This is a genomic window from Limosilactobacillus mucosae, from assembly GCF_046939755.1.
Taxonomy (GTDB): domain Bacteria; phylum Bacillota; class Bacilli; order Lactobacillales; family Lactobacillaceae; genus Limosilactobacillus; species Limosilactobacillus mucosae_A.
Window position 1 is genome coordinate 1 of sequence record NZ_JBKZAY010000005.1, and the last position, 57,671, is coordinate 57,671.

The 57,671-nt window shown below is 47.3% G+C and carries 55 protein-coding genes; 45 read left to right on the top strand and 10 right to left on the bottom strand.

Annotated features, from left to right (window positions below):
- Nucleotides 1-549 (top strand): citrate lyase holo-[acyl-carrier protein] synthase (citX, locus tag ACLUWI_RS02770; protein ID WP_412146074.1); only part of this gene is annotated, 549 nt, incomplete at its 5' end.
- 58 nt (nucleotides 550-607) lie between these two features.
- Here citX and cysK read toward each other — a convergent pair.
- The 6 genes from cysK to ACLUWI_RS02800 form a co-directional block, all read right to left on the bottom strand.
- The gene (gene cysK / locus ACLUWI_RS02775) at nucleotides 608-1,534 is read right to left on the bottom strand and encodes a cysteine synthase A (protein WP_412146075.1); all 927 of its coding nucleotides are present in this window, start codon (nucleotides 1,532-1,534) and stop codon (nucleotides 608-610) included.
- Nucleotides 1,535-1,547: 13 nt separating this feature from the next.
- Nucleotides 1,548-2,369 (bottom strand): homoserine O-acetyltransferase/O-succinyltransferase family protein, encoded by an 822-nt coding sequence (locus ACLUWI_RS02780; protein WP_412146076.1) that lies wholly within the window; start codon nucleotides 2,367-2,369, stop codon nucleotides 1,548-1,550.
- A gap of 364 nt (nucleotides 2,370-2,733) precedes the next feature.
- The gene (locus ACLUWI_RS02785; protein WP_412146077.1) at nucleotides 2,734-3,597 is read right to left on the bottom strand and encodes a lysophospholipid acyltransferase family protein; all 864 of its coding nucleotides are present in this window, start codon (nucleotides 3,595-3,597) and stop codon (nucleotides 2,734-2,736) included.
- The gene (locus ACLUWI_RS02790; RefSeq protein ID WP_412146078.1) at nucleotides 3,594-4,562 is read right to left on the bottom strand and encodes a glycosyltransferase family 8 protein; all 969 of its coding nucleotides are present in this window, start codon (nucleotides 4,560-4,562) and stop codon (nucleotides 3,594-3,596) included. The genes ACLUWI_RS02785 and ACLUWI_RS02790 overlap by 4 nt, the downstream gene beginning before the upstream one ends.
- 20 nt (nucleotides 4,563-4,582) lie before the next feature.
- Nucleotides 4,583-5,404 (bottom strand): glycosyltransferase, encoded by an 822-nt coding sequence (locus ACLUWI_RS02795; protein WP_412146079.1) that lies wholly within the window; start codon nucleotides 5,402-5,404, stop codon nucleotides 4,583-4,585.
- A gap of 4 nt (nucleotides 5,405-5,408) precedes the next feature.
- A complete protein-coding gene (locus ACLUWI_RS02800; protein WP_412146080.1) occupies nucleotides 5,409-6,182 on the bottom strand; it encodes a lysophospholipid acyltransferase family protein in 774 nt (257 codons plus the stop codon).
- A 124-nt stretch (nucleotides 6,183-6,306) separates the two neighbouring features.
- On the opposite strand from ACLUWI_RS02800, the gene ACLUWI_RS02805 reads away from it, so the two are divergent.
- The 19 genes from ACLUWI_RS02805 to ACLUWI_RS02895 all read left to right on the top strand — a co-directional run bounded on the left by ACLUWI_RS02805 (nucleotide 6,307) and on the right by ACLUWI_RS02895 (nucleotide 22,869).
- Complete coding sequence (locus ACLUWI_RS02805; RefSeq protein ID WP_412146081.1) at nucleotides 6,307-6,927, top strand: TetR/AcrR family transcriptional regulator; 621 nt, start codon at nucleotides 6,307-6,309, stop codon at nucleotides 6,925-6,927.
- 2 nt (nucleotides 6,928-6,929) lie between these two features.
- Nucleotides 6,930-8,009, top strand: coding sequence for a M24 family metallopeptidase (locus ACLUWI_RS02810; RefSeq protein ID WP_412146082.1), 1,080 nt, complete (start codon nucleotides 6,930-6,932; stop codon nucleotides 8,007-8,009).
- Nucleotide 8,010: 1 nt separating this feature from the next.
- Nucleotides 8,011-8,691: a 2'-5' RNA ligase family protein gene (locus ACLUWI_RS02815; protein WP_412146083.1), complete on the top strand. Its 681-nt coding sequence runs from the start codon at nucleotides 8,011-8,013 to the stop codon at nucleotides 8,689-8,691.
- 76 nt (nucleotides 8,692-8,767) lie between these two features.
- Nucleotides 8,768-9,205 carry an Asp23/Gls24 family envelope stress response protein gene (locus ACLUWI_RS02820; RefSeq protein ID WP_006499577.1) on the top strand — a complete coding sequence of 146 codons (438 nt, stop codon included), beginning with the start codon at nucleotides 8,768-8,770 and terminating at the stop codon, nucleotides 9,203-9,205.
- On the top strand, nucleotides 9,205-9,612 hold the full coding sequence (gene nusB / locus ACLUWI_RS02825) for a transcription antitermination factor NusB (protein ID WP_412146084.1): 408 nt from the start codon (nucleotides 9,205-9,207) through the stop codon (nucleotides 9,610-9,612). Before ACLUWI_RS02820 ends, nusB begins: the two co-directional genes overlap by 1 nt.
- A 108-nt stretch (nucleotides 9,613-9,720) precedes the next feature.
- The gene (locus tag ACLUWI_RS02830) at nucleotides 9,721-10,584 is read left to right on the top strand and encodes a bifunctional 5,10-methylenetetrahydrofolate dehydrogenase/5,10-methenyltetrahydrofolate cyclohydrolase (RefSeq protein WP_412146085.1); all 864 of its coding nucleotides are present in this window, start codon (nucleotides 9,721-9,723) and stop codon (nucleotides 10,582-10,584) included.
- Nucleotides 10,577-11,941 carry an exodeoxyribonuclease VII large subunit gene (gene xseA, locus ACLUWI_RS02835; RefSeq protein WP_412146086.1) on the top strand — a complete coding sequence of 455 codons (1,365 nt, stop codon included), beginning with the start codon at nucleotides 10,577-10,579 and terminating at the stop codon, nucleotides 11,939-11,941. Before ACLUWI_RS02830 ends, xseA begins: the two co-directional genes overlap by 8 nt.
- Nucleotides 11,942-11,944: 3 nt before the next feature.
- Nucleotides 11,945-12,259 (top strand): exodeoxyribonuclease VII small subunit, encoded by a 315-nt coding sequence (locus ACLUWI_RS02840; RefSeq protein WP_412146087.1) that lies wholly within the window; start codon nucleotides 11,945-11,947, stop codon nucleotides 12,257-12,259.
- A gap of 27 nt (nucleotides 12,260-12,286) precedes the next feature.
- A complete protein-coding gene (locus tag ACLUWI_RS02845) occupies nucleotides 12,287-13,162 on the top strand; it encodes a polyprenyl synthetase family protein (protein WP_412146088.1) in 876 nt (291 codons plus the stop codon).
- Between the two features lie 12 nt (nucleotides 13,163-13,174).
- Nucleotides 13,175-13,996, top strand: a complete 822-nt coding sequence (locus ACLUWI_RS02850; RefSeq protein WP_033935204.1) for a TlyA family RNA methyltransferase — start codon at nucleotides 13,175-13,177, stop codon at nucleotides 13,994-13,996.
- Between the two features lie 17 nt (nucleotides 13,997-14,013).
- Nucleotides 14,014-14,463 carry an arginine repressor gene (locus ACLUWI_RS02855; protein WP_006499584.1) on the top strand — a complete coding sequence of 150 codons (450 nt, stop codon included), beginning with the start codon at nucleotides 14,014-14,016 and terminating at the stop codon, nucleotides 14,461-14,463.
- A gap of 15 nt (nucleotides 14,464-14,478) precedes the next feature.
- Nucleotides 14,479-16,158 (top strand): DNA repair protein RecN, encoded by a 1,680-nt coding sequence (recN, locus tag ACLUWI_RS02860; protein ID WP_412146089.1) that lies wholly within the window; start codon nucleotides 14,479-14,481, stop codon nucleotides 16,156-16,158.
- Between the two features lie 1,120 nt (nucleotides 16,159-17,278).
- A complete protein-coding gene (locus ACLUWI_RS02865) occupies nucleotides 17,279-17,623 on the top strand; it encodes a PadR family transcriptional regulator (protein WP_412146090.1) in 345 nt (114 codons plus the stop codon).
- On the top strand, nucleotides 17,613-18,218 hold the full coding sequence (locus ACLUWI_RS02870) for a DUF1700 domain-containing protein (RefSeq protein WP_169462174.1): 606 nt from the start codon (nucleotides 17,613-17,615) through the stop codon (nucleotides 18,216-18,218). Before ACLUWI_RS02865 ends, ACLUWI_RS02870 begins: the two co-directional genes overlap by 11 nt.
- Entirely contained in the window at nucleotides 18,215-19,186 is a 972-nt protein-coding gene (locus ACLUWI_RS02875; RefSeq protein ID WP_412146091.1) for a DUF4097 family beta strand repeat-containing protein, read from the top strand. Before ACLUWI_RS02870 ends, ACLUWI_RS02875 begins: the two co-directional genes overlap by 4 nt.
- 11 nt (nucleotides 19,187-19,197) lie before the next feature.
- Nucleotides 19,198-19,434 (top strand): PspC domain-containing protein, encoded by a 237-nt coding sequence (locus ACLUWI_RS02880; RefSeq protein ID WP_412146092.1) that lies wholly within the window; start codon nucleotides 19,198-19,200, stop codon nucleotides 19,432-19,434.
- A 344-nt stretch (nucleotides 19,435-19,778) separates the two neighbouring features.
- Nucleotides 19,779-21,209, top strand: coding sequence for an amino acid permease (locus ACLUWI_RS02885; protein WP_412146093.1), 1,431 nt, complete (start codon nucleotides 19,779-19,781; stop codon nucleotides 21,207-21,209).
- A 1-nt stretch (nucleotide 21,210) separates the two neighbouring features.
- Complete coding sequence (locus ACLUWI_RS02890) at nucleotides 21,211-21,639, top strand: universal stress protein (RefSeq protein WP_412146094.1); 429 nt, start codon at nucleotides 21,211-21,213, stop codon at nucleotides 21,637-21,639.
- Nucleotides 21,640-21,684: 45 nt separating this feature from the next.
- Entirely contained in the window at nucleotides 21,685-22,869 is a 1,185-nt protein-coding gene (locus ACLUWI_RS02895) for an aminotransferase class I/II-fold pyridoxal phosphate-dependent enzyme (RefSeq protein ID WP_412146095.1), read from the top strand.
- Nucleotides 22,870-22,978: 109 nt separating this feature from the next.
- Here the strand turns inward: ACLUWI_RS02895 and ACLUWI_RS02900 are convergent, their stop codons facing one another.
- From ACLUWI_RS02900 to ACLUWI_RS02915, 4 genes are all read right to left on the bottom strand, one after another.
- Nucleotides 22,979-23,326, bottom strand: coding sequence for a hypothetical protein (locus tag ACLUWI_RS02900; protein WP_412146096.1), 348 nt, complete (start codon nucleotides 23,324-23,326; stop codon nucleotides 22,979-22,981).
- Nucleotides 23,327-24,273: 947 nt separating this feature from the next.
- Nucleotides 24,274-27,690: an MMPL family transporter gene (locus tag ACLUWI_RS02905; protein ID WP_412146097.1), complete on the bottom strand. Its 3,417-nt coding sequence runs from the start codon at nucleotides 27,688-27,690 to the stop codon at nucleotides 24,274-24,276.
- Between the two features lie 54 nt (nucleotides 27,691-27,744).
- On the bottom strand, nucleotides 27,745-28,314 hold the full coding sequence (locus tag ACLUWI_RS02910; protein WP_412146098.1) for a TetR/AcrR family transcriptional regulator: 570 nt from the start codon (nucleotides 28,312-28,314) through the stop codon (nucleotides 27,745-27,747).
- 246 nt (nucleotides 28,315-28,560) lie between these two features.
- Complete coding sequence (locus ACLUWI_RS02915) at nucleotides 28,561-28,893, bottom strand: hypothetical protein (RefSeq protein WP_412146099.1); 333 nt, start codon at nucleotides 28,891-28,893, stop codon at nucleotides 28,561-28,563.
- Between the two features lie 406 nt (nucleotides 28,894-29,299).
- On the opposite strand from ACLUWI_RS02915, the gene gmk reads away from it, so the two are divergent.
- The 25 genes from gmk to ACLUWI_RS03040 all read left to right on the top strand — a co-directional run bounded on the left by gmk (nucleotide 29,300) and on the right by ACLUWI_RS03040 (nucleotide 57,615).
- On the top strand, nucleotides 29,300-29,920 hold the full coding sequence (gene gmk / locus ACLUWI_RS02920; RefSeq protein ID WP_006499602.1) for a guanylate kinase: 621 nt from the start codon (nucleotides 29,300-29,302) through the stop codon (nucleotides 29,918-29,920).
- The gene (gene rpoZ / locus ACLUWI_RS02925) at nucleotides 29,917-30,210 is read left to right on the top strand and encodes a DNA-directed RNA polymerase subunit omega (RefSeq protein WP_347953530.1); all 294 of its coding nucleotides are present in this window, start codon (nucleotides 29,917-29,919) and stop codon (nucleotides 30,208-30,210) included. The genes gmk and rpoZ overlap by 4 nt, the downstream gene beginning before the upstream one ends.
- A 74-nt stretch (nucleotides 30,211-30,284) precedes the next feature.
- Nucleotides 30,285-31,487, top strand: a complete 1,203-nt coding sequence (gene coaBC, locus ACLUWI_RS02930) for a bifunctional phosphopantothenoylcysteine decarboxylase/phosphopantothenate--cysteine ligase CoaBC (protein WP_412146100.1) — start codon at nucleotides 30,285-30,287, stop codon at nucleotides 31,485-31,487.
- Nucleotides 31,488-33,911: a primosomal protein N' gene (priA, locus tag ACLUWI_RS02935; RefSeq protein WP_412146101.1), complete on the top strand. Its 2,424-nt coding sequence runs from the start codon at nucleotides 31,488-31,490 to the stop codon at nucleotides 33,909-33,911.
- A 20-nt stretch (nucleotides 33,912-33,931) separates the two neighbouring features.
- Nucleotides 33,932-34,888 (top strand): methionyl-tRNA formyltransferase, encoded by a 957-nt coding sequence (fmt, locus tag ACLUWI_RS02940; protein ID WP_412146102.1) that lies wholly within the window; start codon nucleotides 33,932-33,934, stop codon nucleotides 34,886-34,888.
- Complete coding sequence (gene rsmB, locus ACLUWI_RS02945; RefSeq protein ID WP_412146103.1) at nucleotides 34,878-36,224, top strand: 16S rRNA (cytosine(967)-C(5))-methyltransferase RsmB; 1,347 nt, start codon at nucleotides 34,878-34,880, stop codon at nucleotides 36,222-36,224. The genes fmt and rsmB overlap by 11 nt, the downstream gene beginning before the upstream one ends.
- A gap of 16 nt (nucleotides 36,225-36,240) precedes the next feature.
- A complete protein-coding gene (locus tag ACLUWI_RS02950) occupies nucleotides 36,241-36,984 on the top strand; it encodes a Stp1/IreP family PP2C-type Ser/Thr phosphatase (protein ID WP_412146104.1) in 744 nt (247 codons plus the stop codon).
- Nucleotides 36,985-36,989: 5 nt separating this feature from the next.
- The gene (gene pknB, locus ACLUWI_RS02955; protein ID WP_412146105.1) at nucleotides 36,990-38,927 is read left to right on the top strand and encodes a Stk1 family PASTA domain-containing Ser/Thr kinase; all 1,938 of its coding nucleotides are present in this window, start codon (nucleotides 36,990-36,992) and stop codon (nucleotides 38,925-38,927) included.
- A 13-nt stretch (nucleotides 38,928-38,940) separates the two neighbouring features.
- A complete protein-coding gene (rsgA, locus tag ACLUWI_RS02960; RefSeq protein ID WP_412146106.1) occupies nucleotides 38,941-39,810 on the top strand; it encodes a ribosome small subunit-dependent GTPase A in 870 nt (289 codons plus the stop codon).
- Between the two features lie 22 nt (nucleotides 39,811-39,832).
- On the top strand, nucleotides 39,833-40,486 hold the full coding sequence (gene rpe, locus ACLUWI_RS02965; protein WP_412146107.1) for a ribulose-phosphate 3-epimerase: 654 nt from the start codon (nucleotides 39,833-39,835) through the stop codon (nucleotides 40,484-40,486).
- Between the two features lie 61 nt (nucleotides 40,487-40,547).
- Nucleotides 40,548-41,231, top strand: a complete 684-nt coding sequence (locus tag ACLUWI_RS02970) for a thiamine diphosphokinase (RefSeq protein ID WP_412146108.1) — start codon at nucleotides 40,548-40,550, stop codon at nucleotides 41,229-41,231.
- A gap of 116 nt (nucleotides 41,232-41,347) precedes the next feature.
- Nucleotides 41,348-41,533 (top strand): 50S ribosomal protein L28, encoded by a 186-nt coding sequence (gene rpmB / locus ACLUWI_RS02975; protein WP_006499613.1) that lies wholly within the window; start codon nucleotides 41,348-41,350, stop codon nucleotides 41,531-41,533.
- Nucleotides 41,534-41,687: 154 nt separating this feature from the next.
- Nucleotides 41,688-42,053, top strand: a complete 366-nt coding sequence (locus tag ACLUWI_RS02980) for an Asp23/Gls24 family envelope stress response protein (protein ID WP_006499614.1) — start codon at nucleotides 41,688-41,690, stop codon at nucleotides 42,051-42,053.
- 24 nt (nucleotides 42,054-42,077) lie between these two features.
- Entirely contained in the window at nucleotides 42,078-43,775 is a 1,698-nt protein-coding gene (locus ACLUWI_RS02985; RefSeq protein WP_412146109.1) for a DAK2 domain-containing protein, read from the top strand.
- A gap of 86 nt (nucleotides 43,776-43,861) precedes the next feature.
- Nucleotides 43,862-45,892 carry an ATP-dependent DNA helicase RecG gene (recG, locus tag ACLUWI_RS02990; protein WP_412146110.1) on the top strand — a complete coding sequence of 677 codons (2,031 nt, stop codon included), beginning with the start codon at nucleotides 43,862-43,864 and terminating at the stop codon, nucleotides 45,890-45,892.
- Nucleotides 45,893-45,907: 15 nt separating this feature from the next.
- On the top strand, nucleotides 45,908-46,936 hold the full coding sequence (plsX, locus tag ACLUWI_RS02995; protein ID WP_412146148.1) for a phosphate acyltransferase PlsX: 1,029 nt from the start codon (nucleotides 45,908-45,910) through the stop codon (nucleotides 46,934-46,936).
- A gap of 49 nt (nucleotides 46,937-46,985) precedes the next feature.
- On the top strand, nucleotides 46,986-47,237 hold the full coding sequence (gene acpP, locus ACLUWI_RS03000; RefSeq protein WP_006499618.1) for an acyl carrier protein: 252 nt from the start codon (nucleotides 46,986-46,988) through the stop codon (nucleotides 47,235-47,237).
- 33 nt (nucleotides 47,238-47,270) lie between these two features.
- On the top strand, nucleotides 47,271-48,017 hold the full coding sequence (gene rnc, locus ACLUWI_RS03005) for a ribonuclease III (protein WP_412146111.1): 747 nt from the start codon (nucleotides 47,271-47,273) through the stop codon (nucleotides 48,015-48,017).
- Nucleotides 48,018-48,033: 16 nt separating this feature from the next.
- On the top strand, nucleotides 48,034-51,597 hold the full coding sequence (gene smc, locus ACLUWI_RS03010) for a chromosome segregation protein SMC (protein WP_412146112.1): 3,564 nt from the start codon (nucleotides 48,034-48,036) through the stop codon (nucleotides 51,595-51,597).
- Between the two features lie 20 nt (nucleotides 51,598-51,617).
- On the top strand, nucleotides 51,618-53,396 hold the full coding sequence (gene ftsY, locus ACLUWI_RS03015) for a signal recognition particle-docking protein FtsY (RefSeq protein WP_412146113.1): 1,779 nt from the start codon (nucleotides 51,618-51,620) through the stop codon (nucleotides 53,394-53,396).
- A 12-nt stretch (nucleotides 53,397-53,408) separates the two neighbouring features.
- The gene (locus ACLUWI_RS03020) at nucleotides 53,409-53,750 is read left to right on the top strand and encodes a putative DNA-binding protein (RefSeq protein WP_412146114.1); all 342 of its coding nucleotides are present in this window, start codon (nucleotides 53,409-53,411) and stop codon (nucleotides 53,748-53,750) included.
- A 119-nt stretch (nucleotides 53,751-53,869) separates the two neighbouring features.
- Nucleotides 53,870-55,321 (top strand): signal recognition particle protein, encoded by a 1,452-nt coding sequence (ffh, locus tag ACLUWI_RS03025; protein ID WP_412146115.1) that lies wholly within the window; start codon nucleotides 53,870-53,872, stop codon nucleotides 55,319-55,321.
- Between the two features lie 315 nt (nucleotides 55,322-55,636).
- Nucleotides 55,637-56,020, top strand: coding sequence for a GntR family transcriptional regulator (locus ACLUWI_RS03030; protein WP_412146116.1), 384 nt, complete (start codon nucleotides 55,637-55,639; stop codon nucleotides 56,018-56,020).
- Complete coding sequence (locus ACLUWI_RS03035; RefSeq protein ID WP_412146117.1) at nucleotides 56,001-56,858, top strand: ATP-binding cassette domain-containing protein; 858 nt, start codon at nucleotides 56,001-56,003, stop codon at nucleotides 56,856-56,858. Before ACLUWI_RS03030 ends, ACLUWI_RS03035 begins: the two co-directional genes overlap by 20 nt.
- A 10-nt stretch (nucleotides 56,859-56,868) precedes the next feature.
- Complete coding sequence (locus ACLUWI_RS03040) at nucleotides 56,869-57,615, top strand: hypothetical protein (RefSeq protein ID WP_412146118.1); 747 nt, start codon at nucleotides 56,869-56,871, stop codon at nucleotides 57,613-57,615.
- The last annotated feature ends 56 nt before the right edge of the window (nucleotides 57,616-57,671 follow it).

The window sequence follows — 57,671 nt, forward strand, 5'->3', positions numbered from 1 at the left end:
GAAGAAAACATGAACAATTTGTTTGCCAATGGCACGCCGCAGCGGATTCCCGAAGTCTTGGCCAATCGGGATCGTCGGGTGGCCTTGCAGAATCAATTGACAAGATCACATCCTGACCAGACCGTGATTGCCGCCAAGCTTAATATTCCCGGACCAATCAAGAATAACGAGACGATCAAGAACTTCTTTGTGACCAAGCTGACGATTTTTGAAAAGCAGCTGCAGGCTCAGTATGATTTTAAAATGGTTGGGCAATGGCTTGATGAATCAACTGGACCTGAACGCTTCTATCTGGTTGATGGCTCTGCCGCGCAGGTTAAACAACTAACAACGGAATTTGAAGAGGCTCAAGCTGCGCATCGGTTGTTTGATCTAGATGTCTTAAGTCTTCAAAATAATCAAACCGTTTCAATCTCGCGTACAGAACTGGGCCTGTCTAAACGCCAATGTCTAATCTGCGGCCGACCAGCGAAGGAATGTGCTCGTTCAAGACGTCACTCGGTTGCTGAGCTGCAGGATCGCGTGGCGGCATTAATTGAAAATTTTTGATGTAATAATAAAAGCTCCAACTTTTGAGAAAATCTCAAGTTGGAGCTTTTATCCATTTTTAGTAGTTAAACAGGTCGGTTGACAGGTAACGATCACCGCCATCTGGAGATACGGTAACGACTTTCTTGCCTTTGCCCAGCTGTTTTGCTAATTCGATTGCACCGTAAATGTTGGCGCCAGCTGAAATGCCAGGCAAAAAGCCTTCCAGACGACCAACTTCCTGACCAGTCTTGATGGCGTCATCACTGGAAACTTCGATAACGCCATCATAGATTTCTTGATCCAGCGTCTTAGGAATGAAACCGGCACTGATACCTTGGATCTTGTGCTTACCGGCCTTGCCTTCTTTAAGCAGCGGTGATTCAGCAGGTTCCAAAGCGTAGACCTTAACGTTTGGATCAACTTTTTTCAAGGCATGGCCGATACCGCTCAGCGTGCCGCCAGTACCAACGCCGGCAACAAAAGCGTCAGGCAGATCGTCCTTGCCAAAAGCATCGATGATTTCTTGACCAGTCGTAGTTTCGTGAATTGCTGGGTTGGCTGGGTTTTCAAACTGCATTGGCATAAAGTAGCCTTTGGTGTCAACCATTTCTTGGGCCTTGGCAATTGAACCCTTCATGCCATCAGCGCCAGGCGTCAGAATCAGTTCCGCGCCGTAGCCCTGCATCAGCTTGCGACGCTCAACGCTCATCGTTTCTGGCATGACGATGATCAAGTGGTAGCCCTTGGCAGCTGCTACGCTGGCCAGACCGATCCCGGTATTGCCGGAAGTTGGTTCGATGATCGTGTCGCCCGGCTTAAGCTGGCCTTCTGCTTCAGCTTTCTCAATCATGGCCAACGCGATCCGATCTTTGATGGAGCCAGCAGGATTGAAGAATTCCAGCTTTACGTAAACGTCGGCGGCATCTTCAGGAACAATCCGGTTAAGTTTTAAAAGCGGCGTGTTGCCAATCAATTGGTCGATTGAAGTGTAGATTTTTGACATAATTTTTTCTCCTTTAGGCAATGGTTAGTGCGTTTTGTGAATATTCAGCTGTTTTTTGCAGCCAGTTTTTAAAATACAGCTGCTGTACTTTTTCCCACTTGAATTGGGGATCAGTCAGTTTATTACTGTCTTTAAAATAATTCTTTGGCAATGTGTAGTGACGATCGGGATGGGCAGCCGTTTCCCGTTGATATTCGGCTAATAGTGCCAGGCGATCGTATTCAAGATGGGCAAACAGAAAGTCTTGATTGTCGCTACCGGTTAGTGAAAGCAGGTAGTTATCACAGGACATGGCGTTAATCGTCAGTTCAGGTGTTTGGCGAATCTGATCATGGTCCAGCTCGGCATAGCGTGCATGCGGTGCTGGGAAGGGGACAGTGAGACCATTTAAAACGGGGGTTTCAACCAAAATCTCGTTGTCAAAGACGCCGAAGTATTTTTGGGTCAATTGCCGTTTTTCAATACCATACAGATAGTTGGCGGCAGCCATGGCACCCCAGCAAATGTAGAGCTGTGGGATGTTTAGGTCGACCAGCGTATCAATCAGGCGCGTGACCTCATCGTGATATTCGACCTGTTCAAACGGAATCTGCTCAATCGGGGCACCGGTAATGATGAACCCTTGTAGTTGACTTACTTTGTTAAGGTCTAACGGTTCAGAGGTTTGTTGAACCAGTTCTGGGACCGGTCGATTGCGGTAGTGGTCAACGGGATAGAAAAAAGTAAGTTCAACCGTGGAATCGAGGGCCTTAAAGATTGATGAGAAACGTTGCTGAGTGGCAACTTTGTCATGCATCAAGTTTAAGATACCGATTTTAAGATGCTGATTAGTCATCAGGTGCTCCTTTCCAAACGATTGCGGCAGCTAAACAATCAGACTTTCACCGGTGAGTTTGTCATGATTTAAAGTGCGATGGATACAAAAAAGCCCCGCAAACTATAGTTAGTCTGCGGGGCTTTACAATCGACAGGTTTGTCGACTGGGCTGTTTATACTAATGCAAAACAAGCCTTTTCCGCAGAAAGAAAAAGGCAGCAACAAGTCATGTTCTTAGCAAAGTTAGACTTAATCATGGTGCACTTCTCCTTTCTGCTTATTTATCAACGCATCTTTAAATATGCTCTTATTTTACATGACATCTTATAAAATGCAAGTAGATTATCAAAAATAATTGCTGAATAAAATTTTAAAAACCGTGATTAACCGCGCCATCCTGCGATATCATGCGAGGTAAAGCGATAGTTAAGTTTTTTTTGATAGGCCTTTTCGTAGGCAGCCTTTTTTTGAGCATAGTCTTTTTTCATCATCAATTTGGCGTTTTCGTTGACGGAAAGCTCAGGGTCGGGCCAGATTAATGGTAAGACATGCAAACGATAGCGGGTTTGATAAAATTTATCATTGTTTTTTTCGATTTTGGGCAGATCAATGATTTCTGTAAAACAGGAAATGATTGGAACCTTAGCCTTGGCAGCGTAATAATAGGCACCGCGTTTAACCGGACGAGGCTTACGGTAGTTGAACCACATCTCTTGTTCCGGATAGATCAGAATCCAGTGCCCATGCCTGGTTTGCTGGGCGATTTTTTGCGGCAGCGTGCGTCCAAGATAGGTGACGTTTTTAGCCAGCGGAAATACATCGAGATGATTCATCAAAAAACCAATTAAGCCGTCCATTTTGAGATTGGTTTCCTGAATAACGATAAATAAGCGGCGATGATTTTTTTGGGCCAGCTTGCGGATGACGGTATTATCCAGCTGATTAAAGTGATTACTGGTAATTATTGCTCCTTGAGTTGGTGAAAGCGGCTTGAGATTTTCTACTCCACAAAACGTGGTATCGCGATTGAACCAATTTGTAATTCCACGCATTGTGGCTCTGGCAATCAAATTGTCGAAACGGGCGCGCCAATGAGCCTGATCCTGCCAAAATTGATTAATGATGGCCAAGCTTTCTGCTGCGGTCAGCTGCGGGTCATTGATTTCCACTTTTTCGTTAAAAAGCCCTTTTTGGACGTGGTCGGCAATGTTGTTGATCACTTGATCGCGTTGGTCGCCAATAATCATAAAAGCCGCACCTGCTCTCCTTGGTCCAGCAGCTTTTTAAACGTAACGGGATTTTTAGGCAGTTCGTCAGCGTGATTAAGCATGCTCATCAATTTTTTCCGGTCAAGTTGCTGCATGGCTGGAGTATATTTGGCCCGCGTCGTTTTAAGCTGCTGGGCGTAAGGCGTTTTCTGAGCGGCTTGCCAAAAGTACTGATCATACATCACTTGATCAAAATGCCATGGCTTGAAAAAGAGGTTATAGTGAATCAGCTTGGGATCGTTGATGCGTTCAGCGGCAAATTCTTCATCTTTAGGCATGGCATTCCATTTTTCATCCAGGTAGACAATGCGGCCGCTGCACATGACGTTTAGATAGTCTTGATCGGGTGCGATGCAGTCGATGTGATATTTTTGCAGCAGGTATAAGAAACGCTGAGTAAAATCGTCTTGACGCAGCTGCTTGAAATTCATCAATAAAACGCCAGAGTTGATGTATTCAGCTGCTGGTACGCCGACTGCCTTTTTGATGTAGGTCTGCATTGGGGCAACGTGTTCAACGGAATGATCAGGGGCCGCGCCAATTAGATTATTATTGAGCTTAATGGCAAACATTTCTGCGGGATCGCCATTCCAGACCGTATCGCTGTCCACATAGATTGCCTTATCGTATTGCGGAAAAAGATCGGCCAAAAACAGCCGATAAAAGATGCTGGGCGTGAAGAAATCAGCTCGCAAAAAGTTTTCTTTACGATTTTGAATAGCTGCCAGCTTGGCGTCGTTGATTTCATAAAAAATAATTTCAACGTTATCGCGCGTCAGACTTTTAAGATTTTGCCGCGTGGTCGGGCGCAATCCTTGATGCACAATAATGATCTGATATTGGTTATCTGATGAAACGTAAGATAAAAGCGACTCGATTGCTACGGCTGCATAAGGCGCAAAATCATCGCTGATCGTATAGAAAATTGGAATTGGTTGAGACATAGTAACCTTCTTTCTTAATTCTATAGTTCGGATTTAAGTTGCTGATATTCTTCCAACAGACCATCATACTCATGCAGACGCAGATCTTTATGGACGTTGCTGATCTGCCATGGTTTAACGGTCAGAATGTGGAACCATGGGAAGAAACGGAAGCTGGTGGTAAAGTGCTGAAAGACGGTGTCGTGATGGAGCCGCCTTTGATCATTGAACCGCCGCGGCGCGATCTTTTTGGCGTGCGTCAAGCGGTTGATCGCGGCCTGATCGGGCATGAACATGTGGCGCGTGGCAATCATGCGGCGCGCCTTGACGAACAGATTAGTCTCCTTGATCTCTGGCAGATTCAAAAGCAGAATTCCTGAATTGATGTAGTCGGCCATCCGCATTTGATGGTGGAAGAACCATTTACCGTAGTGATCCAGTACGCCGACGACTTGTACGCCAGTCAGGTCTTGATTATAAAAATCGTCAAATGGCTCGCGACAGATGACGTCATTATCCAGATAAAGCAGGCGATCTGGCATGTTTGGAATCAAGTCGACATAAAGGCGCAGCATGGAATAGGGTGTAAAGCGGGAATTCATGTTAGCTGATGGCTGCGATTCGTTGAACAATTTAGTGCAGTCAATCAGATGCAGCGTGTTTTTAGGATTATAAGCTTGAAGCTGCTTAGTCAAAAGATCAGCGGCTTTTTGACTGAATGGTTCATATTGTCGCGATTCAGTAGCGGTTTTCATGGTAAGAACGTAAATGTTTAATGGTTCTTTAACATGGTGAAGCAGAGAAAGCGTAACGATCAAGACGCCATCTTCAGCCCGATGATCGCCACAAAATAAAATATTCACGGTTTCATCTTCTTTCTTGAATGTATTTAATAGGTTCGTAGCTGCTCCAACGCGCGCGTTGCTGCATGGCGGCTTGAATCTGATCATGCAACCAGATCTGCTGCTTTTTGGTCGATTGGTTTTTAGCAGGGATGAATGGCCCATCGATAAAAACGGTTAATCGTGGCTTGGTTCCCCAACGCGGCTTTTGATAGGTCGTCGTCATGCAAAATACCGGACTCTGAGTTTTAACCGGAAAGCGAAAACTGGTCGCAGGAAACGGCCGAATTGCGGTATAACTGGGCCAGACGTGGGCTTCAGGATAGATGAAAACGTGGCCTTTATCTTGAACGACTTTTTGAATGGCCTTTAAGAGGCTGGCGGTTTGGTGAAGCGAATTGCCGACCGGCAGTGCGCCACCAAAAGAAAGCAGGGGCCCAATCACAGGGATTCCCCAGTTTGCAGGCGCTGCCAATGCATAAAAATGACGCGCCTGGCCAATTAAAAAAGGCATGAAGACGTCGTTGACCGGCTGAGTATGATTACCATAGACAAAATATCCCTGTCTTTGGTAGGGTTTTAGCTTTTCGAGACCAATAATCCGAGTTTGACGGTAGCCGTAAGTATACAAGTAGGCGAACGCCTTGGCACTGCCACGTACCAGCCAAGACCAGCAGCGTTCGGCCGGTTTGGTGCGTAGCCAGCAAAAATTAGCCGGCAGCTGAAAATCTTGATGAGCGCTCTGTACTACGTCATCAGTTGGTTCGGTATAATAAATTGTTTTTACCAAACTTTTCACCTTCTAAAACTGTAGCAGTTAAATTAAAATTGACAGAAATTAATCTAGAAAATATTATACTCGAAAAGCATTGCAAGTAAATACTTGCAATGTAGTAAGATTAAATGTGAAAGGTGGCTTGGCAATGAGAAATAAGTCAGCAACCGATGAAAAGATCATGCAGGCATTTGAGTTGTTGGTTGAACAGCAAGGTTATAGCGCGACAACTACCGTTCAGTTGGCACGAACGGCTGGCGTCAATGAAAGCACGATCTTTCGTCATTTTGGAGACAAACTTGGTTTAGCGTCGGAGCTGATTATAAGATATCGCAAAAATCTAATCGAAGTAATGACTGATTTTAAACCGGTTTGGGATCTAGAAAACGACTTGATCAGTTTTTCGCGGCATTTTCGGCAACAATGGCCCAAGCAGCACGTGATGGTCATGCTGATGAGTACGGTCAAGGATCCAATACAAAAGCAGAAGCTGCATGTTGCGATGCATCAGGTCCAAAAGAGCGTCCAGACTCAGATTACACAATACCTGGTCAAAATGCAGCGTTTGGGTAGGATACGGGCAGATTTGGCACCAGAACAAATAGCATTGAATTTTATGTGGCTTAACATCGGTCAATTTTGGAGCAGCCGTTTTATGGAAAACGAGCAGTACCAAATATCAGATGAGCGCTTTTATGAATTGTCAATCCGTCCATTTGCCAATTTATTGATGTCTGCGGTAAAAAATAATAAACAGAAAGGATGTTGAATATGACTTCACGAATTGAACGACTACGAAAAAAATTTGATGCATTATATATTGACGCGTTTATGGTTACTGATGAGGCAAATATTTTCTATCTTACCGGCTTTGACTTGACGCAGGGGGATGGCGAGCTTTTGATCACCAAGGATGCTGCTGTTTTAATTACTGATGATCGATATGCCACTGAACTGCAGGAGTTTGCCAGCGATGAGGTCGTGGCTACAATCACGCGGGACTATTGGGGAGCTTTAAATCAGATCTGTCAGGGGATGCAGATTGAGGTCGTGGGGTTTGAAAATACGATTGACTACCGGATTTATGACGTCTTAGATGAAATTATGGCTGCTGATATCGTACCATTTGATGGTTTGATCGAATCCATGCGGGCAATCAAAGATCCTGATGAGATTCAAAAGCTTCGCCTGGCTGCCCAGCTACAGTCAGCCGGTTATGAATACGTCTTAAGTTTTATTGAACCAGGAATGACTGAAAGACAGGTTGCCAACCGACTCGACTTTTGGATGAAGGAGTACGGAGCCGAGTCCGCTTCGTTTCCCACCATCTGTGCCAGTGGCGCCAACGCTGCCATGCCGCACGCGGCAGCTGGCGACAAGGAAATTGAAGAAGGCGATATCGTTACACTGGACTTTGGCTACTTTGTGGAAGGCTATACGGCTGACATGACGCGGACGTTTGGGATCGGCGACATCGATCCGGAACTAAAGGACGTCTATAAGATCGTCAATGAGGCCCGGCAAGCTGTGATTGATGCGGCTAAAGTTGGTATTCATGGTGATCAATTGGATGCTGCGGGTCGTCAAATCATTGAAGCAGCCGGTTATGGCGATGAGTTTAATCATGGCATGGGTCACGGAATTGGCTTGAGCGTTCATGAACTGCCAAACAGCTATGGTCCCAATGCCAGCAACGTGATCTTGCAAAACAACCAGGTTATTACCGTAGAACCAGGCATCTACATTCCAGAAATTGGCGGGGTGCGCATTGAAGACGATATTTTGGTAACGCATGGTGGAATTGAAGTACTGACGACGGCGCCAACCGAATTGGAAATTGTTAAATATTAAGATGAAAAAAGAGCTAGACAGTTTATATAGGTCAATTGATCAAAAAGGCAAAGCAGCCATTTTAAAAAATCAGTTTGCCGATCCTTATTTATGCCGGCTTAAGCCAGATTCACGACTTGGGTTGACGCTGCTTGCTCGGTTGCCGGTTCATGTTGGCAGAAACATTGGCTATGCTCAGCAGAAACTGCGGACTGCTAATCCTAATCTCTACTGCTATCCATTGGCGGATCTGCATCTGAACGTTTTGAACCTGATTGAAGCGCGGACTGATTTTTCGCTGGCACCGGCTGACTTAGCGGCCTATCAAAACAGCATCAAGGAATTGCTGGCAAATTGCCGCCCGTTTTCTGTTATGCTGCAAGGCTTGATTGCCAGCCCCAGCGGTATTTTGACAGTGGGATATTATTCTGATGAGCTGTTTGAGCTGCGAAAGGCGCTGCGCTTAAAGCTGGCCAAGGACTTGCCGCTTGTTGATCATTATCAGACAGCATCTGGTCATGTTACGATTGCCCGTTTTGAAGCGCCGCTGAACGATCCAAACGGTCTGCTTTGCGACTTAGACGAGATGGGTCAACTGCGGTTTGGCAGCTTTGTCGTCAAGCAGGTGGACTTGGTAATTGCCGATTGGTACAATCATGATGTAAAAGTAATTGACGAATACGCACTGGCCGCGCTAAGCTAGCATGGTTGCCAATTTTGGCGGAATAGTGCATAATTAAAAGGATGTCTTAATGACGAAAAAACTGGAGGGCTGACAAATGGCAGAAGATTCCAACATTATCTTAAACAGCGAAGATCAATCGTTGGGTACGATTCAAATCGCTCCACGTGTCTTAGAAATCATTGCAGGGATTGCCGCTGGTCAAATTGAGGGCGTTTCGCGCATGCATGGCTCGATTGCCAACAGCGTCAGTGAATTACTGGGGCGTTCTGACCATCGTCGCGGCGTTAAGCTTTCCAACAGTGATGACGAACTGTCGATTGACGTCGACGTTTACCTGGAATATGGTGTTTCCGTTCCTAAGGTTGCGGCAGAGATTCAAGACAAAATTAAGCAGCAGGTTACGCTGATGACTGATCTGAGCGTTAAAGAAGTCAACGTTCACGTACAGGGCGTTATTACGGAAAAAGAAGAGCAGCAGGTTGATCCCAACGATATTTTTGGGGAACACGAAAACAAAGATGGTGAAGAATAGTGGAAATTAGTCGTCATGCGATCCGTGAATGTGCCTTTCAAACGCTTTTTGCATTGGCATCGGATCCAGAAATCGATCGTGAGGCAATCTATGCAGAACGCTTGGGGCTCAAGCCGGATGAAGAAGTGCCAGCCTACTTGCCAGAGCTGGTTGATGGCGTTTTGGCTCACCAAGCCGAACTGGACGCACAGATCGAATCCAAGCTGGCTCCCGGTTGGACCTTGTCACGCTTGGCTCGCCCTGATCTGGTAATTCTGCGCCTGGCACTGTACGAGCTGGAATACACGCAGGTACCAAATGCCGTGGCCATTAACGAAGCCTTACGCTTGGCACATGACTTCAGCGATGAAAAGTCATATCGCTTTATCAATGGTGTTTTAGGCAGCATTGAAAGCGAACGCAATTAATCAAAAAACTCATCTCGTTAAATCAGGGATGAGTTTTTTTGTTAAGGTTTTAATGCTAGAATATAAACGTATGCAATTTTTATGCAGTTTGATTAAGGAGTGAAATAAGTGGCCACATTGATCGACGGTCGGGCATTGGCTAAAGAGGTCAACGCTCATACTAAGCAGCGGATAGAGAAGTTGAAGGAAAAAGGCGTAACGCCAGGTATTGCGACGATTTTGGTCGGTGATGATCCCGCCAGCCAGATCTACACGCGCAGTAAAGAAAAAAAGGCGCACAGCCTAGGGATGAAGTCGGTGCGAGAACAACTGCCGGCTTCAACGACACAAGCCGAATTAGTGCAGGCGGTTGAGCATCTAAACAGTGATCCAACAATTCATGCGATTCTGGTTCAAGAGCCGCTGCCTAATCATCTTGATGACACGGCAATCGTTAATTTAATCGATCCGCTCAAAGACGTTGATGGTTTCCATCCTATCAATGTCGGTAAGCTCTATAACAACGTCCAAGGCAATTATCCAGTTGCCTGCACGCCGCGTGGAATCATGACGATGCTGCGCCACTACCATGTTCCACTGGCTAGTCAAGACGTTGTGATCGTTGGCCGCAGCACGCTGGTCAGTCGGCCGCTGCAGGCGCTGCTGATCAATGAGGATGCCACGGTAACGATTACCGGACGACGGACTAAGGATCTGGCCAAGCGAACGCGTGAAGCCGATATTCTGGTCGTTGCTGCCGGCGTGCCTAATCTGATCAAAGCCGATGCCGTTAAACCGGGAGCTACGGTGATCGATGTCGGTATTAATCGGTTGGATGACGGGACGATCGTTGGTGACGTCGACTTTGAATCAGTCAAAGAAGTGGCGGGAATGATTACGCCCGTTCCAGGAGGGGTTGGTCCAATGACAATCGCCTCTTTAATGGAACAAACGGTTGATCTGGCAGAATGGAGCACGGAAATTAATGGATAAAAAGGATTGCTTGACGGTTAATCAACTGACTCGTTATATCAAACGCAAATTTGATTTTGATCCTTATCTGCAAAAAAATCTTTGGATCGTCGGCAAGCTGACCAACTTTAAGCAAAGGGCGCGCCATCAGTATTTTTCGCTCAAAGATGACGATGCGCCCGAAGATCAGCAGACCGTGATCGATGCCGTAATGTTTAGCAGTGACTGGGAAAAAGTCGACTTTACACCAGAAAATGGCATGGAGATAATCTTGGGCGGCAAGGTGACCGTTTATGAAAAGACTGGTCGCTACCAGTTTTACGTCAATCGGATGCTGCCAGTTGGCGTCAGCGCGGCCCAGCTGGCATTTCAGGAAACCTATAAAAAATTAAAGGCCAGTGGTGTGTTTTCGCATGCGCAAAATCCACGACCGTTGAATCGTTTCCCTAAGCGGATTGCAATCGTAACCAGCAATGACGGGGCCGTTAAACATGACATGATTACACGGATTCGCAATAATAATCCTTTGGCTCAGGTCGTCTTTTACCCGACACAGGTGCAGGGCGAGCGTGCCGCTGAGGACCTGGCCCGTCAGATCCAGCGCGTTGGCATCAATGGTACGTTTGATACGCTGATCGTGGCACGAGGCGGCGGCTCAGAAGAAGACTTGATGCCGTTTAATTCAGAAATCGTGGCACGGGCGGTAGCTGCCAGCCCCATTCCCGTAATCTCAGGGGTTGGTCATGAAACTGATACGACCATTTGTGATCTGGCTGCTGATTATCGCGCCCAGGTACCGGGATTGGCGGCGGAAATGGCTACCCAGCTCCATTTGATCGACATCTTGACCGAATTGCAGAGTGCGCGCACACAGATGGCCCATACAATACAAAATCGCTTACAGCAAGCCAACCAGCAGTTGCAGGTCTTGACCAGCAGCTATGTGTTTTCACAGCCTAGTCGTTTATATGAAGGTGAGCAGCAATATGTTGATCAGCTGACCGAAAAACTGCAGCAGTCAATGCAGTGGCGCTTGACCCAAACCAGTCACGCCTGGCAGCGATTATTGGATGGTTTGTTGTTGAACGCGCCGGCCAATCGACTGCAGCAGAATCGACAACAGCTCTCGCAACTGCAGCAGGCAATGATTCATGCTATGGATAAGCAGCTGCTGTCGGCAGGCGATCGGTTCAAAAGCCTGCTCAGTCAGTTGGATTCATTGAGTCCGCTCAAAGTAATGGCGCGCGGCTACAGTTATGTAACCAAGGAAGATAAAGTCGTTGCCAGCACCAAGCAGCTGCAGCTTGATGATCAAGTCGCGCTGCATTTTAGCGATGGCACGGCCGAAGCAGTAATCAAAAAAATCGATAAGAGGTAAAAAATGGCAAAACAACCTAGCTTTGAAGAACAGATGAGTCAGCTGCAGCAAATCGTCAATGAGCTGCAACAGGGCAATCTGTCTTTGGAAGAATCGTTAAACGAATTCAAAACCGGCATGGAATTGGCTAACGGTCTGCAAAAGCAGCTGCAAAATGCTGAGGCCACGGTTGCCCATCTGATGAAAGACGATGGCAAGGAAGTTGAGGATTCAACCGACAGCCGCAATGATGATGGCTCAGGACACCAGGGATATCGTTCACAGTTTAGCGGCCAGGGATTTGAAGACGGTCAGGACGATAACGTTGATCTTTTCTAGCTTGAGATTAATGAAAGGAATGAGCAAATGGTCAGCACGATAACTGAACTTAAAACACGGATCGATGCCTATCTGGACCAGGCTCTGCCAATGGACATCGACCAGCCGACCTTAAAAGAGTCAATGTGCTACTCGGTCGAGGCGGGTGGCAAACGCTTGCGGCCGGCATTGACTTTGGCGACGATTGAAATGCTGGGTGGACAGATTGATGAAAGCAGGCTGCGGGCTGCCTGTGCCTTGGAGCTGTTGCATACCTATTCGCTGATTCATGATGATCTGCCAGCTATGGACAATGATGATCTGCGGCGGGGCGAGCCAACCAATCACGTCAAGTTTGGCGCTGGGATGGCAACGCTGGCTGGCGATGGCTTGCTGACGCTGGCTTTTCAATGGCTGACGGATAATCAGCTGCCGGTTGACGTTCAGGCGAATTTAACGCTGGCCTTGGCTAAAGCAGCTGGTCCCAGCGGTATGGTTGCTGGACAGGCACGCGATATCGAGGGTGAGGGCCAGCACTTGAAGCTTAACGAACTGCAGTATCTGCATCGCCAAAAAACGGGAGCGCTGCTCAAATACGCGGTTCAGGCAGGCGGTATGATTACTGAACAGCCGGCCGCAGTCATTGAGCTTTTAGGAACGTTTGGCGCGCAGTTTGGACTGGCCTTTCAGATTTATGACGACATCATGGACGTGGTAGCTACGCCGGCACAGATGGGAAAGGCAACCCAAAAAGACGCCGCGGAGCATAAAAACACCTATCCGGGACTGTTGGGACTTGATGGCGCTAAAGAACAGCTGCAAAAAGCCCTTGTTCAGGCACGTGATGCTCAGCAGCAGCTGGCAGAGCTGACAGGGCGATCAATGGCTGGTTTTGATCAGTTTTTGGCATACTTTAAACTATAGGACGAGATTATGATTGAAAAAGAACGCGTTGATATTTTACTAGTCAAGCAGGGCCTGTTCGATTCCAGAGAACAAGCCAAGCGTGCCGTAATGGCCGGCGAAATCTTAGGCAAGAACAATGAGCGCCTTGATAAGCCAGGCCAAAAGATTCCCGTTACGACAACTCTGCACATGAAAGGCAAGAAGATGCCGTACGTCAGCCGAGGTGGTTTGAAACTGGCCAAGGCACTCAAAGTATTTGATATCTCGGTTAAAGACAAGGTGGTATTGGACATTGGCAGCTCAACCGGCGGCTTTACCGATGTGATGTTGCAAAATGGCGCCAAGCTCAGCTATGCCTTAGACGTTGGCACCAATCAACTGGTTTGGCAGCTGCGGGACGATCCGCGGGTTGTGGTCATGGAACAGACCAACTTTCGCTACAGCAAGCTGGCTGATTTTACACATGGGCAGCCAGAGTTTGCCTCAATTGACGTGTCGTTTATTTCTTTGAGCCTGATTCTGCCGCCATTGGCCCAGATTTTAAAAATGGGAGGATCGGTCGTGGCCCTGATCAAGCCGCAGTTTGAAGCTGGTAAGGAACACGTAGGCAAGCATGGCATCGTCCGTGATCGTAAGGTGCATGAAGAAGTGCTGCAGCATGTTTTGGGCTTTGCAACGGCTGATCATTTTGATGTTTTAGGACTGGATTTCTCACCGATTAAAGGTGGTCAGGGGAATATTGAATTTTTGGCGCACCTGCAGCTGGTTGATCGGGAAGGCCGCATCGCACCAGAAGTTGACATTGACCAGACGATCAGTGCGGCATATGCGGAACTAAACAAGCAGGATTAGTTTTGGAGGTTTTGTCAATGAAAAAATCAGAACGTCAGCGACACATTCAAGAAATTATTTCCAATCAATACGTTGAACGTCAAGAAGACCTGGTCAAGCTGCTGGCCAAATCCGGCATTCGCGTCACGCAGGCAACGATTTCGCGCGACATCAAGGATATGCAGCTGCTCAAGGTACCAAGCGTGGGTGGCGGCTATCACTACAGTCTGCCAGCTCGGCGTCAGGACAATAAGGAAGAACGGCTGGCAAACGTGATGGGCAATGAGCTGCAGGAAATGAAGCGCAGCGATCGGTTCGTTTCCTTGTCGATGCGGCCAGGCAACGGTCCGGTAGCCGCCATGCTGATCAATCAGATGAAATATCCCACGGTGTTCACCGCAATTGGCGATGATGCCACGGTTTTGATCGTCTGTCATTCTGCGGGGGCCGCCGTTGAATTTGAACGCACGCTGCAGGCACTGCGCTAGACTGGGTGATCAGCTATGCTACAGGAACTGACAATTGATAATTTAGCGATTATCGAGCATTTAACGCTGGATTTTAGTGATCAGATGACGGTTTTGACTGGTGAGACCGGGGCCGGCAAGTCCATTATTATCGATGCGGTGGGCTTGTTGGCAGGCAATCGCGGCTCACAGGAATTCATTCGGCATGGCGAAGAAAAGCTCCATCTGCAGGGCCAGTTCACATTACCGGATGATCAGCGCTTTTTTGCATTACTGGATGATCTGGGAATTGAACGTGATGATGGCACGCTGATCATTTCACGTGAGATTCACCGCAACGGCCGCAACGTGATTCGGGTCAATGGCGCGCTGATCAATACCGCCACGCTGCGCAGGATCGGCGCTCATCTGGTTGATATTCAAGGTCAAAACGATCATCAACAGTTAATGCAGCCAGAAAACCACCTGCACATGCTAGATCAGTTTGTCGCCGCTCAGGTTAAGCCGCTATTGTCTAAATATCAAGAGGCCTACCAGCGCTATGCCAAGCTAAAGGCAACGCTGAGCCGCAAGCAGGCTGACTCACAGCAATGGGCCCAGCGTTTGGACATGCTGCGCTACCAGGTTAAAGAGATCAGTGCTGCCGATCTGCATGCCAATGAAGAAGGTGAGCTGACCAGCGAGCGCGACCGTTTAGAGCATTTTCAACAGATCAACAATGCCCTGCAGCTGGTCGTTGGGGTCTTAAATGAAGGCGAGGCGCCGGTTCTTGATCAGGTTGCCCAAGCGATGAATGAGGTTCAAGAAATCGCGCCGTTTGATTCGGCCTATGATGAGTTGAGCAAGTCACTGGGGGATGCCTACTATTCGCTTCAAGACGCTGCCAATGCTGCCAGTCGTCAGTTAGATATGCTCGAATTTGATGATGGCCGCTTGGAACAGATCAATGAGCGCTTAACCATCATTGGTGACTTGGAACGCAAGTATGGCGATACGGTTGAAGATGTCTTGGCATACTATGAAAAGATTCATAAGGAACTGACGACAATGGAGCAGACCGCTGATTCAGATGATGAGCTTAAGCAACAGCTGGCCGCGGTGACTGGCGAGCTGCAGAAACTGGGCAGTGAATTGAGCCAGGTTCGGCAAAAAGCCGCCCATCAGCTCAATGGCCAGGTTCATCAGCAGTTAAAAGAGCTCTATATGGATAAAGCCGTCTTTGAGGTTAAGTTTCATCAAAATGAGTCAACGACCTTTTATCCGGATGGAATTGACAACGTTGAGTTCTATATTCAAACCAATCCTGGCGAAAGCATGGGACCATTGGTAAAGATAGCTTCTGGCGGGGAGCTTTCACGGGTCATGCTGGCCTTAAAGACGATCTTCGCCCAGCACGAAGGCGTTACCTCGATTATTTTTGACGAAGTTGATACGGGGGTTAGCGGTCGCGTTGCTCAGGCCATTGCTGACAAGATCAAACTGATTGCCCAGCATTCACAGGTTTTGTGCATTACACACCTCCCACAGGTTGCCGCCGTTGCCCAGCATCATTTTCTGATTCAAAAAACCGTGCAGAACAACCGTACTACCACCCACGTTACGATTCTGCATCCCGAAGAGCGCATCAATGAGCTGGCCCGGATGATCTCAGGTGAAGAGATTACCAAGCTGAGTCGCGAGCATGCCAAAGAACTGCTGCAGATGGCACATTCATGATCCGCGCTGGGTTCAGTATTTGTTGAGTGCATCACGTTAAGCTTCTTGGTGCTTTACATCTGTGAACGCACGGAAGTTGGATTGAAATATATAGATGCGATTGATGAAGATCAAAATGGGACGCCTTGTCAAGTGACAGGAGTCCCATTTTTTATTGGCTTGCTATCTACGGTTGAGCACGGTATGCGTTTCAAAATTCGCGGTTTGTGGCTGAAGGTAGCTTTTTTGGTGAAACGAAAGAGTTCTGGTTTTACGTCATTTATTTAGCGGTCTTAGTTTTGCTAAAGCAATGGATGTCAATGATTGCAAGAAATTCGACACTGTAGGAGCGTTGTTGACTGTGATTTATTCAAAAAATTCTGCATAACAACAAATGATAAAAACATCATTACCTACTTTTTCTTAAAACTCAATGCATAATAGGTAAAGGTTAATGTATATCGAGTTAGGGGCCCCTAACACTACCTACTATTTGATGAAAAGTGCGCAATAGTAGGTAATTCACAAAGTCGGTCTGGCCCAATCAACTTCTAAATATACATTTTTACTGATGATTACCTACTATTTTAGAAAAAAACTTTAGAAGTAGGTAAAGTCACCTCGGTCGAATATACGGTTACCTACATCCAGTCGAAAATCAAAAAATAGTAGGTAATTTTAGAACTAGCAGCTAATTTTCTTCACAAAGTAAGCTATCCAATCAGTGCAAAAGATGCCTGAACGTTTAGAATCATGCTTTGATCATCGAATCGGTCTACTGGTTAAATTTTGACGGTGTCAATCAGCAAGCAGAGGTGTTTGAGCATATTGCATTGCCTGTGGAGCGAACGATTTGATTTTCAGCTAACCGTAACTCTTAATTTCATAGCCTCTAAGGATGACAAAGCCAAATAACTGCTGTGCAATGGTTTAAGTAGTTATTTGGTCAGAAAACAGTAATCACATGTTATCCTTTCTTGCTGAATGATTCTTAGAATATTGGTGAACTAAACGATAAAAGATCAAGTGTTATCAGAAAAGTTAGCAATCAGCTGATTAAAATTCAGCGGTATCTATTTGCCTCAATATATTATATACGATATAATATTATAAAATAAAAGTGAAAGAGGCGAAACGAGAGATGAAGATTCAAGTTTCAGCTGATCTTTTGGATGGCTTGGTGCTGGCGCTGCTTGAACGTAAAGATTACTATGGCTACGCGCTGACGCAAGATATGCAAAAAGCGATTACGATTTCAGAATCCACTCTTTATCCGGTACTGCGCCGGCTAAAAAAGGATCAGTTCGTCGAAACGTATGATCAGCCATATCATGGACGCAATCGCCGTTATTATCGTATTACGTCTGCTGGTGAATCGCATCTGGCACGCGTCAAGCAGGTATGGACAGACTATAAGGCAAGCCTCGATTCGATTTTTGAGGCCAGCAATTATCCTTTAAAGGAGGATCAGACACATGACTTCTGAAACTGCAAAGTACATGCAGATGTTAAGACGTTACCTTCGCAAGCTGCCCGATGATGAGATTGATGACGTCATTGAATTTTACAGTGAGTATCTGGCAGATGCCGGCATTGATACCAAAGCAGAAATTGAGCGGGAACTAGGAACGCCGCGTCAGCTTGCCTTAAAAATTCTTGCCGATCACTCTATCAAAGAAGAGGCTGAAGATCAGCGGGTTGTCTCCAAAACCAAGATCAAGACGACATGGCTGATTATCCTTGCGCTGTTGGCCACCCCGGCAACCTTAATTATCGGTTTGATTCTGCTGAGCGTGCTGATTGCCATTTTTGCAGTCGTCTTTAGTGGCGTGGTGGTGGTCATATCGCTTGCTGGTGGTGGCATCTTTTTGACGGCGGCGGCGATTTTTACTGGTTTGAGTCTTTTGTTTACCAACCTGGGGACGGCCCTTTTCTATCTGGGAATCGGCTTGATTGGACTGGGACTGTTATTGATCGTCATTCCGCTCGTTTGGGGCTGCTCTGTCTGGATCGTTAAGGCATGCACGCGTCTCGTTCAGCACGTCTACTACCGGTACATCAAAAAGGAGGCAGCAAAATGAAAAAGACTATCGTAAGCGGCCTGGTCATCACAGTGATTGGCGCTGTTATGCTGGCGTTTGGCATTGGAATGCATGGTCAGCGAGCAGTAATCTTTGACGGCTTGACTCCGCATGTGGTATCAAAAGCCAAGACAACACGGACCCAGACCTATGCTAAAGCTGAGCGGATTAAGGCAGACGTAAGCGATATGAATGTCGTTGTCAAACAGGGCAAGACTTTCTCTGTTAAGTATGCTGGTGAAAAGAGCAATCAGCCAACCATTGCAAAGAAAAACGGCACGATAATCATCAATTCCAAGAGTCGTAAGCATGGTTTTAGCTTTAATGGCTTTAGTTTTTCTTCAACTGGCTTTTATCATGGCGTCGCAAACGACAGACTGACGATCACGGTACCTAAGAACGTAAATCTCAAGCATTTGGCGCTACGGGTTAATGATGGCCAAGTCATTCAAGAACCAGCTGCCAAGATGAAAATCGAAAAATATGACTTGCAGGTAAATGATGCCAGTCAGGTAAGTCTGAGCAATTTGGAAATTGAGCAGGCCGACTTCCGGTTTAACGACACGGATACTGCTTTTAATGGCGTAACGATCAATAGTGGCCAGTTGCACCTTAACGACAACGATCTTGCCGTTAATGATTCTGCTTTAACCAAGACACTGGTTCAGACGGCCGATTCGGATATTACGATGAATTCCGTTGCCTTGGATAGTGGCAATCTCAATACCCAGGATGGCGACGTTCATTTTAACGACATCACCATTACCAATGGTTACTCGATTACAGCCAAGGATGGCGATGTGGAAGCATTGAACACTAAAGCAGATGGCTACTCGACCTCGGTTAGTGACGGCGACAATCGTTTATTCAATCAGTCTAGTGAAAATGGTGGCACGCTTACTCAAAACGAAACTGCGCCAAACCGTCTGCAAGTCAATGCTTCAGATGGTGACGTGACCATTAAATAGGGGGGATCATTATGAAAAAACTGACGAAATCAAACGATCGGATTGTCGCTGGTGTTTGTGGCGGGATCGCGGATTATTTTGGCTTTGACTCAACGATCGTACGACTTGTAATTGCTGCCCTGGCTCTTTTCACCGCGATTGTGCCATCGATCGTTCTTTACGTAATTGCGGCGATGATTATCCCAGATGCATCGGCAAAGAAGCCAGAAGATGATGGCCCAGTTTTTTACGAATCAAATGAAAAATAATAATTAAAAATGCCTGGTGATTGTCAGCAGAAACAAGCTGGTGATGGCAGGGCATTTTTGCTTGCTTTGATAAATAAAATTTAATGATGGGAAAAAAGCGGTCCATTTTAATGTTGATCGTCTTTTAGTCAGCATTCAAGTTTTCTTTTGATAGCGCTTTCTTTTGTGAAATGTAGTCTTACTAAAGCTTAATTAAAAAAATCCAGACAGGTAAGAATCTTAACGTTATTCACGATCAAACGGCTCCAGTCCGAAAATTGATACATTTTTAGCTAATCATCTTTACTGATTGATTAAAACTAAATAAACTTTGTATTAACTTTTGATTAGAAGGGAGCCTGCTTATGACATCTTTACTACGAAAAAAAGATATCAATGCCTTGATTAGTCACGCGTCACCATTAAAACGAACGCTGCGCACCTGGGATCTGACTTTCCTGGGAATCGGTGCCATTATCGGTACTGGGATTTTTGTTTTAACAGGGAAAGGGGCCCTTACTGCCGGACCAGCTCTTTCCATTTCATTTTTGATCGCGGCACTCTGCTGTGGTTTTGCTGGTCTTTGTTATGCTGAATTTGCTTCAATGGCGCCGATTGCTGGCTCGGCCTATACTTATTCTTACATTGCATTTGGTGAAATCATCGCTTTTATTATCGGCTGGGATCTGATTTTGGAATATGCGCTTAGTGCCGCGACGGTGGCTGTAGGGTGGTCGGGTTATTTTGTCAATCTGCTCGACAATTTTGGTATTCATATCCCAACGGCCCTGACGACCGCGGCTGGGACTACGCCTGGTGTTACTAGTTACTTCAACTTGCCGGCTTTCTTGGTCGTCTTAATCATCACCTGGATTATCTCGATGGGAATCACGCAAACCAAGCGGGTCAACGATACAATGGTGATTGTCAAATTATTGGTCATCATTCTCTTTATTGCCTGCACGGTTTGGTTCATCAAGCCGCAAAACTGGCATCCTTTCAGCCCATATGGATGGTACTCGCATCATAATGGTACGGCAACTGGTATTATTCCAGGGGCTTCAATCGTCTTTTTCTCTTTTATTGGTTTTGATTCGGTTTCATCCAGTGCCGAAGAAACGATTAACCCAAGCAAGACTTTGCCGCGGGGGATTCTGCTTTCACTGATTATCTCAACGATTTTGTACTTCTGCATGACTTTAACGATGACTGGGGTCGTTCGCTATCCAGTTTTCCGCAAGTACATCAACGCTCCAGTGCTGGCGGTTCTGGCCAAGACCGGTCAAAGCTGGCTGTCGATAATCGTATCGATCGGTGCTATTCTTGGGATGACCACCGTTATTCTGGTTCAGCTGTATGGCCAATCAAGAATCAGCTACTCGATGTCGCGGGATGGCCTTTTTCCGAAATTCTTTGGTCAAGTCGATGAAAAACACCAGACGCCTTTTAAAGGGACTTGGTTTTTCGGCATCATTACGTCGCTTGGGGCAGGCTTGATCAACTTAAACATTCTTTCTGAATTGGTTAACATCGGAACGTTGACGGCCTTTATCCTGGTTTCTGCCGGTATCTTAATCATGCGCTACACGCAGCCTGATCTGCATCGTGGCTTCAAAGCACCGGGTGTTCCATTTACCCCGATTATCTCAATTATTTTCTGTCTGACGCTGGTGGCTGGGCTTAACTGGGAAACCTGGGTTCGTTTCTTTGTCTGGCTGGCTCTCGGAATGGCGCTTTACTTTGGCTATGGTCGGCGGCATTCTCATTTAAATCCAGATTATAAAGGAGCTGATTAAAATGGCCTATAAAAATATTTTAGTCGGGATTGATGGTTCTAAGCGTGCCGATCAAGCCTTTGAAACTGCAGTTGATCTGGCCAAGGTTTTTTCAGCGAAACTGTATTTGGTTTGGGTAGTTAATCGTGACCGCGGGATGGATTCATCATTTGGGGTCAACGAAGACTTTTATCAAGACTTTGCCAAGCGTACCAAGCAACGTTTACAGCCATATCTGAAAAAAGCGCAGGATAAAGGAGCAGATGCTAGTGCCGAGGTCGTTATCGGCAGTATCAAAACCATTCTTGCCTATGATTTTCCAGATCAGCACGATATTGATCTCATTGTCCTTGGCAGTACAGGGATCAATGCCGTTGAAAAAATGCTGCAGGGATCTCACACAGATTATGTTGTTCGTCATGCTAAGGCCGATGTGCTGGTAGTCAAGTAAAAACAGATTGTTATTATGTCGACAAGTCATAAGGAGGAAGTTTCCATGAGTAAAATTGCATCGTTGGTTCCAGAAAGCTTAAAGTCTGCCAAGCCATCGTTGATTCGGGTCCTTAACAATAAATATGGCAGTGATCCAGAAATGGTTAACCTAACTATCGGCGAGCCAGATTTCAAGACGGCTGATCATGTTAAGCTGGCGGCCATTAAAAGCATCCTTGACGACCATACGCATTACGCGCATAACTGGGGGACGCCAGGGCTGCGCAGCGCAATCAGTGAATATCTGGCAGACGATTTAGACCTTCATTACGATCCGGAAAGCGAGATTTTCGTTACAGAAGGTGCCAGTGGGGCCATCAGTACGATCATTACAGGTTTGTGTCAGCCGGGCGATGTCGTGCTGGTTCCTTGTCCTGCCTACACGCTTTATCGAATCAACGCTGAGATGCGTGATGCCAAAGCGGTTGAACTGGAAACGACAGAGCCTGACTTTAAGGTGACGCCAGAATTACTGAAAAAGGCGTTGGATAAATATGGTGAAAAAGTAAAAGTTTTGGTACTTAACTATCCAGTCAACCCAACCGGTGTCACCTACACTCCTGACGAGGTACGGGCACTGGCTGATCTGCTCAAGAACTACAACGTTGCTATCTTGGATGATGAGATCTATGCTGATCTGCTTTACGAAGGCGAGCACCTGCCAATGGCTAAGCTTTTGCCAGACCAGACGCTTTATGTCAATGGGGTGTCCAAGAATGCCGCGATGACTGGCTGGCGGGTCGGCTATATCTGTGGACCGAGTGATGTCTTAAAAGCTCTTGCTAAAGTTCATCAAGCAGCAATTTCAACCAATGCTACGATGAACATGGATGCCGCTGAAGAAGCGCTTCGTCATGGCAAGGCTGATACTGCTCAAATGAAGGCGGAATATGATCAGCGTCGACAGTTCTTAATGGATGCCATGGATAAGATTGGTTTCCACTACACTAAGCCGATGGGGGCCTTTTATCTGTGGGTCAAGATTCCAGACAGTTTTGATGGTGATTCAATGGCCTATGCAGAGCACCTGGCAGAAAAAGCTAAAGTAGCCATTGTTCCGGCAGCGGCCTTCACCAAGCTTCCCGTGCGCTACTTTAGAATCTCATATGCGGCTTCAATGGAAAAACTTAAGCGGGCAGTTGATGGACTGGCTAAAGTTTTTGCAGAAGACGGTTCATTCTATAACTAGTGATGCTGAATTGCCGGCAATCAAGCTGGGGATGTCAGCATCTTGATAATGCGACAATAATAAAGGACAAAAGCAAAACAGGCTCGGGGAATCTCCTCGGGCCTGTTGTTCATATGTGAAAATTAGTGTGATAAGAAATAGCAATATATTTATTATATTTACTGTCTTTAAAGAATTTGGAGCCACGTCGTCTTAGCTCTCTTTCGGCTGAGCCACTAAGCATTAGATCATTGGATTGCGTTGCCCAATAGACGAGATCCTCTTTTGTGGCATTATGAGTTTTTTCGAAGTTATTGCTGACTTTTTTATCAAGGTCTGCATCTACCTTAAACGCCCAGTAAATGATGGATACAATTCCTAAACCAATAGCTCCTAACATATGACTCCACTTAATGCCTTTTTTAGCATGAAGATACCAACAAATACCTAATACAATCATAAGAATGATAAAAAACATAATAGTTTTCCCCTAAGATCTATTGCTTGATAAAACAATTGGCAATTAATATTATTAAGTTAAATAACATTATATATGGTCAATGCTTTAATTTCATTAACTGATAAATACATATAGTTTGGCTTTCTAAGGATGCTAAAAAATATTCAAAGCGCATCATAATTGTATTTTTGGATAGGAAAGCAACGTTTATACTAATGTTTGTTATTAAGACCCGTCTGCTTTTAGTAATCCATACTGGTTGAGGTATCAGCACTAGCCACTGGAAAAGGGGCAGGAAATGATTCTGAAACGAGTAAATTAATGACAGCAGAACTTAAAAGTAGTGATAGGCAGCTCAGACTTGACGATTATGCAAAAGCACTTGCATAAAGTCATATGATAAAAAGTTCATTACCTACTTTTTTCGAAAAATTGATGTATAGTAGGTAAAAATCAATGTATGTCAAGTTAAGGATCCCTAACACTACCTATAATTTGATAAAAATCACGCAATAATAGGTAATTCACAAAATCGGTCTGACCCAATCATCCCTTAAATATACATTCTTACCGATGATTACCTACGATTCGGAAAAAAGCTGCTTTAAGTAGGTAAAGTTAGGGAGGCCGAATATACATGTTACCTACTCTTGGTCAAAAATCTGGAATAGTAGGCAATTTCAACTCTGTAATTGGGAAAAGGCAAATTTTTCTTCACAAAGTCAGCAATCTTGAAGCCGTTAAGTCCATCACCAGTTGGCTCCCAAAGAAATAGAAGAATGAAGTCGCCAGAGCTATGTTAACCAACTTAAAAACGCCTTGAACAACGATTATGATGTCGGTACTGATCAATATCAGATTGGCTGTCAACTACCAACGATTAAGAAGCTGCGGTGGAATGCCTAGTATTTGAAGATATAAGAAAAGAGCCCGCCAGTCAGCGAGCTCTTTTGATTTATGCTTGATTAATCTTTGCGCTTGTTTTGATTATCCTTGACGTGATTACGAATTGGATAGCTCAAGTAGATCGTGCTGGTCATAACGATTGGCAAGATGATTACCAAGATGATCAGACCAACGATCACCGTCATGGCAACTTCAATCAGTGTTGGAATGCCAGATGGAATCAAAGCAGCAAACGTACCACTCAAGATGATAGCGGCACTGATAACGACGGTCCCGATGATTGCACAGGCATAGTAGATTCGCTCGCCTGGCAGATACTTGTTCTCGTCGATTTCACGATAACGCGTCATCAAGAAGATACTGTAGTCAACCCCTAAGGCAATCAGCATAATAAAGCTAAAGAATGGCGTGTTCCAAGCCAGCATGCTGCGGTGCATGAAGATACCGACCAGCCAGTGGTTGATTGACAGTGAGGAAATGTAGGCCAGCAGCAGTGAGCCCAGAATGTAGACCGGCTGCAGCAGCGAGTGCGTGATCAGCATCAGTGCAATGCCAATCCCAATCAGCATGATGGCTGCCGTCCGGACAAAGTCGCTGCTTGCCGTCTTCTTGATATCATTAATCCGAGAAGACTGACCGCCCATAGCAACCGTTGCATTGCTAAGTGCCGTACCCTTGAGTGACTTGCGAGCCATATTGGAGATGTTTTCGGCATCGTTGGTGGCTTTTTCATCACTAGGGTTGGTGTCAAAGACAATCGTAATCTTAGTAGTCTTGCGGTTGGATGACATGTAATTGTCAATTGCCGGCTTAAAGGTCTTGCTGTGCAGAGCCGACTTTGGAATATAGAAGGTTTCAGCAGCAGCCGACTTCTGCAGGCCAGTCAGGTAGCTTTGACCCTCACCAAGTCCAGAGTTCAGCTGGTTAAGGCCATTGGTAATCTGCGGCGAGCTTTGAGCCAGCTTGTTGATGCCGGTGTTAAGCTGCAGACTGCCGGAACTAAGCTGTCCCATGCCGGCGCTTAATTGTTGACTGCCAGAGTAGGCCGAGTTGATGCCGTTGCTTAACTGCGGTGATGCGGCTGCCAGTTTGTTGATACCGGTGTTAAGCTGACCAAGTGCATTGGTGCCTTGACCAAGCGCGCTTTGAATTTGGTTGAGGCCGCTGGTTAACTGCTGCAAGGCTGAAACGGCACCTGGCAGCGCGACATTGGAGGCTTGGGCCAATTGAGCAACCTGAGCCTTCAGCGTTGCAACCTGTGTATTCAGACTCTGCAGATTGGAAGCCGAACCGGCAACGTTTTGCAATGAACCAGCCAGTGCTTTGTCTGCATTGCCAGCCGTCTGCAGGTTTTGAGCCACGCTTTGCAGCTGACCGGCCAAAGCACTGGTCTGACTGTTGGTCTGAGAAGCGATCTGACTTTGAATGCCGCTAAGGATCTGCTGCATAGCGCCTTCCATCACGGCTTTTTGCTGGTCGTTTAGGTTGGCTTGACTTTCAGCGGCCTTAAACTGGGTCATAACCGAGCTAAGGCTGGCTGAACTAGAAGAGCTGGATGAGGATCCTTGAATGCTCTTTAAGGTGTTGCCGGCTTGCGTCAGTTGATCACCGATAATTTGAGCCTGGCTGGCAACGTTTTGCAAGTTGTTTTGAATGCCAGTCGTATCAATTGACGTTCCTTGACTCTGCAAGGCACTGTTCAGCTGTTGGATTCCGTTATTGATCTGCGGCAGACCGCTTTCCAGCTGTTGAAGCTGTGAGGCATTGGCACCGGTCAATTGAGAACTGAGCTGCTGACTCATTTGGTTCATCCCGTTGACTAGCTGCTGGCTGCCGGCACTAAGCTGGTTTAAACCATTCGTCATTTGGTTGCCGCCAGAACTGAGTTGCGCTAGACCAGAAGTCAGTTGATTAGCACCAGTAGCCGCGGAATTGATCCCGCTATTCAGCTGATTGGTACCAGTTGCGGCAGAGTTAAGGCCATTTGTCATCTGCTGACTGCCGGCACTTAACTTACCAAGACCGTTGCGTGCGGTTGTAACTCCATTGTTAACGGTCTTCATCTGGTTGTTGACATAAAGCTTCTTGATCTTGGAACCAGATGGCTGAGTAACGGAAGCCACGGTCTTAACGCCTTTGGTATGCTTGATCTGTTCCGTCAACTGGTCGATCAGCTTTAAGTCTTTTTCATTGTCCAGCGTGTGGTTGGACTTGATATAAAGCGTGGCGGGTTCTGCCGTCCCTTTGGAGAAGTGCTTTTGAACGATCAGGAACCCTTGCTTGGATGGCGTCGAATCAGCAATTTCCGCCGTGTCGTCATAGTTCAGCTTGTTTTGATAAGTGAAGTAGAATGGCGACAGAGCAGCCAGTACCAATACCAACGCAATGATTGGATGAGCCAGGGAGTGTTTGGAAAGAAAACGCCAGAACGGACTTTCCGTTTCACCATTGAAAGTTTTGACTGGCCAGAACATGGTCTTCCCCATCGTGGTCATAAAGAACATGTTCAGCGTCAGCAAAACAATCAGCAAAACGGCCACCCCGATGGCAACCCCAGCCGCGGATTTGTAAACCGAGAAGCGGGCTAAGCCAAGTGCCGAGAACCCAATTAAAATAGAGGATCCAGACATCAGAATCGTTTTACCGGCATTCCACTGGGCATTTTTGGCGGCTTCAAACTTATCCATGCCATTTCCCAGATTAGCCTTGAAACGGTCATACAGCAGAATATTGTAGTCGGTACCAATCCCAAATAAAACGATCACCATAAAGACTTGGGTAAAGTTGCTGAATGGGAAATTGAAATTCTTAACCAAGTTGGTAACGATTGAAAAGGCAGTAATGAACGAAACCCCAACCGTCAGCAGTGAGATCAATGGAACAATCGGTGACCTAAAGACCAGTACTAAGACGATGAAGATAAAGATAACCGAGATGACCTCAGTCTTCTTAATTCCTTCTTGGATGGCTCCCGAAAAGTCGTCTTGCAGGATATCGGCGCCAGTAATATAGGTCCTGATGCCATCGGTCTTAACGGCCTTAGTAAGCTGCTTGTTGATATTAGAAACGGACTTCTTTTTAGAAACATTTAACTGAACCAGTTCAGTAGTCTTGTCTTTAGAGATCAGGTTCTTCTTGGTAGCCGAGTTTTCATATGGGGTCAACATACTCTTGATGCCCAATTCGGATTTATGACGCTTCAGATAGCGAATCGTCTGGTTAACGTTTTTTTGATCCGATTTGGACATTGCACCGTCTTGATTGTTAAAAACGGCGACAACTTGATAGGTATTGTTTTGATGATGTCCCCAATGATTGCCAATCGTGCTGGCAACCTCACTTTGAACGTTGGCAGGCAGTGAGATTGTCGAGTGTTCACGCGTTAATTGATTGACGTTAGGCAGCATGAAGATCGAGATCACAACAATGAGAATCCACGCGATCAAGGATCCAACGTGGTTTTTAATAAATCGCATCTCAAAATTTCTCCTTACCTATTTTATATAAAAATAATGTACAAAAATTGCGGCTTACATGCCCGAGGCTTTTTCAACCGGGCCAATCAGCCGAAAAAGCATTTGATGGTAATTTGCAGTGGCGGTTTCTTCATCCTCATCTTGGTAGAGTGGTGCCGTTTCAAGGAAAATATAGCCTAAAACGGCACCTACCAAAACATGCGATGAAATCAGCCGGTTGCCATCAACATCAACGACTTGATCCACCAGTTTGATCATTCGCTTGATTTCGTGATACATCGCCGAGTCGGTTGAGAAACGCTGGGCATGATACAAAATTGCGGATAAAGAGGCATGAGCCAACAAAAAATCACGGATGATGTCCGCGAATTTTAAGTAGGCTTTGGAACCGGAAAGGCCGATAATGCCATCAACGACCTGTCGGTACATTTGCTGCATCAACCGAGCACCAGTCAGCGACACCATTTCTTCGCGGTTGGCAACGTAGTTATAAAGCGATTGCGAGCGAATATCGAGTGCCTTAGCCAGATTGGGCATGGTTAAAGCTTCAAGCCCTTGTTCATCGGCTAATTTTTCAGCAGTAGCAAGTACTTTTTCCCGATCAAGGGTTCGTCGCTTTGTCATGAAATCCCTCCTTTACTTTTTTTTAACCAGAATAATATAACATTACTAAATGTAGATAACAATCTACACATTGTAGTTTATTTGAGCGAGATATTCCATAATAAGACATATGTTGTAAATTATTTCATGACGGATAAAAGAAACTGGAAAAAGTAATTGTTTTAGTAATTATAAAAAGGCTGAAGATCAACGTTTTGGATGACGTGATCTTCAGCCTTATTTTATTTTTGGACTTTATTCCGACCTCTAGGATACAGGATGGGCAATGTAGCGTAATTGATTAAAATCAAAGAAATAGGAAATATTTTTTGATTGAACCAAGTAACGATCCTGACCGAGTGATTTTAAATAGCCGCGGACTTCAACTGGTTGGCCCGCTGAGGTTTTTGGCATCAACTGCAAATAGACCAGTAGATGATCAGCTAATGCTTTTTGGATAAACATTTTTCTTTGAAAGGCGGGTTGGGGATTCAGCAAATCCGGAATAGGAGCGAACTGAACTGGCTCGAATAAATGGTGCAGACCTTGGGAGATAATTTTAGTACCACGATTAATAATTGACTGCTGCTGATTTTGCATGATCATTCCTCCGAACACTCGTTTGTGACTATAGTATACGAACAAGCGTTCAAAAATGCAAGTGATAATTTTGCTGTAATTTTTATTTGTTGAGCTGAACGTGCTAAATACCGATTAATAAAGGGCTGACCTGCTTCATTAATATTGAGATGTTGCTTAAAAGTGGCCAGATTTCTGCTGAGTAATATCAAGTGGCTTCTTAACACAAGTATTCTTGTAGACACGCGAGATCATCCTCAATGGCGGCGAACAGTTTTGAAAGGTAATCCAGGCAAGAATAAAATCAGAATCCAGTTGCTGATTAGGAGTATCTTGAAATTTCCATTGAATTATGACCGAATTTATTGCAGAATATGATATTATTAAACATTAAAAGAGCTATGAGAAAAGAAGGTATGGAAACAATATGAGCAAGCGAGGAATGCTGATTGTTTTGTCTGGTCCATCAGGCGTAGGTAAAGGAACGGTTAGAAAAGCGCTGTTTAGTCAGCCTGGCAATGATTTTCAATACTCAGTCTCAATGACGACGCGGCAGCCACGACCCGGCGAAGTCAACGGTAAGGACTATTTCTTTGTTTCAAAAGAGGAGTTTGAGCAGCACATTCGCGAAGGGCAGATGTTGGAATATGCCAAGTATGTTGACAACTATTACGGCACTCCTTTAAAATATATAAATGATACGCTAGACGAAGGTAAAGATGTCTTCTTGGAAATTGAAGTCAATGGTGCCATGCAGGTGCGCTCAAAATGTCCTGATGGCGTCTTCATCTTTCTTACGCCGCCGGATCTGATGGAGCTGCGTCAACGCTTGATCCATCGTGGTACCGACAGCATGGAAGTCATCAACAAACGAATCCACAAAGCTTTCGGCGAGATTCAAATGATGCAGAACTACGACTATGCCGTGGTTAATGATCAAGTTGACAATGCAGTCACTAAGATCAAAGACATTATTCGTTCCGAACGCTTGCGGGTACCTCGCGTAATGCCGGATTACCTTGAAATGTTAGGAGATTCAGAAAAATGATTCTTTTTCCATCAGTCGATGAATTGCTCAAGCGCGTTGACTCTCGCTACTCTCTGATTATGCTGGCAAGCAAGCGGGCTCACGAAATCGATAAGTACCGTGCTGACAAGTGGCGTGCCGAAAACGCTGATCAGTCAAAGGACAATCATGCAGCCGAAGCATTGGCACAAGATCATCCATTGCTGCTGGATCATTACTACTCAACCAAGTCAGTCGGGATGGCGCTGGAAGAAATCGAAGCCGGCAAGGTAACGATTGATACTGATCATACGGAAGACTTGCAAGACTAGTTGCAGCTGCCAAAGAGCGACACCAGACAAAAGTTTTGGTGCTGCTCTTTTTATTTTTCATTAAGGAGGCAAACATGACAAAGATTGCGGTACATATGACAGGTGGGATTGCTGTCTATAAGGCGGTTGAAGTTGTTCGCGGCTTGCAAAAACAGGGGTATGAGGTGCGTGTGGCAATGACTCAAAACGCAGCCCGCTTTGTCGGTCCAGCCACTTTAGCCGCGCTAACCAAGCATCCTGTTTTGATCGATCAATGGTCAGCAACCTTAAATGGCCAGGTACCACACATTGAACTGGCTGACTGGAGCGAGCTGGCTTTGGTGGTTCCGGCAACGGCCAATCTATTGGCGAAAATGGCAACGGGTCTGGCTGATGACACGGTTTCAGCCACGCTTTTGGCAACCAGCGCACCTAAGATCGTGGTTCCAGCCATGAACGTTCATATGTGGAACAATCCAGCCACGCAAAGAAACGTTGCACGGCTCAAGCAGGATAACGTTATGGTGATGGATCCGGCAGAGGGTATGCTGGCAGAAGGATATGCCGGTAAGGGACGCATGCCGGAACCAGCCGCGATTGTAAAACAGGTGCAGGCTTACTTAACTAATGGCCCGCTGAAAGGTAAAACGCTGGTAGTGACTGCTGGCGGTACCAGAGAAGCGCTTGATCCGGTTCGTTATCTAGGCAATCGTTCCTCTGGCAAAATGGGAATTGCAATTGCCAAAGCAGCGGCTAATGCTGGCGCGCAAGTGGAACTGATCGTCGGCAGCGTTTCGGCGGAACTGCCGTATTCTGATCGCATTACGGTGACGCAGGCCCTTTCAACCAGTGCAATGGCAGCTGCCGTATCTGAAAAATTTCAAGCGGCTGATGCCTTAATCATGGCGGCAGCAGTTGCGGATTTTCGACCAGCCGTTTTGGCAGACCAAAAAATCAAAAAGCATGGTGACGGTACCTTGACGCTGAATTTGGTACCAACTGAAGATATTTTGGCAAAAATGGGCGCACAAAAACGATCAGGCCAAGTGGTGATTGGCTTTGCGGCTGAAACCAATGATCTTTTGCAAAATGCCAATGCCAAGCTGCAAAAAAAACATGCCGATGCGATTGTGGCCAATGATGTGTCTGAGCCGGGCATCGGATTTGGGACGGATGACAATGCCGTTACGATTCTGCGGCCAAACCAGGCACCGTTGAGATGGCCACGCCAGTCCAAGATGATGATTGCTGAAAAAATCGTTGCTTTGACAATCGAACTGCTGAAAGTGGGTGATTAGATGGCTGAACTGGCCCAGGTAATCGTTGACGTGCCGACGATGCAGACGGATCAGCCATATACCTACGCAATTCCCAAGCGTCTGGAAAGCCAGATTCAAGTTGGCATGCGCGTAATCGTGCCATTTGGGCGCGGCAAGCGCGAGGTGCAGGGGTTTGTTGTTGGTATCGATCAGCCAACAGAATATGATGGCACGCTCAAATCAATTATCGGTTTGATGGATCTAGGACCGGTCGTCAATTCCGAATTGCTGAAGCTGAGCCGTTGGATGGCTGATCAAACCTATGCTTTTTGGATCTCGTGTTTGTATACGATGCTGCCCAATGCCTTAAAAGCTAAAAGTCATCGGGTGGTGCGCATAATCGATGAGATTGATGAGCAGACAGCCCTGGATCTTTTTCAAGGAGCTGATGAGCTGGATTTTGAACGGTATCAAAACGATCCGCAAATCGTTAGCCAACTGCTCAAGCTTAAGCGACAAGGCAAGGTTTCGTTTGAATATCAAGTGGAAGACCGGGCCCGAGTCAAAAAAGAAACCGCCATTCAGCCCTTGATGTCGTTTGAACAATATGAAGATGAGCGGGCCGGCGTTCGGGCCAACGCCCATGCTCAACAGCGGCTGCTTTCCTATCTGCAGCGTATTGATGGTAAAAAAGTCAAGCTTAAGCAGGCCGTACAGCAGTCTGGTTTGAAAGCGGGAACGTTTAACGTTGGCGAAAAGCGCGGCTGGCTCAAAAAAATCGCGGTGGAGACCTATCGAACGCCTGCCGGTATGATACCGGACGATCAGCATTTGGATTCACCATTGAAACTGAATTCGGATCAGCAGGCGGCTGTTGCTAAAATTGATCAAGCCATCGAGCGGTCCCAAAATCAAACTTTTTTGCTGCAGGGAGTTACCGGGTCAGGCAAAACCGAAGTCTACCTACAGGCGATGGCTGCGGCTTTAAAGCAGGGGAAAACGGCATTGATGCTGGTGCCGGAAATCTCGTTGACGCCCCAGATGGTCAATCGGGTGCGGCGGCGATTTGGTCAGCGCGTGGCTGTTTTGCACAGCAGTCTTTCAGATGGCGAGCGTTATGATGAATGGCGCCGAATTGAGCGGGGCGAGGCCCAGGTAGTAGTTGGCGCGCGATCGGCGGTGTTTGCTCCACTTGAAAATCTGGGGCTGATCATTATGGATGAGGAACACGAAACCAGCTATAAACAAGATGAAACGCCGCGCTATCATGCTCGTGACGTTGCTGCCTGGCGTGCTAAGTATCATCATGCGCCATTGGTATTAGGATCAGCTACCCCTAGTCTGGAAAGCCGCGCGCGAGCATTGGCTGGCGTCTATCAGCTGTTAAAAATGCCAACGCGAGTCAATCAGCGACCACTGCCGCCGGTTGAAATTATTGACATGCGGCCGGAAATGCAGCGTAATGGTGAGACAAATTTTTCAGATCGACTGCTGAATCTGCTGAACGATCGACTGCAAAAAGGCGAACAGAGTATTTTGATGCTGAATCGGCGCGGCTTTTCCTCATTTATTATGTGCCGAGATTGTGGCTTCGTTTTGAAGTGTCCCAACTGTGATATCTCGCTGACGCTGCATATGGACTCAAGGACGATGAAATGTCACTATTGCGGTCATGAGGAGCCGATCCCTTCAATCTGTCCGCAGTGCCAAGGTCATCACATTCGCTACTACGGCACGGGAACTGAAAAAGTTGCAACCGAGCTGCAGCAATTGATGCCAAGCGCGCGTGTGATTCGAATGGATGTTGATACAACGCGGCGCAAAGGGATGCATGCCAAGCTGCTGAAAGAATTTGGCGAACATCAAGCCGATATTTTGCTGGGTACACAGATGATTGCCAAAGGACTGGACTTTCCCAACGTGACTCTGGTTGGCGTTTTGAATGCCGATACGGGATTGGATCTGCCAGACTTTCGGGCCAGTGAGCGGACGTTTGATCTGCTCAGTCAGGTCAGCGGTCGTGCCGGTCGTGCCGATAAGCCGGGAAACGTCGTGATTCAGACCTTTAATCCAGACAACTATGCAATTCGCTATGCGCAGCTGCATGACTATGAAGACTTCTTTAAAGCAGAGATGAATATTCGCTACCAGGCTGGCTATCCGCCTTATTACTACACTGTTCGCGTGATGGCCAGCAATGAGGATGAACGTGCTGCTGCCAAGGCCATCTATGAAATCAAAAATCAGCTCAGCGTCAATCTGAGCAAAGAGACGGTTGTCTTAGGCCCTACGCCGCGGCCGATTGCTCGAATGAAAAGAAGATACTATTATCAGATTATCGTTAAGTATAAGCATGATCCAAGACTGCACGCGCTTTTAAAGGACATCATGCGTCAAACGCAGGCCAAGAGCCGTCAAGATACCTTGGTCAGCATTGATCCGGAACCACAGTATTTTATGTAATCAAGAAAGGATTTGTTGCTATGTCAGTATCAGTTGTATTTATGGGAACGCCCCAGTTTGCCGTGCCGATTCTGCAGGCTTTAATCGATGATGATTCTTATGATGTCAAGGCCGTTGTTACGCAGCCGGATCGTCGGGTCGGCCGCAAGCATGAACTGCGCGCGACACCGGTTAAGGAACTGGCCGTCAAATATGGCATTGAGGTTTTGCAGCCTGAAAAATTGAGTGGCAGTCTGGAAATGCAGCGCGTGATCGAATTGGCGCCTGATTTTGAGATTACCGCGGCGTTTGGTCAGTTTTTGCCCGTCAAGATGCTTGAAGCGGCTAAGATTGCGGCTATTAACGTCCATGGCTCGCTGCTGCCTAAATATCGCGGCGGCGCGCCGATTCAATACTCGATTATCAATGGCGATCAGGAAACTGGCGTGACGATTATGTACATGGTTAAAGCAATGGACGCCGGTGACATTATTGCGCAAAAGGCAATTCCGATTACCAAACAGGATGACAGTGGTACGATGTTTGAAAAGTTGAGCCTGCTGGGCCGCGACCTTTTGATGGCGACCCTGCCCAAGCTGATTGCTGGTGATGTGCAGCCGGTCGAGCAGGATCCTGAAAAGGTTGTCTTCTCGCCGAATATTACCACTGAGCAGGAACGTATTGACTATCGCCTGCCAGCTGACCGGATTGATGACAAGGTGCGGGGCTTGCGGCCATTCCCGATTGGCAACATGATCATTGACGGTCTGCAGACTAAGATCTATGACGTTACGCCATTGGATGAAAAGACCGATTTAATGCCCGGTCAAGTTGTACGGGTTGAAAAGCATGCTTTGATTCTGACGGCTGGCGATCATACGACTTATCGGATCAATCGACTTAAACCTAAGGGCAAACGCGAAATGGATATCACCTCCTATTTGAATGGTCACCAAAATCTAAAGCAAGGAGTTCAGGCAATCACCGATGAAGAATAAGCAAATCAATACCGCACGCGGCGCTGCCCTAAGAACGCTTGATCAGGTGCTGCAAAACGGCGCCTACTCCAATCTGCAGCTGAATCAAGTCTTAAAGAACAGCCAGCTGAGTGAAGTCGATAAGCGATTAGCTACCAACCTGGTCTATGGCGTCTTACAGCACAAACTGACACTGGAATACTGGCTGGCGCCATTTATTAAGGGTAAGAAAATCGAAAGTTGGGTCAAGACGCTGCTTTTAATGTCGATCTATCAATATCGATACCTGGATCGCGTGCCTGACTGGGCGGTGACCAATGAGGCGATCGAACTGGCCAAACAGCTTGGAAATCCGGGAACCCGACGTTTTGTGACCGGTGTTTTGCATGCCGTTTTGCGTCAGGGACTGAGTGATATTAACGCCATCCAGGACCCAAGCAAGCGGCGTTCAGTCGAATTCAGTCTGCCGCAATGGCTGATTGATGAATTGATCAAACAATATGGTCAGCCGACTGCCGATGCGATTTTTAGAGCCGTCAATGAACCAGCACGTGTATCGCTGCGGGTAAATGAGGCCAAGACGACTATTCCCCAGGCAATTGCCGTTTTAAAAGAACAAGGCGTTAAAGTTGAGCCCAGTCAGGTTGCCAGAGCAGGTCTGGTGGTTAAAAGCGGTGATGTCGTCAACACCGACGCGTTTGCGCAAGGGTTGGTCACGATTCAAGACGAAAGTGCCATGCTGGCGGTAGAAAGTATGGCAGTCAACCCGGCCGATCAGATTTTGGATGCCTGTGCCGCGCCAGGAGGGAAGACCGTCCAGATTGCGGCGGCTTTGGATGAAAAACAGGGTGGCAGCGTTACGGCCCTAGATATTCACGCGCACAAGATCAAGTTGATTGAAAAAAATGCCCAGCGGCTCGGGGTGGCTGATCGTGTCCATGCCTGTCAGCTGGATGCACGCAAGGTAGATGAAAAGTTTAAGGATCGTCAGTTTGACAAAATCTTAGTTGACGCTCCCTGCAGCGGAATTGGCCTTTTGCGCCGCAAACCCGAAATTCGTTATGACAAAAAACTTAGCGACAGTCAAAACCTGCATGAAATTCAATTGGCAATTTTAAATGCAGTTGCCCCAAAACTAAAAAAAGGCGGTATAATGACATATAGTACGTGCACGATTTTGCAGCAGGAAAATGATGACACCGTGCAGGCCTTTTTAGCCGCGCATCCTGATTTCAGACTGCTAAAGACGCAAACGGCGCGTGCCTTGAAAAACGCGCGAACGGGGGCAACCTTGACGATTTTGCCAAGCGATTATGGTTCTGATGGATTCTTTATCAGCAACCTCCAACGTTTGTAGAAGGGAATATAGACCCATGGAAACAGCCTATCAATCAGATATTGGACAACAACGATCTGAAAATCAAGATCGCGTCGATAGTTTTACCACTGATACCGGAATGCAGCTGGATTTGGTTGCGGATGGCATTGGTGGCAATCGTGGCGGGGATGTTGCCGCTCAAACAACCGTTCAGGCTCTCGGTCAGCGCTTCTTAAAGTCTGCGCCCAATGATGAGGCAGCTGCTAAACAGTGGCTTGCTGATCAGGTGCAGCAGATCAATGATCAAATCATTGACGAATCACGCAAGAATGAAAATTATCAGGGAATGGGGACCACTTTGGTAGCCGCCATTTTCTTTAATGATCGGCAAAAAATCGTAATTGCCAATATCGGCGACAGTCGTGGCTATATCATGCATCAAAACGTCTTGACGCAAGTCACGGTTGATCATTCCTTGGTAAACGAGTTAGTCAAGAACGGCGATCTAACCGAACAGGAAGCCGCCGTGTCACCACAGAACAATATTATAACCCGGGCAATTGGAATCTCACATGACGCGCAGATTGATGTCAATGTCTTTCCATTTGAACCGGGAGATCAATTGCTAATGTGCTCGGATGGCCTGTCCAAAACTGTTGATAAACAGGAATTGACCCAAGTGCTGCAAAACGATGCACCGCTGAAGGACAAGTGCAGTGTTTTGGTTGAAAAAGCCAATGCAGCTGGTGGTCCGGACAATATCACCGTTCTGATCAGCCAAAATGATCAGGAGAGATAAAATCAATGAAACCCGGATACGAGCTTAATCACCGGTATAAAATAATCGAATCGCTGGGTGAGGGCGGCATGGCCAATGTCTACCTGGCTCACGATCTGGTGCTGGATCGCGATGTTTCGGTCAAGCTGCTACGCTTGGACCTGCGCGATGATCCGAGTACCAAACGCCGCTTTGAGCGAGAAGCAATGGCAGCCACTCAGCTTAACGATCCGCATATCGTTGGCATTTATGATGTTGGCGAGGAGCATGGCGTTCAATACATGGTAATGGAATATGTTAAGGGTACCGATCTGAAAACCTATATTCATGATCACTATCCGATTCCGTTGCCGCAAGTCATCGACATTATGGAACAGGTTTTGTCAGCGGTGCAGACAGCCCATGCTAATGGCATTATTCACCGCGATCTGAAACCACAGAACATCTTGATCGATGAAAATAAAAATATTAAGATTACGGATTTTGGGATTGCCATGGCGGCTTCGCAAAATTCAATGACGCAAACCAATAGTCTGTTAGGATCGGTTCATTACCTTTCTCCCGAACAGGCGCGTGGCAGTATCGCTACGCCACAGTCAGATATCTATTCTTTAGGAATTATCCTTTTTGAGCTGCTGACCGGTCAAGTACCCTTTGAAGGTGAGACTGCGGTTTCGATCGCTTTGAAGCACTTTCGCGATGAGATTCCATCAGTGCGCAAATTCAATCCGCAGATTCCACAGTCATTAGAAAACGTGGTCTATCGTGCCACGGCCAAACACCCTTGTGATCGATATCACGATGTTGCGGCGATGGCAGCCGATCTGCAGACCTCACTGGATCCATCACGGGCTGATGAATCTAGATTCGTAGTTGGCCAGCATTCCAGCAACGAAGAAACCAAGGTGTTGGATCTGGACGCGATCAAAGAGGCAGCCAAGCTTGATGAGACCAGCGATGAAAAAGTTGATGATGATACCAAACAGCTGACGGCTACGCGACAAAGCCGTATGAAACGGTCCATCCAGCGCCACCCGATCCGCAAGTGGACGGTGATTCTGGTATTGCTGGTCGCGGTAATTGGAATTGGTACCGGTCTATACATGCATCGTTCAGTCAGCGTTCCCAGCGTTGAGGGATTGACGACGGCACAGGCAGAAAAGAAATTACAGGTAAATCATCTGCGTTTAGGCAATATTACCGAAAAAAGCAGTCAGACCGTGGCTAAAAATCATGTTGTCAAGGTTACTGGCAATCGACATTACGCCCATGCTGGCCAGGCGATTAATCTGGTTGTCAGCCGTGGCGTTAAGACTTGGAAGATGGCTGATTACGTTGGCGACAGTTATTCTGATACGGCTGATGAGCTGCGTGATAAAGGCTTTGTCGTTAAACAGACCAAAAAATATTCTGATACCGTTGCAACGGGTAAGGTGATCAAACAAAGCGTCAATGCTGGCACGACGATTGATCCCAGCCAACAGACGGTTACGCTGACGGTCAGTGCCGGCAAGAAGCAGGTCACGATTCCAAGCTTTAAAGGCAAGGATGTCAGTGAAGTGCAGGATTTTGCCAATAAGCATCAGCTGCAGCTGACAACGACGCAGAAAAATTCAACAACCGTCGCTACCAATCATGTGATTCAGCAAACGCCTAAAGCAGGCAGCAAGCTGACGCACGGCGATACATTGACCGTTCAGATTGCCAGCAATTCCAATGAGTTAAGGACGACCAATATCCAAATCAACATTCCGTTTGATGGTAATGGTGGCAAGAAGGAAAATCGGGTACAGGTATATATTCGCGATGCCTATCATAACCTGACGATGGAATATGAGGATATTACCATCAATCAAGAAACAACGATTAACGTACCATTTACGCTGCGTAATGGTCAGACTGGCGCTTACCGAGTAATTCGCAATGGTCAGACCATTATGAGCGCGACAAATATTACAGGATAAGTTGAGGTGTAAAGTGCAACAAGGAATCATCCAGCAATCGCTCAGCGGCTTTTTTGACGTGCTTTGTGACGGTGCGGTTTATCGCACGCGTGGCCGGGGCAACTTTCGTAAGCGCGGCATTAAGCCAATCGTTGGCGATCAAGTAGAATTTGAAGACGGCTATCTGCTTAAGGTGCTGCCCCGTAAAAATCAGCTGCGGCGGCCGCCGGTAGCCAACGTCGATCAGGCAGTCGTCGTTACGGCCGCCAAACAGCCCAAATTTTCCAGTAATTTGCTGGACCGTCAGCTGATTGCCCTGGAAAAACAAGCCATTGAACCAGTCATCTATTTTTCAAAGACCGATCTGCTGAACGATGATGAATGGCAGAAGCTGCAGCCAATCTTGACGGGTTATCGGGCAATCGGCTACGCGGTAATTGCGCAGCGGCCGCCATTTGGTCAAGCAACACTGGATCAGCTTCAACAGCTGCTCAGTCATCATATCGTCACGATGATGGGACAGACAGGGGCTGGTAAGTCAACGCTGCTGAACCACCTGGCTCCTGAATTAAATCTGGCAACAGGTGAGGTCTCACAGGCCTTAAAACGTGGCCGGCATACCACGCGCAAGGTCAGTCTGATGGCGATTGGCGAAGCTTTGGTTGCTGATACGCCTGGTTTTTCGTCATACGAAGATTTTGATATGGATGTAGCGGAACTGCCAAAATTATTCCCAGAAATGCGACAATTAGCTGCAGAATGCAAATTTCGGGGCTGTCTGCATTTAAAAGAACCTGGCTGTGCCGTGAAGAACGCCGTCGAGCATGGTACAATAATGAAGAGTCGGTATGATAATTACGTTCAGTTTAATGAATTGATTGTCAGCCAAAAACCAAACTATTAAATTGAAACGAGGGAAAAAGATTATGATTAAAGTAGCTCCATCGATTTTGAGCGCAGACTACATGAATCTTGAAAAGGACATCAAGCTGGTTGATCAGGCTGGTGCCGAAGAACTGCACATTGACGTGATGGATGGCACGTTTGTTCCAAGCATTTCTTATGGCCCAGGTTTTGTAAAGGCAATTCGTCAAATCACTGACATGTACCTGGACGTCCACATGATGGTTCAAAATCCTGAACACTTGATTCCTGCAATGGCAGAAGCTGGTGCCGACAACATTGGCGTTCATGTTGAAGCAACGCCGCACATTCACCGCGCTCTGCAGCTGATCAAAAACGCAGGTGAGGATGCTGAAGTCGTGATCAATCCAGGTACGCCGGTTGAAATGATCAAGCCGGTTCTGCACATGGTTGACCAGGTATTGGTAATGACCGTTAACCCTGGCTTTGGCGGTCAAAAGTTCCTGCCAGAAACGGTTGCCAAGATTGCTGAATTGGACGCAATCAAGCAAGCTAACGGCTATGACTTTGACATTGAAATCGATGGCGGCATCAACAATGAAACGGTTGTTGACTGCTACAAGGCGGGCGCAACGGTTGCAGTTGCCGGTTCATACGTCTACAATGCCGAAGACCCATTGGCCCGCATTCAAGCACTGCGCGATGCTACTAAGTAATTAAGTCAATTAGATAAAAAACGTGACGAAGAGATTCGTCGCGTTTTTTGAGAGGCTGCTTATGAATGAAAAGATCAACATTATGGTTGGCGGGCCAGAAGCACTGATTCCTTATGATCAGGTTGCGGATCATCGCTTTGAGACATGGCTGGGCGTTGATTTAGGAGCAACTAGACTGCTTGAGCATGGTATTGTTCCCGCATATGCTGCTGGTGACTTTGATTCCAGCACGCCTGAGCAGTTGAAGCGGGTCAAAGCAGCGGTCCCAAAAGTAGATATCTATCCGCCAGAAAAAGATTACACCGATACTCAAATTGGTATTTTACTGGCGATGAAATATTATCAGCCAGCGTCAATTACGATCTGGGGAACTACGGGTGGTCGCTTGGATCAGCTGCTGGCCAACCTGTACACGCCGTTGATGGATCCATATCGCAAGTATTTAGCGAAGATTCATCTGGTTGATCGCCAGAATAAGGTTGATTTTTATGAGCCGGGCAGCTATGAGATTCATAAGGTACCCGAGATGCCTTATCTGGCTTTTGTCAATCTGACGCCGGTAACTGGCTTGACGCTGCCTGATGAAAAGTACAATCTGGATCATTTTGACAGTCAGCTGCCAATCTCGTGGTCCAGTAATGAGTTTGTTGGGACGATCAATCATTTTTCTTTTGACAGTGGAGTCGTGGCCGTGATTCAAAGCCGTGATGCCCATTCGCAAGGACCTTTCAAGGGTGTCAAGTGAAAATACTTGAAAGAAAACTATTGCATTGAAAGCCCCCCTATGGTAAATTATTTAGGTGAGTTACAGCGCGCATCTCAGCGCGGAGAGAATAACTGATGAGGAGAGGAGGGTTCCACATGGCTAAGGATTTCATGACCGGTAAGCGGACGCGCTTCGGCAACAAGCGTTCACACGCCCTTAACTCAAGTCGTCGTACCTGGAAGCCAAACCTGCAAAAGGTTACCATTTTGGTAAATGGCAAGCCAAAGAAGGTTTACGTTTCAGCACGTACCCTGAAGTCGGGTAAAGTGACTCGGGTTTAGTCCAAAAACATAGGCTGTCCGCCTGGCGGGCGGCTTATTTTTTTACTGATCGGTTCAAGCAATGCAGGCTAATTTGCTTTTTGACATTGCTGTGCTATGGTAAGATGATAGAGATATCAACTTGATGACAAACGATTAAGGGAGGCCATTGAAGATGGCAGTTAAGATTAAAACAAAGTCTGGCACGATCGATATTGCTAATGATGTAATCTCAACGGTCGTAGGTGGCGCGGCTACCGACAACTACGGTGTAGTAGGGATGGCCAGTCGCAATCCATTAAAGGATGGCGTCAATCAGATCCTGCGGCACGACAGCTACAGCAAGGGCGTTGTTGTTCGTCAGCAAGACAATGGCGTTTCCGTTGACGTTAATATCATTGTTGGCTATGGCACGAAGATTTCAGAAGTGTCTAAGAGCGTCCAAGAAAAGGTCAAATACAACCTCGAATCCATGCTGGGCGTCACGGCCAATGCGGTCAATGTATACGTTCAAGGCGTTCGCGTTTTGGGCGATGATTAAGACGTGCCACGGGAGGAATTGATTTTGACAGTTACCAAGATTACTAATCTCGAATTCGGCAAGATGGTTCAGGCGGCGGCCGCCAAACTGAACACTCAAGCCGAATTCATTAATTCGTTAAATGTATTCCCGGTTCCAGATGGGGACACGGGGACCAACATGAGTATGTCAATGGCCAGTGGTGCCAAATATGAGCGTGAAGCGACCAGCACCAATGTTGGCGATTTGGCACAGGCGCTGGCTAAAGGTCTTTTAATGGGTGCCCGAGGCAATTCTGGCGTTATCCTATCACAGATTTTCCGTGGCTTTGCCAAAGGCTGTGCTGACAAGCAGGAATTGTCAGCCAAAGATTTTGTTGACGCCTATGCCAATGGTGCCCAAACGGCCTACAAGGCGGTTATGAAACCGACGGAAGGGACGATTCTGACAGTTGTTCGTGAATCGGCCCAAGCTGGTTTAAATGAGGTCAAGGCTGGCAATGACGATCTGGTTGACATTATGGAAAAAATCTATAATGCCAGTGAAGAAGCCTTGAAAAAGACGCCGGATCTGTTGCCAGTACTCAAGGAAGTCGGGGTAGTCGATTCCGGTGGTCAAGGGCTGGTGTTTGTCTTGCAGGCCTTTTATGAATCATTAAGCGGCAAGATTGCTGAAAACGACCTCGTTAAGCCTGATAATGCGCAGATCGATGAAATGATCAATGCCAAGCATCATCAAAGTGCTCAGGGCAAGCTCGACCCTAACGATATCAAGTATGGCTACTGCACGCAGATGATGGTTCGGATTGGCCGCGGCAAGCAGGTGACGCAAAAGTTTGACTACGATACCTTTTACAACTATCTGGCCAAGCTGGGCGACAGTTTATTGGTCATTAATGATGATGAGGTTGTCAAGGTTCACGTTCATACTGAATTCCCAGGCAAGGTGCTTTCCTGGGGGCAGCAGTTTGGTGATCTGCAGACGGTCAAGGTTGACAATATGCGTTGGCAGCAAGAAGAGATCATGGAAAAGGACGAAAGCGAGCCGACACCACTTGAAAAAGCCAAGGAAGCCGAAAAGCCGGCACTAGACACTGCAGTGATTGCCGTAGCCTCTGGCGATGGGATTGCTAAGCTGTTGGAAAGTCTTGGCGTAACCCATGTGATCAACGGTGGTCAGACCATGAATCCAAGCATTCAAGAAATTGCCGAAGCCATCAATGAAAGTGGTGCCAAGCAGGCTTTGGTGTTGCCTGACAATGGCAATATCTTTATGGCTGCCGATCAAGCTGCCGAAGTTGCCGACATTCCAACTAAGGTCGTTCATGCCAAGACGATTGCACAAGGCATGAGTGCTATGCTGGAATTCAATCCAGAAGCTGACCTGGCAGAAAATCAGGCTAACATGGAAGGCAACTTGAACATGGTTAAGAGTGGCGAGGTTACCAACGCGGTTCGCGATACGACGATTGATGGTCAGACAATCAAGAAAGATGATTTTATGGGGATCGTGGATGGCAAAATTGTCAATACGGCGGCCGATGTCAAAACGGCAGCGATTGAAATGGTCAAGCAGATGCTGGATGAAGACAGCGAGATCGTTACGATTCTTTATGGGATCGATGGCGATCACGAAACTGCTGAAGCCATCAAAGAAGCCATTTTGGCTGTTGACGATGAATTGGACATTCAGATCTATGATGGTGGTCAGCCAGTCTATCCATATCTGATTTCGGTTGAATAATTATCAGCGCTGAATTGGCGTAATCAAGTCGTGTCGTCAGTAGGCGGCGCGGCTTTTTCATTAACATCATTAAAGGGGGTGTTCGTTTGAAAAGTTTGCAGGATCCAGTTGGCTGTCTAAAAGGAGTTGGCCCGAAAACGGTTGACGCATTGGCAACTTTGGACATTAAAACAGTTGAGGATCTGCTGACCTATTTTCCTTCACGCTATGATGACTTTGCCCCGACTGATCTGAGCACGGCCAAGGATCGTCAAAAAGTAACAGTGCATGGTACGGTAAGCTCGGAGCCGGTTTTGACGAGGTACGGCTATCGGCGCAATCGTTTGAGTTTTCGGCTATTGGTTGATCGTAACGTTGTCTTAACGACTTTTTTCAACCAGCCATATTTAAAAAACAGCATTATCTTAAATACCCATGTCACTGTACAGGGAAAGTGGGATGCCGCGCGTCAGCAGATTCTGGGGACTAAACTGTTTACCCAGCAGCAAGAGCGTGAATTGGGGGCCATTTATCCAGCCAACAAGCATGTTTCACAAAAAACACTGCGTAAATTGATCAAACAAGCCTATGATCAATATAAAGACGTGATTGCCACTTTACTGCCGATTTCGCTGCGCCAACGCTATCAGCTGATGGAGCGACGCGAAATGATCAAGCAGATGCATTGGCCAACCACGCCTTTTGTGGCCAAACAGGCACAAAAAGCGGCTGCCTACGAAGAGTTTTTCTTGTTTCAGCTGAGGCTGCAGGCAATTCGACGGGCGCACCGGCAAGATGACGGCAATCAGCTTCTGTATAACAATCAAGAACTCAAGGAATTCATTAAAACGATTCCCTTTGAGCTGACTGACGCGCAGAAACGTTCAGTCAATGAGATCTGTCGCGACCTGCGCGCGCCTTATCAGATGAATCGCCTTTTACAAGGGGACGTGGGGTCAGGTAAAACGATCGTGGCGGCGCTGGCAATTGCGGCTACGGTCAATGCCGGCTATCAGGCTGCTTTAATGGCGCCGACCGAAATTTTGGCGGCTCAGCATGCTGCCAAGCTGGCTGATATTTTTGAAGGCACGCATGTCAGCGTCGGTCTTTTAACGGGTTCGATGACTGCTAAGCAGCATACGCAATTGTTGAATGAAATTAAGTCGGGTACGGTTAACCTGATTGTTGGGACGCATGCGCTGATTCAAGACAAGGTTGATTATGCCAATCTGGGACTGGTGATTATTGATGAGCAGCACCGGTTTGGGGTTCATCAACGGCAGCTTCTGCGCGAAAAAGGCGATAAGCCAGATGTCTTGGCGATGACGGCCACGCCGATTCCGCGGACGCTGGCAATCACAACCTATGGCGAGATGGACGTTTCAATCATTGATCAATTACCAGCTGGCCGTAAGCCAATTGAGACGCGTTGGCTGCGAGAAAATCAAAGCGGGGCCGCGCTGTCGTTTTTAAAAGAGCAGCTGGCAGATGGCGCGCAGGTTTATGTAGTCAGTCCCCTGATTGAACAGTCGGAGTCAATCGACGTTAAAAATGCAACGGACCTTTATGAAAAATTTGCCGAATATTTTGCGCCTGATTATCAGGTAGGATTGCTGCATGGTCGGATGAGCAGTGATGAAAAAGCCGCGGTCATGCAAAAATTTAAGGATAATCAGTTGCAAGTCTTGGTGGCAACGACCGTGATTGAAGTCGGGGTCGACAATCCGAATGCTACCGTCATGCTGATCTATGACGCGGATCGCTTTGGGCTGGCTCAGCTGCATCAGTTGCGCGGTCGTGTCGGTCGTGGGCAGCGGCAGAGCTATTGTCTGCTGATTGCGGATCCAAAAACTGAAGACGGCCAGGCGCGGATGCAGACCATGACTGAAACAACGGATGGCTTTGCGGTTGCTCAGCGCGACCTGGAGCTTAGAGGGTCAGGAGACGTCCTGGGAACCAACCAATCAGGCCTGCCGCAGTTTAAAGTCGGCGATCCGATTGGGGACTTAAAGATGCTACAGACGGCGCGAGCGGATGCCGGCGCGCTCTTAGCTGCACCGCATTGGGATGAAAAAGATGAGAATCAGCCGCTGGTACTGTATTTAAAACGCCATCAGCTGGAAACACACTTTGATTAAGGAGAGAAGAGAATGATTAAAATTGCCGTAGATGCTATGGGAGGCGACCACGCACCCCAGGCAATCGTTGCTGGGGTTGAAGCAGCCCGTGATCAGTATACCGATTTGGAATTTGATCTGTACGGGGATCCGCAAAAAGTTGAACCGCTGATTAAGGATCAGACGCGGCTGCATTTGGTAAAAACCACTGAAGAAATTGAAATGGGCGAAGAACCAGTGCGGGCCATTCGCCGTAAAAAAGACTCATCAATCGTTCGGGCCGCGCAAGCCGTTAAGGAAGGACAGGCCGATGCCTTTTTTTCGGCTGGTAATACCGGTGCGATTCTGGCAGCTGGTCTGCTGATTGTTGGCCGCATCAAGGGAATCGATCGGCCGGGGCTGACCAGCGTTTTGCCAATTGCGGAACCAGGCAGCTCACGGCACAGTTTTGTCTACCTTGACAGTGGTGCCAATGCCGAGGCCAAGGAGCGCAATCTGGTTCAGTATGCTCATTTGGGCCGTTTCTATGCCGAAAGCGTGCTGGGAATCGAAAATCCACGGGTGGCGCTGCTTAACAACGGTGCTGAAGAAGACAAAGGTGACCGACTGCATAAGGAAGTTCATCAGCTGCTTAAAGCCGAAGATAATCTGAACTTTATCGGCAACGTGGAAGCCGGCGATTTGCTGGTTGGCAAGGCTGATGTCGTAGTCAGCGATGGGTGGACGGCCAATGCGGCTTTAAAGGCCACCGAGGGAACTGCCAAGATGTTTTTGAAGCTGATCAAGAATGGAATCTTAAATGGCGGTCTACGGGCTAAGATTGGCTACCTATTCTTAAAGCCTGTCTTTAAAAACATTGCCAAGCAGATGAGCACGTCGACCTATGGAGGAGCCGTCTTGCTTGGCTTGAAGGCGCCAGTCGTTAAGACGCATGGTTCTGCGGATGCCGTTGCGGTCAAGAATACGATTGGCCAGATTCGCACCATGATTCAGACTGGGATTATAAAAGAAGCTGTTGATTACTTCAGTCCCGAGGAAAACATGGACAATCAGCCCAAAAACTAATACAATAGGACAAGTTAGTTCAAATTAAAATTGAGAGGTAGAACAGACGATGGATAAAAAGGAAATCTTTGACAAGGTCTCATCAATCGTAGCCGATCACTTTGACATTGATCGGGCCAAAATTACGGAAGACCTGAACTTAAAGACCGACCTGGATGCCGATTCCATTGACTTTGTAGAATTCGTTCTGGAAGTCGAGGATACTTTTGGTGCTGAAATCGAAGACAGCGAAGCCGAAAAGCTCAGCACGATCGGTGAAGTGGTTGATTACATCGCTGCCCATCAACAGGACAAAAAATAAGCAAAATCACCGGGACCGCGATGAAGCATTACTTTGTCGGCGGTCTTTTTTTCAATAGAAATTACACGAAAGGAAGTTTTTCTCATTAAAGAACTAGAAGACTATCTTGCCAAGGAGTTTGGCATCCATTTCAATAATCCGGATCTTTTAGCCGAGGCCTTTACGCAGGCATCGTATGTCAATGAGCATCCGCATCAAGGACTGAAATATTATGAACGGATCGAGTTTTTAGGTGACGCGGTTTTGCAGCTATTCGTTTCAGAATACATCTACAAGCGGTTTCCCGAACTGCCGCAGGGTAAATTGACACGACTGCGGGCAGCCATGGTATGTGAGGACAGTTTTTCCAAGTTTGCCAAGGAATGTCACTTTGATCAATATATTCGCCTGGGGCATGGTGAGGAAATGGCCGGTGCTCGGCAGCGGGCCAGTCTGCTGTGCGACATTTTTGAATCATTTATTGGCGCTTTGTACCTGGATCAGGGTCGCGATGCCGTGGAAAAATTCATTCACCGCGTCATCTTCCCGAAACTGGATATGGGCTGGTTTGACCACGCCGTTGATGCCAAGACCAGTCTGCAGGAATTCTTGCAGCGCAACGGCGATGTCGATATTGAATACCATCTCTTGAGCGAGGCTGGCACTGAAAATAATCCGCAGTTTAAAGTCAGCGTCAGCGTAAACGGTAAACCGATTGCTCAGGGGATCGGCAGCTCAAAGAAGCACGCTGAAATGCAGGCGGCACAGGCAGCTTTGAATCAGCTGCGCAAAAATAACTAAAAGGCAGGGAATCCCAATGCGCTTATTGTCGCTTACGTTGGATGGCTTTAAGTCATTTGCCCAACCAACAACAATTGAATTTCGTCCGGGAATGACCGGAATCATTGGCCCCAATGGCAGTGGGAAGTCAAATATTATCGAGGCCATTCGCTGGGTTTTGGGTGAACAGTCAGCCAAAACTCTGCGTGGTAACAAAATGGCGGATGTCATCTTTAATGGTTCTGAAGACCGTGCGCCATTAAATCGAGCACTGGTTTCGATTGCCTTTGACAACAGTGACCATTATCTAAACAGTGATTTTTCCGAGCTCAAGATCACGCGCAAGCTGTATCGAAATGGTGACAGCGAGTATTTGATCAATAATCAGCAGGTTCGCTTAAGAGATATTGTTGATCTGTTTGTAGACTCTGGCGTTGGTCGCGAATCGTTTTCTGTGATCTCACAAGGCCGGATTGCCGAGATTTTTAATGGCAAGCCAGCCGATCGTCGCGCCATTATTGAAACGGCCGCTGGAGTGTCAAAATATAAACAAAATAAGGCAACCGCTGAAAAACGCCTGGATACGACGCGAGAAAACCTCAACCGGGTCAATGACATCGTTGCCGAGCTGGAAGATCAGTTGGAGCCATTAGCCGAGCAGAGTGCGTTGGCCCAAGACTATCTGGAGCAAAAAGGCAAGTTTGATCTGCTTGACAAGACGCGGACCGTCCGTGAGCTGGATTCAAATCAGGCTACGCTAAAACAGGTTATTGCTAAGCAGGAAAAGGCGCAGACAATGGCGGCTGAATATGACGAACAAGCCAAGGCTGCCGCGCAAACATTGTCCCAGCAGCAGGCCCAGCAAAAACGGCTGTTGACGGTCAAAGATGAGCTGCAGCAAAAGATTCTGGATGCTACGACGATCATAGGCAAGCTTAACAGTAAACAGTCGCTTTCCTCTGTCAGACTTGAACAGCGTGAAAATGAAAAACAGCGCCTGCTTGCCCGGAAAAATGAGCTCAAACAGCAGCTGGCCGCAACTGAACAGGCGCTCCTACAGCAGGATAAGACGATTGCCGATCAGCAGCAGGCGATTAAGGAACACCAAAAAGCGCTCAATGAGGCCAAGTCGCAAAGTGCGGAACAGCGGGCACAGCAACTGGCTCAGAAGCTGGAATCTATGCGTGATCAGCAGGTTGATCTGATGCAGAAACAAGCTGCGGCACATAACCAGCAGACATTTTTGCAGCGCAGCCATGAACAGGCGCTCAATCAATATCAGCAGCACAGCGATGAACTGAAAAACGTGCAGGAACGGCTGCGTAATGCCCAGCAGAATGCTGATCAGCAGGCGCAGCTCGTGATTGCTGCTCAAAAAGAACAGCAAGCCAAAACTCAGCAGCTCGATCAAGAAAAAGCTCAACAGGCCCAATTGCAGACGCAGTATGAGCATGTTCAACAGAGCTGGTATCAAGCGCTGGGGGATGTGCGATCGTGTAAAAACCGCGTAAAAAACTACCAGGCAATGGCGGCCGATTATACCGGCTATTACAGCGGGGTACAGAACGTCTTAAAGCAGCGCCGGCAGTTTAATGGTCTGTATGGTCCGGTCAGTGAGCTGATCAAGGTGCCGCAAGCCTATACGACGGCACTGGAAACCGTTTTAGGCGGTCAGCTTCAGCATCTGGTCGTAGCCACGCAAAACGATGGTAAGCAGATTATCAACTATCTGGTTCGTCAGCGGGGCGGCCGGGCAACGATTCTACCATTGGATACGCTGCGGGGCGGCTATCAGCCTCGCAATCTGGAACGCCTGCGCACGCTGCCTGGCTTCGTCGGTCGTGCCAGTGAGCTGATTCAATATGATCCGCGCTTTCAAGTCGTGATCGATCATCTGCTGAGCAATACGATCGTGGCTGATAATCTTGATCATGCCACTCTGATCGCCAAAGAAGGACAGCACCAGGTTCGCGTCATCACGCTGGACGGTCAGCTGATCAACACCAGCGGGGCAATGACTGGTGGGGCCAGCCGCAGCCAGCGGATTGGTCTGTTAAGCCAGCAGCAAATGGTTGAGAAGATGAAACAAGAACTGCAGGTACAACAGCAGCGATCCAGTGAACTGGAACAAAAAGTAGCGCAGTTGGAACAGGCAAGGCAGAGCAATCAGCAAACGCTGGCTGTTTTGCAGAACGAGACTGCCCAGGCCAATCAAAAGCTCAGTGAAGCCAAGGCCAATCAGCAGCTCGCTGACAGTCAGCTGGCTGAGCTCAAGCGGCAGTTGAAGGCTTTAGACTATCAAGCCAATGCAGCCGGCAATCCAGATCAGTTTGCCCAGGAGATGGCCGCAGCCAAACAAAACGAACAGCAGCTTTTTGATGAATTGACACAGCTTAAGGCTGCCATGGAGAAGACCAAGCAGCAGCAAAATGATCTGCAAAACAACGCCAGTGCTCAGCTTGAACAGCTTCATGAAATGCAGCAGTGGCTGGCCGTGGCGCGTGAACGACTGCGCCAGGCCAAAGAGCAGCGCACGGAACTGCAGACGCGTCAAGACGATACCAATGAGCATTTAACCAGTCTGCAGCAGCAATTGCAGCTGCTTGACCATGATGATCAGCAGCAAGCCGATGATCGCCAGACAACGGCCGCCGCATTGGCAGAGGCGCAACAGCAGCTTCACGATGCGCAGAATCAGTTGAAATCCAGTGATGAAAAACTGACGACGCTGAATGATCAGCTGCAGGATGCTAATGAGCAAAACGATCGCCTGCAGGCATTACAGCGCGCGGCTATTGAAGACCTTTCCGGCATCAAGTCGCAGCGGGCCCGCTTGGAGATGCTGATCGATCAAGGACTGAATCGTTTAAGCGAAACCTATTCAATGACGCTTGCCGATGCCAGACAAGAGCTCAGTCCGTTGCCTGATGATGAATTGAACCGGCAGCTGAAGCTTTTGAAACGCGGTCTGGATGAACTGGGTCCGGTCAATACCGGCGCGATTCAGGAATATGAACGTATTTCGGAGCGCTATGACTTCTTGTCTGGTCAAAAAGCTGACTTGGAAAAGGCCAGAGATCAGCTTAAGGAAACCATGGATGCGATGGATGAACAGGTTAAGACGCGCTTTATCAAGACTTTTAAAGAAGTTTCAGCCGCCTTTACCGAAACGTTCGCCACGATCTTTGAAGGCGGTCAGGCTAAACTGGTGCTGACGGATCCGGATGACGTTTTGGCCAGTGGGGTAGATATCATGGCCCAACCGCCTGGCAAGCGCAATCAACAGCTGAGCCTGCTTTCTGGTGGTGAAAAAGCACTGACGGCAATTGCGCTGTTATTTGCCATTTTAAAGGTGCGGCCGGTGCCATTTGCCATTTTGGATGAGCCCGAAGCTGCTCTGGATGAGGTCAATGTTGATCGATTTGCCAAGTACCTCAGTCGTTTCGGCGAGGATGGCCCGCAGTTTATCGTAATTACGCACCGAAAAGGAACCATGATGAATGCTAATGTCTTGTATGGGGTTACCATGCAGGAGTCTGGGGTTTCCAAGATGGTTTCCGTTGATGTTGAAGAAGCGCTCAATAGCGATGATCGCAATTAGGTTAGAAAGAAGGCGTAAAAATGGGATTATTTGATATTTTCCGTCGTAAGTCCAAGCAGAAAAAAGAGGAAGCACCTGAATCAGCTGCTGGTGAAAAAGCTGAAAGCCAGGCCTCGGTCAGTGAAAGTACGGCCAGTGAAAGTACCGCGGCTGAATCTGAGGTGAGCGAGCACGCGGGCAGTGAAAGCACCGCGCCTGAAACTGTGGCTAGTGACAACGTGGCCAGTCAAAGCACTGTGACTGAATCTGAAGCAGCCAGTGCGGTGAATGCTCAAAAAGCACCGGCTGATGAAATTGATCAAGAAACGGCAGCTGCCATGCAGGAATCGGCTGCGGCCGCTGAAGAACAAGCTGCTCAATCTGATGCGGCGCGCCAAGCAGAGCAGGCTGCCATTGAAAAAGCACAGGCCGAAGCCGCCGAGCAAAGCGCCGCGGCTGCTGAAGAACAAGTTGCTCAATCTGATGCCGCACGCCAAGCAGAGCAGGCTGCCATTGAAAAAGCACAGGCCGAAGCCGCCGAGCAAAGCGCCACGGCCGCCGAAGAACAAGCCGCTCAGGTTGAATCCGTTCAATCACAAGCTGCATCAGAAGCCATCAGCGATGAAACAGCAGCTGAACAGGCCGCATCGCAGTCTGCCAGCGAAAATACCAGCTCAACCGCAGCCGATGAGCGCGCGACTACAGCGATGGTCAAAGAAGCAGTCGTGGCTGAAGAAAAGGTTGAACAGCCAGCTAAGATAACTGAGCCACAGTCAGCCATTGACCATGATTCAGCTGCAGCAGTGCAAGCCGAAACCGACGTCACGGTTGAACAAAAAGATGAAGATATTGAAACTGCTGCGGAATCCCAGGCCGAAGAATCGACGACTGAAAAGTATGATCGCGGTCTGAAAAAGTCACGGACCGGTTTTGGAGCCAAATTAAACCACTTCTTGGCTAATTTCCGTCACGTTGACGAGGATTTCTTTGAAGACTTGGAAGACCTTTTGATCGAATCAGATGTCGGCTATGATATGGCGATGAAGATTTCTGATGAGCTGCGCGAAGAAGTTAAGCTGCAAAATGCCAAGAGCAAGCAGGATGTCTCCAATGTCATCATTGAAAAGATGGTGGATCTGTATGAAGACGCTGGCAAGGATGAAAATCCCGATTTGAACTTTGCCAAGGAAGGCCCAACCGTGATTATGTTTGTCGGGGTCAATGGTGCTGGCAAGACGACTACGATCGGTAAAATGGCCAAGCGCTTTAAGGATGAAGGCAAGCGCGTGCTGCTGGCGGCTGGTGACACGTTTAGAGCCGGGGCCGTTGAACAGCTGGATGTCTGGGCTAAGCGCGATGGTGTTGATATCGTTATGGGGCCGGCCAATGGTGATCCAGCGGCAGTCGTTTTTGATGGGGTCAAGAAGGCCAAGGAAGAAAACTACGACATTCTGCTGGTTGATACGGCAGGACGGCTACAAAACAAGGTCAATCTGATGAACGAGCTGGCCAAGATGAAGCGGATCATGGCTCGTGAAATTCCAGATGCGCCGCATGAGGTCCTGTTGGTATTGGATGCAACGACTGGTCAAAACGCGCTGAATCAAGCCAAATTGTTTAAGGAAAGCACGGACGTTTCCGGAATCGTGCTGACCAAGCTTGATGGAACGGCGCGTGGTGGGATTGTCCTGGCCATTCGCAATGAGCTGCATCTGCCGGTTAAGTATGTCGGGCTGGGCGAAAAGGTTACCGATCTGCAGAAATTCGATGCCAGCGATTTTGTCTACGGACTGTTCAAGGGCTTGGTTGTCGAAAAATAAGAGGTGGCGGCCGTGGATATCGAAAAAAACGAGCGCATCAACGCGCTGTTTGAGTTTTACCAGCCATTGCTGACCAAAAAACAGAACGAATATATTCAGCTATACTATGCCGATGACTATTCGCTGGGCGAGATTGCCGAAGAATTTGAAGTTTCGCGGCAAGCGGTCTATGACAACATTAAGCGGACCGAAAAGATTCTGGAAAGCTATGAGGACAAGCTGCATCTGTATGCCGATTTTGAGATGCGCAATCGCCAGGCAGATCGAATTCAGCGCTACGTCAAGGAGCATTATCCTAATGACGCTGAGCTGAATAATCTGATCGCCAACATGGAAAACATGGAAGAAGAATAAAATAAGCTGGCCGGTTCATTTTGAGTTGGCCGGCTTTTTGGTATAATAAGGAATGTTTGAACTATAAATTAACCTCATCGTCTGCGATTAAGCAGCTGCGATGAAAAGAGGAGAAAAAAATGGCATTTGAAGGATTGACTGATCGCCTGCAAAAAGCGATGGAGAAACTGCGGCGCAAGCCTAAAGTTACGGAAGCCGATCTGCGCGAAACCATGCGCGAGATCCGCCTGGCACTTTTGGAAGCCGACGTTAACTTTGCTGTAGTTAAAGACTTTGTTAAAACGGTACGCGAAAAGGCAGCTGGGGCTGAGGTTCTAAAAGGCTTAAATCCAGCACAGCAGATCGTTAAAATCGTTAATGAAGAATTAACCAAGCTGATGGGTGAGGAAGCCGTACCGCTGAATAAAGCACCGCACATTCCAACCGTAATCATGATGGTCGGGCTGCAGGGTGCCGGTAAAACGACGACGGCCGGTAAGCTGGCATTGCGTCTGAAAAGCGAAGAAAACGCCCGGCCAATGTTTATCGCGGCCGACGTTTACCGACCAGCCGCAATTACGCAGCTGCAGCAGGTTGCTGATCAGATTGGCGTGCCGGTTTTTGAGGAAGGAACCGAAAAAGATCCCGTTGACATTGTTAGAGACGGGATGGAGCAGGCTAAGCAGAATCATAACGACTATGTAATCATCGATACGGCTGGGCGGCTGCAGATTGACGAGCAATTAATGGATGAGTTGGTCAATATCAAAAATCTGACTCAACCAAATGAAATTCTGCTGGTTGTCGATGCCATGACTGGTCAAAACGCGGTTAAAACAGCGCAAGGCTTTAACGATAAGCTGGATATCACTGGCGTTGTTTTGACCAAGCTTGATGGCGATACTCGTGGTGGGGCGGCGATGTCGATTCGCGCCGTTACTGGCAAGCCGATCAAGTTTGTCGGTGAAGGTGAAAAGATGGAGGACCTCGATGTCTTTCATCCCGACCGGATGGCTTCGCGAATTCTGGGCATGGGGGACATGATGACCCTGATTGAAAAGGCTCAGAAGAATTTCGATGAAGAAAAGGCTCAAGAAACCATGGACAAGATGCGGGCCAATGAGTTTGACTATAATGACTTTTTGGAGCAGATGGACCAGGTTACCAAGATGGGCCCACTGGAAAACATCTTAAAGATGATGCCGGGGATGGCCAATAATCCTGCGCTAAAGAACATCAACATTGATCCAAAGCAGTTTGCCCACATCAAGGCCATTATTTTGTCAATGACGCCTGAGGAACGGGAAAATCCCGATCTGATGAACCCAAGTCGGCGGCGTCGGCTGGCAGCAGGTTCTGGGCGGCCAATCGTCGAGGTCAACCGGATGATCAAGCAGTTCAATCAGATGCGCAAAATGATGAAGCAGGTCACTAATGGCAATTTTGGCGGTCTGCAGAATATGATGGGCGGTCAGATGCCTGGCATGGGCGGCAAGATGGGCCAAATGGCGATGAATCGCATGGCGCGTCAGGCTAAGAAGCGTCAGCAGCAAAAATTGCGGAAACTGCGCAACAAGCACAAGCGCCGCTAAAATCAGCCGATCAAAACTTGGTTGACGATATAAATCAGTCCTGAGCAGTTTTCTGTTCATTCAATACCCTGTCTCGATTGCGAGGCGGGGTTTTTATTTTGGGGGTAATGAGGTATTTGATACTCACGGACCAGCAAAAGGGCTGACCAAATCAGTTCACAAAAGTTATGATTCTAAAAATCCGTTGTATACCAAGGCTGGGGATTGATCAATGGAATTATTTTATTTTTAGAGCTTGCAAAAAATAAAAGCTTTGGTATTATTTAGTTAGTTACTTATGTAATTAACTAAGAGGATGAATAGGGAGGGTTGGTCATGCAATTTGAATTTGACCAAACGGAACCAATCTATCAACAGATTGCCGATCAGCTGGAAGATATGATCTTTACCGGTCTGTTGAAGGAAGGAGAGCAGGCGCCTTCAACTACGCAGCTTTCTCAAGAGCTGCATATCAATCCGGCGACCGTGCTCAAAGGCATGCGACAGCTGGTTGATCGGGGGCTGTTAGAAAAGCATCGCGGCTTGGGAATGTTTGTCGCAGCGGGAGCTCAAGCCAAGATAGTTGAAGAACGTAAAGACACATTTTATGAAAACTATATTAAAAGCCTGCTGGAAGAGGCCAGCAAGCTGGGAATCACTGAAGAGCATCTAATCGAATTGATCAAACGGGGGTATCAAGATGGAACTATTAAAGGTTAGTCAACTTACCAAAAAATATGGGCGGCAGACGATTTTGGACGATATCAGTCTGACGCTTGCGCCAGGTAAGATTTACGGGCTGCTGGGACGCAATGGAGCTGGCAAGTCAACGCTATTGAATCTGATCGTTAATCGAATCCTGCCAAACAGCGGTACGATTAAGCTGGGGAATGATGATATCAATGATAATGACGCGGCATTAACGCAGTTTTATCTGATGAGCGAGGTCAGTCTCTATCCTAAGCACGTGACTTTGAAACAAATGTGGGAAATGGCGGATCTTTCTTATGGCAGCTTTAATTTTAATCGGGCACGGCGGCTGTTAAAGGAATTTGATATTCAAGACGAGAACGTAAAACTGAGTAATCTTTCGACCGGTCTGCAGACGGCGGCTAAGCTGATCGTGGCATTATCGGTCAATGCTAATTATGTTTTCTTGGATGAACCGATTCTGGGACTGGATGCCAACCATCGCGACGTTTTTTACCAAGAACTGCTCAAGGCTTATGAAGAAAACGTCAAGACCTATGTGTTGTCAACGCATCTGATTGAAGAGATTCAGCAGCTGGTTGAGCACGTCTTTATCTTGGATAATGAAAAGATTACCGTTGACGCCGATGTGGATGATCTATTAGGCGAAATGTTTGTAATCAGCGGTCCGGCAATGCTGGTTGAAGAGTACGTTAAGGATCAAAATGTATTGGGAACGCGCAGTCTAGCCGGCATCAAGACCGCGTTCGTACGTGGCGCGCTGAGTGAAGAAAAGGAGATTCCGGATCAGATTCAAATCAAGCATCCGGACCTGCAGCAGGCTTTTATCTATCTGACGAACAAATAGGGGGAGAATTATGATTTCATCAAAACAAAAAATCGTGGTGCAGACTGATCTGTACCGCTGTGGCAAGGGATTTGTGATCGCTGCAGTCTGGCTGGCGGCAATTCAGGCTTTCTTTGCCATCCTGAACCTAATTTTAGGACACATAGGCTGGAGCAGTTTCGGCAGTGATCTGCGCGGCATCTTCAGTTCTTGGAGCTTTGTCCTTAGTTTTGTGCCATTCTTCTATTTTTTGATCACACCATACAGCACTTTTAAATGGACGATTCAAAACGGCATCTCGCGTAAGACCATGTGGCGTTCTCAGATGCTCAGCGCGGTTATCATTACGCTGGTTCAAGAAGTTCTGATCGTGCTCTTTGAAATCTTGGCAGATGGTCATCCAGCAGAGGCTTTTATCATTAATAGCAGCGTTTCGATTTGGCAGGGGATCTTGTTTGAATTGCTGCTGCTGTTTGAAACGACGATGACGGCAATGGCAGTCGGCTACTTCTTTAGTCTGCTGAATCGTAAATGGAAAGTAATCGTTGCCATTGGCGGTCCAATTCTGGCGGCATTTTGCATCTATTACCTGACATTACTGTTGATCAAACTGGGGGTCTTCCAGTTCATAGGATCAAACTGGTCAATCGATCTGACTGGTCAGGCAGCTAAAACGGCAATTATGGTTACGCTTGTTGTCTCAGCAATCGTTTGGACGCTTTTGATGATGCTGGTCTCACGCATCAGTGCCAAACACATGCAGCTGCGGCGCGACTAATCATTAAACGATCCTTGCCTATCAATCGGGCGGGGATTTTTTGCTTGATAGTAAAT

Excerpts from the sequence above, each read along its gene's own strand:
- ACLUWI_RS02900 (WP_412146096.1), bottom strand. The coding sequence starts at position 23,326 with ATGTTTTTTATCATTCTTATGATTGTATTAGGTATTTGTTGGTATCTT.
- ACLUWI_RS02950 (WP_412146104.1), top strand. The coding sequence starts at position 36,241 with ATGGAAACAGCCTATCAATCAGATATTGGACAACAACGATCTGAAAAT.
- pknB (WP_412146105.1), top strand. The coding sequence starts at position 36,990 with ATGAAACCCGGATACGAGCTTAATCACCGGTATAAAATAATCGAATCG.
- ACLUWI_RS02885 (WP_412146093.1), top strand. The coding sequence starts at position 19,779 with ATGACATCTTTACTACGAAAAAAAGATATCAATGCCTTGATTAGTCAC.
- ACLUWI_RS03035 (WP_412146117.1), top strand. The coding sequence starts at position 56,001 with ATGGAACTATTAAAGGTTAGTCAACTTACCAAAAAATATGGGCGGCAG.
- xseA (WP_412146086.1), top strand. The coding sequence starts at position 10,577 with ATGGATAAAAAGGATTGCTTGACGGTTAATCAACTGACTCGTTATATC.
- coaBC (WP_412146100.1), top strand. The coding sequence starts at position 30,285 with ATGACAAAGATTGCGGTACATATGACAGGTGGGATTGCTGTCTATAAG.
- ACLUWI_RS02980 (WP_006499614.1), top strand. The coding sequence starts at position 41,688 with ATGGCAGTTAAGATTAAAACAAAGTCTGGCACGATCGATATTGCTAAT.
- rpoZ (WP_347953530.1), top strand. The coding sequence starts at position 29,917 with ATGATTCTTTTTCCATCAGTCGATGAATTGCTCAAGCGCGTTGACTCT.
- ACLUWI_RS02910 (WP_412146098.1), bottom strand. The coding sequence starts at position 28,314 with ATGACAAAGCGACGAACCCTTGATCGGGAAAAAGTACTTGCTACTGCT.
- ftsY (WP_412146113.1), top strand. The coding sequence starts at position 51,618 with ATGGGATTATTTGATATTTTCCGTCGTAAGTCCAAGCAGAAAAAAGAG.
- smc (WP_412146112.1), top strand. The coding sequence starts at position 48,034 with ATGCGCTTATTGTCGCTTACGTTGGATGGCTTTAAGTCATTTGCCCAA.
- ACLUWI_RS02785 (WP_412146077.1), bottom strand. The coding sequence starts at position 3,597 with ATGATTATTGGCGACCAACGCGATCAAGTGATCAACAACATTGCCGAC.
- acpP (WP_006499618.1), top strand. The coding sequence starts at position 46,986 with ATGGATAAAAAGGAAATCTTTGACAAGGTCTCATCAATCGTAGCCGAT.
- ACLUWI_RS02805 (WP_412146081.1), top strand. The coding sequence starts at position 6,307 with ATGAGAAATAAGTCAGCAACCGATGAAAAGATCATGCAGGCATTTGAG.
- ACLUWI_RS02905 (WP_412146097.1), bottom strand. The coding sequence starts at position 27,690 with ATGCGATTTATTAAAAACCACGTTGGATCCTTGATCGCGTGGATTCTC.
- ACLUWI_RS02855 (WP_006499584.1), top strand. The coding sequence starts at position 14,014 with ATGAAAAAATCAGAACGTCAGCGACACATTCAAGAAATTATTTCCAAT.
- ACLUWI_RS03030 (WP_412146116.1), top strand. The coding sequence starts at position 55,637 with ATGCAATTTGAATTTGACCAAACGGAACCAATCTATCAACAGATTGCC.
- ACLUWI_RS02815 (WP_412146083.1), top strand. The coding sequence starts at position 8,011 with ATGAAAAAAGAGCTAGACAGTTTATATAGGTCAATTGATCAAAAAGGC.
- priA (WP_412146101.1), top strand. The coding sequence starts at position 31,488 with ATGGCTGAACTGGCCCAGGTAATCGTTGACGTGCCGACGATGCAGACG.
- ffh (WP_412146115.1), top strand. The coding sequence starts at position 53,870 with ATGGCATTTGAAGGATTGACTGATCGCCTGCAAAAAGCGATGGAGAAA.
- ACLUWI_RS02845 (WP_412146088.1), top strand. The coding sequence starts at position 12,287 with ATGGTCAGCACGATAACTGAACTTAAAACACGGATCGATGCCTATCTG.
- rpmB (WP_006499613.1), top strand. The coding sequence starts at position 41,348 with ATGGCTAAGGATTTCATGACCGGTAAGCGGACGCGCTTCGGCAACAAG.
- rsmB (WP_412146103.1), top strand. The coding sequence starts at position 34,878 with ATGAAGAATAAGCAAATCAATACCGCACGCGGCGCTGCCCTAAGAACG.
- ACLUWI_RS03040 (WP_412146118.1), top strand. The coding sequence starts at position 56,869 with ATGATTTCATCAAAACAAAAAATCGTGGTGCAGACTGATCTGTACCGC.
- ACLUWI_RS02875 (WP_412146091.1), top strand. The coding sequence starts at position 18,215 with ATGAAAAAGACTATCGTAAGCGGCCTGGTCATCACAGTGATTGGCGCT.
- fmt (WP_412146102.1), top strand. The coding sequence starts at position 33,932 with ATGTCAGTATCAGTTGTATTTATGGGAACGCCCCAGTTTGCCGTGCCG.
- ACLUWI_RS02780 (WP_412146076.1), bottom strand. The coding sequence starts at position 2,369 with ATGACTAATCAGCATCTTAAAATCGGTATCTTAAACTTGATGCATGAC.
- recN (WP_412146089.1), top strand. The coding sequence starts at position 14,479 with ATGCTACAGGAACTGACAATTGATAATTTAGCGATTATCGAGCATTTA.
- ACLUWI_RS02810 (WP_412146082.1), top strand. The coding sequence starts at position 6,930 with ATGACTTCACGAATTGAACGACTACGAAAAAAATTTGATGCATTATAT.
- ACLUWI_RS02820 (WP_006499577.1), top strand. The coding sequence starts at position 8,768 with ATGGCAGAAGATTCCAACATTATCTTAAACAGCGAAGATCAATCGTTG.
- ACLUWI_RS02890 (WP_412146094.1), top strand. The coding sequence starts at position 21,211 with ATGGCCTATAAAAATATTTTAGTCGGGATTGATGGTTCTAAGCGTGCC.
- ACLUWI_RS02790 (WP_412146078.1), bottom strand. The coding sequence starts at position 4,562 with ATGTCTCAACCAATTCCAATTTTCTATACGATCAGCGATGATTTTGCG.
- ACLUWI_RS02870 (WP_169462174.1), top strand. The coding sequence starts at position 17,613 with ATGACTTCTGAAACTGCAAAGTACATGCAGATGTTAAGACGTTACCTT.
- ACLUWI_RS02895 (WP_412146095.1), top strand. The coding sequence starts at position 21,685 with ATGAGTAAAATTGCATCGTTGGTTCCAGAAAGCTTAAAGTCTGCCAAG.
- ACLUWI_RS02880 (WP_412146092.1), top strand. The coding sequence starts at position 19,198 with ATGAAAAAACTGACGAAATCAAACGATCGGATTGTCGCTGGTGTTTGT.
- ACLUWI_RS02915 (WP_412146099.1), bottom strand. The coding sequence starts at position 28,893 with ATGCAAAATCAGCAGCAGTCAATTATTAATCGTGGTACTAAAATTATC.
- gmk (WP_006499602.1), top strand. The coding sequence starts at position 29,300 with ATGAGCAAGCGAGGAATGCTGATTGTTTTGTCTGGTCCATCAGGCGTA.
- ACLUWI_RS02840 (WP_412146087.1), top strand. The coding sequence starts at position 11,945 with ATGGCAAAACAACCTAGCTTTGAAGAACAGATGAGTCAGCTGCAGCAA.
- ACLUWI_RS02865 (WP_412146090.1), top strand. The coding sequence starts at position 17,279 with ATGAAGATTCAAGTTTCAGCTGATCTTTTGGATGGCTTGGTGCTGGCG.
- ACLUWI_RS02970 (WP_412146108.1), top strand. The coding sequence starts at position 40,548 with ATGAATGAAAAGATCAACATTATGGTTGGCGGGCCAGAAGCACTGATT.
- cysK (WP_412146075.1), bottom strand. The coding sequence starts at position 1,534 with ATGTCAAAAATCTACACTTCAATCGACCAATTGATTGGCAACACGCCG.
- rpe (WP_412146107.1), top strand. The coding sequence starts at position 39,833 with ATGATTAAAGTAGCTCCATCGATTTTGAGCGCAGACTACATGAATCTT.